The organism is Polaribacter sp. AHE13PA, assembly GCF_019278505.1.
In the GTDB taxonomy this organism is placed as follows: domain Bacteria; phylum Bacteroidota; class Bacteroidia; order Flavobacteriales; family Flavobacteriaceae; genus Polaribacter.
In genome coordinates, this window is the sequence record NZ_CP058985.1 from 403,699 (window position 1) to 461,369 (window position 57,671).

At 30.5% G+C, this 57,671-nt stretch carries 47 protein-coding genes (2 of these 47 only partly in view); 20 read left to right on the forward strand and 27 right to left on the reverse strand.

Annotated elements, in window-relative coordinates; genetic code table 11:
* The 6 genes from H0I28_RS01750 to dnaN all read right to left on the reverse strand — a co-directional run.
* Nucleotides 1-286, reverse strand: partial view of a hypothetical protein gene (locus H0I28_RS01750; protein ID WP_218760222.1) — the start only. It extends 998 nt beyond the left edge of the window; only the first 286 of its 1,284 coding nucleotides appear in the window; the start codon lies at nt 284-286; its stop codon lies beyond the left edge, outside the window.
* A gap of 85 nt (nt 287-371) precedes the next feature.
* A complete protein-coding gene (locus H0I28_RS01755; RefSeq protein WP_218760223.1) occupies nt 372-1,241 on the reverse strand; it encodes an RluA family pseudouridine synthase in 870 nt (289 codons plus the stop codon).
* Nucleotides 1,241-1,663: a VOC family protein gene (locus H0I28_RS01760; protein ID WP_218760224.1), complete on the reverse strand. Its 423-nt coding sequence runs from the start codon at nt 1,661-1,663 to the stop codon at nt 1,241-1,243. Before H0I28_RS01760 ends, H0I28_RS01755 begins: the two co-directional genes overlap by 1 nt.
* A gap of 31 nt (nt 1,664-1,694) precedes the next feature.
* A complete protein-coding gene (ggt, locus tag H0I28_RS01765) occupies nt 1,695-3,386 on the reverse strand; it encodes a gamma-glutamyltransferase (protein ID WP_218760225.1) in 1,692 nt (563 codons plus the stop codon).
* A 95-nt stretch (nt 3,387-3,481) separates the two neighbouring features.
* Nucleotides 3,482-4,051, reverse strand: a complete 570-nt coding sequence (locus H0I28_RS01770) for an ACP phosphodiesterase (RefSeq protein ID WP_218761544.1) — start codon at nt 4,049-4,051, stop codon at nt 3,482-3,484.
* Between the two features lie 165 nt (nt 4,052-4,216).
* Nucleotides 4,217-5,335, reverse strand: a complete 1,119-nt coding sequence (gene dnaN / locus H0I28_RS01775; protein ID WP_165730063.1) for a DNA polymerase III subunit beta — start codon at nt 5,333-5,335, stop codon at nt 4,217-4,219.
* A gap of 268 nt (nt 5,336-5,603) precedes the next feature.
* On the opposite strand from dnaN, the gene H0I28_RS01780 reads away from it, so the two are divergent.
* From H0I28_RS01780 to H0I28_RS01790, 3 genes are all read left to right on the forward strand, one after another.
* Nucleotides 5,604-8,099: a PIG-L family deacetylase gene (locus tag H0I28_RS01780; protein WP_218760226.1), complete on the forward strand. Its 2,496-nt coding sequence runs from the start codon at nt 5,604-5,606 to the stop codon at nt 8,097-8,099.
* A 352-nt stretch (nt 8,100-8,451) separates the two neighbouring features.
* The gene (locus tag H0I28_RS01785) at nt 8,452-10,338 is read left to right on the forward strand and encodes a sodium:solute symporter (protein ID WP_218732973.1); all 1,887 of its coding nucleotides are present in this window, start codon (nt 8,452-8,454) and stop codon (nt 10,336-10,338) included.
* 82 nt (nt 10,339-10,420) lie between these two features.
* Nucleotides 10,421-11,392 carry a Gfo/Idh/MocA family protein gene (locus tag H0I28_RS01790; RefSeq protein WP_218760227.1) on the forward strand — a complete coding sequence of 324 codons (972 nt, stop codon included), beginning with the start codon at nt 10,421-10,423 and terminating at the stop codon, nt 11,390-11,392.
* 45 nt (nt 11,393-11,437) lie between these two features.
* Here the strand turns inward: H0I28_RS01790 and H0I28_RS01795 are convergent, their stop codons facing one another.
* The 4 genes from H0I28_RS01795 to H0I28_RS01810 form a co-directional block, all read right to left on the reverse strand.
* Nucleotides 11,438-12,109: a PolC-type DNA polymerase III gene (locus tag H0I28_RS01795; protein ID WP_218732975.1), complete on the reverse strand. Its 672-nt coding sequence runs from the start codon at nt 12,107-12,109 to the stop codon at nt 11,438-11,440.
* Between the two features lie 2 nt (nt 12,110-12,111).
* A complete protein-coding gene (locus H0I28_RS01800; protein ID WP_218760228.1) occupies nt 12,112-14,028 on the reverse strand; it encodes a DUF294 nucleotidyltransferase-like domain-containing protein in 1,917 nt (638 codons plus the stop codon).
* Entirely contained in the window at nt 14,025-14,573 is a 549-nt protein-coding gene (locus tag H0I28_RS01805; protein ID WP_218760229.1) for an NUDIX domain-containing protein, read from the reverse strand. The genes H0I28_RS01800 and H0I28_RS01805 overlap by 4 nt, the downstream gene beginning before the upstream one ends.
* Before the next feature lie 198 nt (nt 14,574-14,771).
* Complete coding sequence (locus H0I28_RS01810) at nt 14,772-15,860, reverse strand: M42 family metallopeptidase (RefSeq protein WP_218760230.1); 1,089 nt, start codon at nt 15,858-15,860, stop codon at nt 14,772-14,774.
* A gap of 228 nt (nt 15,861-16,088) precedes the next feature.
* On the opposite strand from H0I28_RS01810, the gene H0I28_RS01815 reads away from it, so the two are divergent.
* The 12 genes from H0I28_RS01815 (at nt 16,089) to H0I28_RS01870 (ending at nt 30,171) form a co-directional block, all read left to right on the forward strand.
* Nucleotides 16,089-16,979, forward strand: a complete 891-nt coding sequence (locus H0I28_RS01815; protein WP_218752584.1) for an ABC transporter ATP-binding protein — start codon at nt 16,089-16,091, stop codon at nt 16,977-16,979.
* Between the two features lie 105 nt (nt 16,980-17,084).
* The gene (locus H0I28_RS01820; protein WP_218760231.1) at nt 17,085-20,741 is read left to right on the forward strand and encodes a M1 family aminopeptidase; all 3,657 of its coding nucleotides are present in this window, start codon (nt 17,085-17,087) and stop codon (nt 20,739-20,741) included.
* A gap of 64 nt (nt 20,742-20,805) precedes the next feature.
* Nucleotides 20,806-21,885 (forward strand): esterase-like activity of phytase family protein, encoded by a 1,080-nt coding sequence (locus tag H0I28_RS01825; protein ID WP_218760233.1) that lies wholly within the window; start codon nt 20,806-20,808, stop codon nt 21,883-21,885.
* A gap of 37 nt (nt 21,886-21,922) precedes the next feature.
* Nucleotides 21,923-22,444, forward strand: a complete 522-nt coding sequence (locus H0I28_RS01830; protein WP_218760235.1) for a hypothetical protein — start codon at nt 21,923-21,925, stop codon at nt 22,442-22,444.
* Nucleotides 22,445-22,543: 99 nt separating this feature from the next.
* Nucleotides 22,544-23,422, forward strand: coding sequence for a 4-hydroxy-tetrahydrodipicolinate synthase (gene dapA, locus H0I28_RS01835; protein ID WP_218732983.1), 879 nt, complete (start codon nt 22,544-22,546; stop codon nt 23,420-23,422).
* Between the two features lie 5 nt (nt 23,423-23,427).
* Nucleotides 23,428-23,940: a ferritin gene (locus H0I28_RS01840; RefSeq protein WP_165730085.1), complete on the forward strand. Its 513-nt coding sequence runs from the start codon at nt 23,428-23,430 to the stop codon at nt 23,938-23,940.
* Between the two features lie 238 nt (nt 23,941-24,178).
* A complete protein-coding gene (locus H0I28_RS01845; RefSeq protein ID WP_218732984.1) occupies nt 24,179-25,039 on the forward strand; it encodes an outer membrane protein assembly factor BamD in 861 nt (286 codons plus the stop codon).
* 9 nt (nt 25,040-25,048) lie between these two features.
* Nucleotides 25,049-25,369 carry a DNA-directed RNA polymerase subunit omega gene (locus tag H0I28_RS01850; RefSeq protein ID WP_218732985.1) on the forward strand — a complete coding sequence of 107 codons (321 nt, stop codon included), beginning with the start codon at nt 25,049-25,051 and terminating at the stop codon, nt 25,367-25,369.
* The gene (coaBC, locus tag H0I28_RS01855) at nt 25,369-26,580 is read left to right on the forward strand and encodes a bifunctional phosphopantothenoylcysteine decarboxylase/phosphopantothenate--cysteine ligase CoaBC (RefSeq protein ID WP_218760236.1); all 1,212 of its coding nucleotides are present in this window, start codon (nt 25,369-25,371) and stop codon (nt 26,578-26,580) included. The genes H0I28_RS01850 and coaBC overlap by 1 nt, the downstream gene beginning before the upstream one ends.
* 83 nt (nt 26,581-26,663) lie before the next feature.
* Nucleotides 26,664-27,554, forward strand: a complete 891-nt coding sequence (locus H0I28_RS01860) for a DUF4835 family protein (RefSeq protein WP_218760238.1) — start codon at nt 26,664-26,666, stop codon at nt 27,552-27,554.
* Nucleotides 27,555-27,625: 71 nt separating this feature from the next.
* Entirely contained in the window at nt 27,626-29,278 is a 1,653-nt protein-coding gene (gene recN, locus H0I28_RS01865) for a DNA repair protein RecN (protein ID WP_218760240.1), read from the forward strand.
* An 86-nt stretch (nt 29,279-29,364) separates the two neighbouring features.
* On the forward strand, nt 29,365-30,171 hold the full coding sequence (locus H0I28_RS01870) for an enoyl-ACP reductase (protein ID WP_218732989.1): 807 nt from the start codon (nt 29,365-29,367) through the stop codon (nt 30,169-30,171).
* 244 nt (nt 30,172-30,415) lie between these two features.
* Here H0I28_RS01870 and H0I28_RS01875 read toward each other — a convergent pair whose 3' ends face one another.
* A complete protein-coding gene (locus H0I28_RS01875; protein ID WP_218760242.1) occupies nt 30,416-32,734 on the reverse strand; it encodes a DUF1566 domain-containing protein in 2,319 nt (772 codons plus the stop codon).
* Between the two features lie 550 nt (nt 32,735-33,284).
* On the opposite strand from H0I28_RS01875, the gene leuC reads away from it, so the two are divergent.
* The 4 genes from leuC to leuB all read left to right on the forward strand — a co-directional run bounded on the left by leuC (nt 33,285) and on the right by leuB (nt 38,011).
* The gene (leuC, locus tag H0I28_RS01880; RefSeq protein WP_218732991.1) at nt 33,285-34,691 is read left to right on the forward strand and encodes a 3-isopropylmalate dehydratase large subunit; all 1,407 of its coding nucleotides are present in this window, start codon (nt 33,285-33,287) and stop codon (nt 34,689-34,691) included.
* An 11-nt stretch (nt 34,692-34,702) separates the two neighbouring features.
* Nucleotides 34,703-35,302: a 3-isopropylmalate dehydratase small subunit gene (gene leuD / locus H0I28_RS01885; protein WP_218752592.1), complete on the forward strand. Its 600-nt coding sequence runs from the start codon at nt 34,703-34,705 to the stop codon at nt 35,300-35,302.
* A 20-nt stretch (nt 35,303-35,322) separates the two neighbouring features.
* Nucleotides 35,323-36,843, forward strand: coding sequence for an alpha-isopropylmalate synthase regulatory domain-containing protein (locus H0I28_RS01890; RefSeq protein ID WP_218760244.1), 1,521 nt, complete (start codon nt 35,323-35,325; stop codon nt 36,841-36,843).
* 112 nt (nt 36,844-36,955) lie between these two features.
* A complete protein-coding gene (gene leuB / locus H0I28_RS01895; RefSeq protein WP_218760246.1) occupies nt 36,956-38,011 on the forward strand; it encodes a 3-isopropylmalate dehydrogenase in 1,056 nt (351 codons plus the stop codon).
* Between the two features lie 150 nt (nt 38,012-38,161).
* Here leuB and H0I28_RS01900 read toward each other — a convergent pair whose 3' ends face one another.
* The 6 genes from H0I28_RS01900 to H0I28_RS01925 all read right to left on the reverse strand — a co-directional run bounded on the left by H0I28_RS01900 (nt 38,162) and on the right by H0I28_RS01925 (nt 49,220).
* Nucleotides 38,162-40,375, reverse strand: a complete 2,214-nt coding sequence (locus H0I28_RS01900; RefSeq protein ID WP_218760248.1) for a DNA mismatch repair protein MutS — start codon at nt 40,373-40,375, stop codon at nt 38,162-38,164.
* A gap of 12 nt (nt 40,376-40,387) precedes the next feature.
* Nucleotides 40,388-41,131 (reverse strand): LytTR family DNA-binding domain-containing protein, encoded by a 744-nt coding sequence (locus tag H0I28_RS01905; RefSeq protein ID WP_218760250.1) that lies wholly within the window; start codon nt 41,129-41,131, stop codon nt 40,388-40,390.
* A 1-nt stretch (nt 41,132) separates the two neighbouring features.
* Nucleotides 41,133-43,973 carry a histidine kinase gene (locus H0I28_RS01910; protein ID WP_218760252.1) on the reverse strand — a complete coding sequence of 947 codons (2,841 nt, stop codon included), beginning with the start codon at nt 43,971-43,973 and terminating at the stop codon, nt 41,133-41,135.
* Between the two features lie 134 nt (nt 43,974-44,107).
* Nucleotides 44,108-44,785, reverse strand: a complete 678-nt coding sequence (locus H0I28_RS01915) for a putative metal-binding motif-containing protein (protein WP_218760254.1) — start codon at nt 44,783-44,785, stop codon at nt 44,108-44,110.
* Between the two features lie 10 nt (nt 44,786-44,795).
* Nucleotides 44,796-45,539 carry a prolipoprotein diacylglyceryl transferase gene (locus tag H0I28_RS01920; RefSeq protein WP_218760256.1) on the reverse strand — a complete coding sequence of 248 codons (744 nt, stop codon included), beginning with the start codon at nt 45,537-45,539 and terminating at the stop codon, nt 44,796-44,798.
* Nucleotides 45,540-45,788: 249 nt separating this feature from the next.
* The gene (locus H0I28_RS01925) at nt 45,789-49,220 is read right to left on the reverse strand and encodes a T9SS type A sorting domain-containing protein (protein ID WP_218760257.1); all 3,432 of its coding nucleotides are present in this window, start codon (nt 49,218-49,220) and stop codon (nt 45,789-45,791) included.
* Nucleotides 49,221-49,414: 194 nt separating this feature from the next.
* On the opposite strand from H0I28_RS01925, the gene H0I28_RS01930 reads away from it, so the two are divergent.
* Nucleotides 49,415-50,077: a uracil-DNA glycosylase gene (locus tag H0I28_RS01930; RefSeq protein WP_218760259.1), complete on the forward strand. Its 663-nt coding sequence runs from the start codon at nt 49,415-49,417 to the stop codon at nt 50,075-50,077.
* Here the strand turns inward: H0I28_RS01930 and H0I28_RS01935 are convergent.
* The 10 genes from H0I28_RS01935 to H0I28_RS01980 all read right to left on the reverse strand — a co-directional run.
* Complete coding sequence (locus H0I28_RS01935; protein ID WP_218733003.1) at nt 50,061-51,074, reverse strand: glycosyltransferase family protein; 1,014 nt, start codon at nt 51,072-51,074, stop codon at nt 50,061-50,063. The genes H0I28_RS01930 and H0I28_RS01935 overlap by 17 nt on opposite strands.
* A gap of 6 nt (nt 51,075-51,080) precedes the next feature.
* Nucleotides 51,081-51,959, reverse strand: coding sequence for a UDP-2,3-diacylglucosamine diphosphatase (locus H0I28_RS01940; RefSeq protein ID WP_218752611.1), 879 nt, complete (start codon nt 51,957-51,959; stop codon nt 51,081-51,083).
* A 283-nt stretch (nt 51,960-52,242) separates the two neighbouring features.
* Nucleotides 52,243-52,383 (reverse strand): hypothetical protein, encoded by a 141-nt coding sequence (locus H0I28_RS01945; protein WP_218733005.1) that lies wholly within the window; start codon nt 52,381-52,383, stop codon nt 52,243-52,245.
* A gap of 18 nt (nt 52,384-52,401) precedes the next feature.
* Nucleotides 52,402-53,262 (reverse strand): substrate-binding domain-containing protein, encoded by an 861-nt coding sequence (locus tag H0I28_RS01950; protein ID WP_218760261.1) that lies wholly within the window; start codon nt 53,260-53,262, stop codon nt 52,402-52,404.
* Nucleotides 53,263-54,132 carry a nucleoside phosphorylase gene (locus tag H0I28_RS01955; protein ID WP_218752612.1) on the reverse strand — a complete coding sequence of 290 codons (870 nt, stop codon included), beginning with the start codon at nt 54,130-54,132 and terminating at the stop codon, nt 53,263-53,265. It lies immediately after the preceding gene.
* Nucleotides 54,133-55,077 (reverse strand): DUF1835 domain-containing protein, encoded by a 945-nt coding sequence (locus H0I28_RS01960; RefSeq protein ID WP_218760263.1) that lies wholly within the window; start codon nt 55,075-55,077, stop codon nt 54,133-54,135.
* Nucleotides 55,078-55,127: 50 nt separating this feature from the next.
* Complete coding sequence (locus H0I28_RS01965) at nt 55,128-55,451, reverse strand: translation initiation factor (protein ID WP_165730137.1); 324 nt, start codon at nt 55,449-55,451, stop codon at nt 55,128-55,130.
* A gap of 77 nt (nt 55,452-55,528) precedes the next feature.
* Nucleotides 55,529-56,476 carry an isopenicillin N synthase family oxygenase gene (locus tag H0I28_RS01970; RefSeq protein ID WP_218760265.1) on the reverse strand — a complete coding sequence of 316 codons (948 nt, stop codon included), beginning with the start codon at nt 56,474-56,476 and terminating at the stop codon, nt 55,529-55,531.
* A 61-nt stretch (nt 56,477-56,537) separates the two neighbouring features.
* The gene (locus tag H0I28_RS01975; protein WP_218760267.1) at nt 56,538-57,245 is read right to left on the reverse strand and encodes a DUF6048 family protein; all 708 of its coding nucleotides are present in this window, start codon (nt 57,243-57,245) and stop codon (nt 56,538-56,540) included.
* On the reverse strand, nt 57,226-57,671 hold the 3' portion of the coding sequence (locus H0I28_RS01980; protein WP_254712623.1) for a DUF6452 family protein. Its footprint extends 28 nt past the window's final position; 446 of the gene's 474 nt are visible here — the last part of the coding sequence; its start codon lies off the right edge, out of view — the gene reads right to left on this strand; the stop codon is at nt 57,226-57,228. Before H0I28_RS01980 ends, H0I28_RS01975 begins: the two co-directional genes overlap by 20 nt.

The window sequence follows — 57,671 nt, forward strand, 5'->3', positions numbered from 1 at the left end:
GTTCATTTAAAAATAAATGAACGGTATTTTCGTTCCATTTTACAATAACAACATTTGTTCTTTTAATCCATTTATAATGATGTTCATTTCTAAAACTCCATTCTAGTATTTCTGTGTTTTTGTAGGCATCAATATTTAATGCATTTAACATTTTTTCTGCTAAAGCATCGGCTTCTTTACCTTGTTTTCCTTCTGGTAAAGGTTCGTTTGTAGCAAAATAATAGATTCCTGCAGAAACAATTATTAGTAATAAAATAATTCCAATAATTTTAAAAAGCTTCTTCATTTTGTGATTTTATAATAAGTGGCTAAATTAATCTTTTTAGAATGAAGAAACTATGTGTTGGCTTTATTATAAGTTAATAAGGTTTTTAAAACGATAGTTCTTTAAATATTTTATTAAATTTCTTTGGAAGTTCTTTTGATATAGAAATAGTTTTTTTTGTAAAAGGATGCACAAAATCTAAAGTTGCTGCATGTAAATACAAGCCTTTTCCATTTAAAACTTTACCTTCTAAAAAGTACTCTTTATCACCTAAAATAGGATTTCCTAAAGAAAATAAATGTTTTCTAAGTTGGTGTTTTCTTCCTGTTTTTGGTGATAATTTCACCAAGTTTAAAAATTCAAAACGTTCTGAAATTACAGTATGTAAAACTTTAAAATTTGTTTTAGATTCTTTTTTATCAATAGGAAGTTTTATCGTTCCTTCTGAGTTCATTTTGCCAATAGTAACAGCAAAATAGGTTTTCTGAATTTCTTTCTCTTTAAATAATTTCCCTAATGCTGTAATTGCTGTGCTTGTTTTACCTATTAATAAAAGTCCGCTTGTAGGATAATCTAACCGATGAATTGGTTGTGGTTTTACTGCATCAGCTAAAGTACTTTTTTTAAGGTTTTGTGCCAATCCGTTGGCAATGGTTACAAACTTATTACCACTCACTAATATACCTGCAGGTTTGTAAACAACGGCTAAAGTTTCGTCTTCAAATAAAACCTCAATATTTAGTTTTAGTCTTTCAAATGTTGATGAGTTTTCAGATTCAAAAAGTTCTATTTTTTCTCCTCCACAAATGTATTTAGATGTGGTTGCTAAACTTCCTTCAATAAAAATAAGTCCTTTTTTAACAGCTTTTTTAATACCAGATTTTGTGGGGATTGTGTTAAAAATACCAACGCTATATTCTTGAAAACGAATTGGTTTTTCTAACTTTTCTACAATATGAGTTTCTATTAATTGCATTATTTAGCAAATAATTGATTCATATCTTGAAAAGCTTTAAACTCTAAAGCATTATTTTCTGGATCTTTAAAAAACATGGTTGCTTGTTCACCTACTTTTCCTTTAAAACGAATACAAGGTTCAATTTCAAATTTTGTGTTAACAGACTTTAAACGCTCTGCTAAAGAATGCCAATCTTCCCAAGTTAAAACAACTCCAAAATGCGGAACCGGAACATCATGACCATCAACAGGATTTGTAACAGCTTTTGTTGGTACATATTCTTCTTTTTGGTGAATTACCAATTGATGTCCGAAGAAATTAAAATCTACCCATTGTTCTGTACTTCTGCCTTCTTCGCAGTTTAAAATATCTCTGAAAAAGGTTCTGCATTTTTCTAAGTCTTGTACAGGAATTGCTAAGTGAAATGGTTGTACTTGCATACGTTTTATAGTTTATTTTTATTAAAATTCATTAAAACCCTACGGCTGTATCATCTCCACGTTTATCTGCTCCACCTTCTAAACTTGTGTCGGGTAAAACTAAAATTGCAGAAACTTTACCAATAATTTTAGAAGTAGTTTCATCAATGGTATATCCAAGGTCTTTTAATTCTGAGATTACTTGTTTGTCAAAACTATTCGGCTCCATTTTAACTACATCTGGCAGCCATTGGTGATGAAATCTCGCAGCATTTACCGCTTCTTGCATTCCCATTTTATATTCATGAACATTTAGGATAGTTTGTAAAACAGATGTTATTATGGTAGATCCACCAGGAGTTCCGACTACCATAAAAAGTTTGCCGTTTTTTTCAACAATAGTTGGTGTCATAGAACTCAACATTCTTTTTTCTGGATGAATTTCATTGGCTTTTGCACCAATTAAACCAAACATGTTTGGCACACCAGGTTTGCTGCTAAAATCGTCCATTTCATTATTGAAAAAGAAACCTAATTCAGGTGAATATAATTTAGAACCATAAGCACCGTTTAAAGTTGTGGTTACCGAAACGGCATTTCCAAATTGATCTACAATTGAATAATGGGTAGTTTCATTACTTTCTATAACTTCTATATTTCCATGAGAAACATCGGCTGATTTTGTTGCTCTTTCAAAAGAAAAATCTGCCATTCTTTCTTTAGCATATGCTTTAGAAATTAGTTTTTGTTGTGGTACGGTAACAAAATCTGGATCTCCTAAAAAGAAACTTCTATCTGCATACGCACGTCTTTCTGCTTCTGTAATAACTTGAATAGATTTTGTTGCATTATGCCCAAATTTATCTACATCAAAAGGCTCAATCGCTTTCATTATTTGTGCCAAAGCAACACCTCCACTAGATGGGGGAGACATCGAAATTACTTTTAAGTCATCATAGGTAAAAGTAACAGGAGTTCTCCATTTAGCCTCGTATTTAGCTAAATCTTCTAAAGTGATGATTCCTCCATTTGCTTGAATAAAATTGACTATTTTTTTAGCAGTTTCTCCTTTGTAAAATTCATCTAATCCATTTTGTTGAATACGGATTAATGTTTCTGCTAACGCAGGATATTTAATGGTGTCATTTTCTTTCCAGTTTTTATTAAAAGGAATGGAATCTTTATTTGCTTTTAAAAATAAAGATTGATAATTTTTAATTCTATCTTCTTGCTTTTTAGTTACTACAACTCCTCGTTTAGCTAAAGCGATAACAGGCTTTAAAATTTCTGACATTGGCATTGTTCCAAATTTTTTATGAGTAGTAAAAATACCTGCTAATGTTCCTGGAACTCCAACTGCCATTGCTCCTAAAGTACTTTTTTCTTTTACAACATTACCTTCATTGTCTAAATACATGTCTCTGCTAGCTGCTAATGGTGCTTTTTCTCTATAATCTAACGCGCCAATTTCTCCATCTGCTTTTCGGTAGACCATAAAACCACCACCACCAAGGTTTCCTGCAAATGGGTATGCAACTGCCAAAGCTAAATCTGTAGCAGCCATTGCATCAAAAGCATTTCCACCTTTTTTAAGAATGTCAGAGCCAATTTTAGACGCTTCAATTCTTGCAGAAACAACCATAGCCTTTTGAGTGATTAGACCTGTAGTATTTTCTTTTTGTTCTGCAGTCTTACAGTTAATCATTAAAAGTGAAAGACTAAAAAGTAAAATTATTTTTTTCATAAGGGTGGTGTTAAGTTCTTTGATTTTTTTAGAAGGAGTAATACTTCAATTTAAAACTTCTTCCTATTAGTTATCCAAAATATATTCAACAAAAATTACTCTTGAATTTCATTTGTGTTAGAAGCGCTAGTTAGTTCTTTAAACTTTTGATTTGTATGTGCTATTAAATCTTTAAAAAATAAGGTAAAATCTTCTTGAAGCTCATCTTCTAAAAGACGTAAATCCTCAATAGCTAAATTCATTTGAGATTTTCCTTTTGTTCTAGTATTCATTCCGTTTAAAACCGTTGCAATTCCGTCTTTATATTGATAATTGAACAAAATATTATATTCAATCATATATTTAATGAAGTTTTGAGATTTTAGAGGTAAATCGTCTGAAATACTGCTAAATAAATCATAAACATCTTTGGTATAGGTTTCTAGCGGAACGTCTGAATAATCTGCCCAATTTTTTGCTAAGAAGTAATCATAAAAAATATCGATAATTACGCCATCATAATGTCTGTAACGTTCGTGCAAACGTCTTTTACTTTTTCGTACAACTTCATGAGCATCTGTAAACGTGTCAATTTCTCTGTGTAAGAAAATTCCTTGCTGAATTTCTTTAGAAAAGCTCAAATAATTATTACCTCTAATATGGTCGGCAATAAAATTACCAATCATAATATTGGTGTTGTTTTGTGATAAATATAAATGGGCTAGGAAATTCATGAAGGTAAATGTAAAGAAAAAACCACAATTAATTTTTAATCAATTGTGGTTTTTAAAATTATAATTTCCTGCTTTTACAGGAATGATATATCATTTTAATGCAATAAATAAAGTGTATTAGCTATTTAACATTACTGGCATTACTAACATGGTAACTTGTTCACCTTCGTCAGTACCATCAATAGGAGTTAAAATTCCTGCTCTGTTTGGTAAAGACATTTCAATTAAAACATCGTTAGAGCTTAAATTGTTTAACATTTCGCTTAAAAAACGAGAGTTAAATCCAATTTGCATATCATCACCTTGGTAATCACAACTTAAACGTTCGTCTGCTTTGTTTGAGAAATCTAAATCTTCGGCAGAAATATTTAATTCCGTCCCCGCCATTTTTAAACGAATCTGGTGTGTTGTTTTACTAGAGAAAATAGAAACACGTCTTACAGAGTTTAAGAAAGAAGCTCTATCTACCGTTAATTTATTTGGATTCTCTTTTGGAATTACTGCTTCGTAATTTGGATATTTACCATCAATTAAACGACATACTAAAACTACGTTATCAAACGTAAATTTTGCATTTGCATCGTTATATTCAATAGTAACATCACTATCAGAACCACCTAAAATACCTTTTAATAAGTTTAAAGGTTTTTTTGGCATAATAAATTCTGCAGTTTGATCTGCAGTAACATCGGTTCTTGTATATTTTACTAATTTGTGAGCATCCGTAGCAACAAAAGTCAAACTTTGCGAGCTAAACTGAAAAAATACACCACTCATTACTGGGCGTAAATCGTCATTTCCTGCAGCAAATATTGTTTTAGAAATTGCAGTTCCCAAAATACTTGCAGGTACTACTGTTTTACTTGGTGATGGTAAAGAAACCGCTTTAGGGAATTCATCTCCACCAAAATAAGCCATGTCATATTTACCTTGATCAGAACTAATTTCAATTGCATTGTCACCTTCCGTTTTAAACGTTAAAGGTTGGTCTGGAAACGTCTTTAAGGTATCTAATAATAAACGTGCAGAAACAGCTATAGAACCAGAACTATCACTTTCTACATCTATTACAGAACTCATTGTTGTTTCTAAATCTGATGCAGAAACTTTTAATTGGTTTTCAGATAATTCAAACAAAAAGTTATCTAAAATTGGTAAGGTATTGTTGCTATTTATAACGCCGCCTAAAACTTGTAATTGTTTTAATAATTGCGAACTCGATACAATAAATTTCATTGATTTTTTATCTTTATTAGTCTTACAAATATAACCTTATTAAGTGATTCTGAAAATTAATTTATTAACAGGTTATGAGCATTTTGTTAATGAAGTTTGAAACGTTATAATTATGTTAACAAATTTCAAGACCCCTCATAAAAAACTACATTTGTTTTTATGACAATCTGTAATTTTTTAAAGATTGTTAGACTAATCATTACAATGAGGTTTATATAATTTTTTTTAACCTCACTAAGACTTAAAAGAATAGACCAATTTTATACATATGAAGAAATTTTTACTTTCTACACTAGCATTTTTACTGATTTCTGTTTCAGTATTCGCTCAAAAACCTCAAAAATTAACCTCGAATCAGATTTACGAGAAAATTCAAAAACTGAATTTCTTAGGAACTGCGCTTTATATTGCTGCGCATCCAGATGATGAAAATACGCGCTTAATATCTTATTTATCAAACAATGTAAAAGCAAGAACTGCTTATTTGTCTTTAACAAGAGGAGATGGAGGTCAGAATTTAATAGGTTCGGAACTTAGAGAGTTATTAGGTGTTATTAGAACTCAAGAATTATTAGCCGCAAGAAGTGTTGATGGTGGTGAACAAATGTTTACAAGAGCGAATGATTTTGGATATTCTAAACATCCAGATGAAACGTTAGAAATTTGGAATGAAGAAGCTGTTTTAAGTGATGTTGTTTGGGCAATAAGAAATTTTAAGCCAGATGTTATTATCAATAGGTTCGATCATAGAACTCCTGGCACAACGCATGGTCATCATACAGCTTCTGCTATTTTAAGTGTGGCGGCTTTTGATATTGCCAATGATTCTACAAAATATTCTGATCAACTTAAATATACCAAAACTTGGCAACCAAAACGTTTGTTTCATAATATTTCTTCTCGTTCCTTTAAAAGTCAAGAAGCATTTAACGAAGCTGCAAAAGATTTAATTTCTTTTGATATTGGAGCGTATTATGCTTTAAAAGGTTTGTCTAATAATGAGATTGCGTCTATAGCAAGTAGCCAACATTTGAGTCAAGGTTTTGGGCGTTTGAGTACAAGAGGATCTCAAAAAGAGTATGTAGAGTTTTTAAAAGGAGATTCTTTAATAGTAGAAAACGATGTTTTTTCTGGTATTAATACTACTTGGAGTCGTTTAAAAAATGGAGCTTCAATAGGAAAAATTTTAAACGATGTTGAAGATAATTTTGATTTTGTAAATCCGTCTAAACACTTATCTAAATTAATGTTAGCGTATAGCATGATGAGCGATTTAGAAGACAACCACTGGAAAACAATTAAAGAAAAGCAGATTAAAGAAATTATTGAAGCTTGTGCAGGTTTGTATATAGAGGCTTCTGCAAACAGTTCTTCTGGAACACCTAATTCTAAAATTGATATAAACTTTGAAGTATTAAATAGAAGTGATGTAAACATGCAGCTAACTTCTGTTGTTTCTGAATTGGATAGCATTGAAATTTTTAAAGGATTTAATTTAACAAAGAATGAGAAATTTACATTTAAAGAAACATTTGTTTTAAAAACAAATTCTTATACAGATCCTTATTGGTTGCGTAAAGAGGCTAGTTTAGGAATGTATACTGTAGATGATCAAGCATTAATTGGGTTGCCAGAAACACCTAGTATTTCTAAAATAACGTATAAATTAATCATAGATTTTATTCCGATTACCATAACAAAGAATATTGTTAGACGATATGCTGAAAGAGATAAAGGAGAAATTTATGAACCTTATGAGGTTTTACCAGAAGTAACCACAAAAATTAAAAACAAAGTACTTATTTTTTCTGATAGCATTTCTAAGAATATCAATGTAGCAATTAGAGCCGGTATTCCTTTTGTGCAAGGAAAGGTAAGTTTAAAAGTTCCTGAAGGTTGGCGAGTAACTCCTTCAGAAATTAATTTTAATATTGAACAAAAGGAAGACGTACAAAATGTTTCGTTTTTAGTAACACCACCTAAAGATCCGTCTGAAGGAAAATTAGAAGTTATTGCCGTTTCTAAAGGAGAAAGTTATGCAAAAGAATTGGTTGAGATTAATTACAATCATATTCCTAAACAAAGTGTTTTGTTAAATTCTGAAGCAAAAGTTGTTCGTTTAGATATTCAAAAAGTAGGAAATACAATTGGTTATATAAAAGGAGCAGGCGATGCTGTTCCAGAAAGTTTACGTCAGATTGGTTATCGCGTAGAAATTATAGAACCTATAAATATTAATGGAGAAAACTTGTTAAAGTATGATGCAATCGTTTTAGGTATTAGAGCTTATAATGTTGTTGATGAACTAAAATTTAAACAAAAATTCTTGTTAGAATATGTAGCAAAAGGAGGAAACATGATTGTGCAATATAATACGAATAGAAATGTAGATGTTGCAGCACCTTTTCCTTTAAAGTTATCTAGAGATAGAGTAACAGATGAGTCTGCAGATGTTTTAATATTAGCAGAAGACAACCCGTTAATGAATTTTCCTAATAAAATTACCAACGAAGATTTTAATGGTTGGGTACAAGAACGTGGTTTGTATTTTCCTAATATTTGGCATGAATCTTACACACCTGTTTTATCTATGAATGACAAAGGAGAACACATGAAATTGGGTAGTTTGTTAATAGCTAAATATGGTAAAGGAAATTATATCTATACAGGTTTAAGTTTCTTTAGAGAATTGCCTGCAGGTGTTTCTGGTGCGTATAGATTATTTGCAAATATGTTGTCTGTAGGGAAAGAAGTTTCAAAGTAAGGTTCAGGGTTTAAGATTTCAAGTTTGAGATTTCAAGTTTGAGATTTCAAGTTGGAATATTAAAGTGAAGTTTAAAAAGGACAAAAGTGGCAAACAAGTTTAGCCCTGATTGAGTTAGTTGTTTGAGCTCTTTTTTACTGTCAGTTCGAGTGAATTTGAGAAGAATGAGCAAATTTGTATCGAGAACAGAAGTAAAAAAAGCGAGTAACGAAAGCAGGAAATAGCTTCTAATAAAAATAGAATGAAAGAAGAAAAATATACTTGGAAAAAAGAATATTCATTGGTTTTAATAGCGAATGTAATTTATATTATTGCGTTTTATTTAATTACAAATTATTTTACAGTTTAGTCTATGGAAATTGAAAGTAAATTACATGCAATAGATTGGATTATTCTTTCTGTAACCTTAATTTTTATAGTAGCGTATGGTACATATGTAACTAGAAAAAATAAGAATGTAACCGATTATATTAAGGGTGGGAGCGACTCTAAATGGTGGACAATCGGTCTGTCTGTAATGGCAACACAAGCGAGTGCAATTACGTTTTTATCTACACCAGGACAAGCCTTTCATAGTGGTATGGGCTTTGTACAGTTTTACTTCGGATTACCTATTGCAATGATTATAATTTGTGTAGTTTTTATACCGATTTATCATAAATTAAAAGTCTACACAGCTTACGAATTTTTAGAAGGAAGATTCGATTTAAAAACGAGGAGTTTAGCGGCAATTTTGTTTTTAATTCAACGTGGATTGGCTGCCGGAATTACCATTTTTGCACCTGCCATTATTTTAAGTGCCGTATTAGATTGGGATTTATTAACACTGAATATTATCATCGGTTTTTTAGTGATTATTTACACGGTTTCTGGAGGTACAAAAGCAGTAAACGTAACGCAAAAACAACAGATGATTATCATTTTTATAGGAATGTTAATTGCGTTTTTTATGATTATGAGTCAGCTTCCGGAGAACATTACATTCAGCAATGCATTAGAAATTGCAGGTGCAAGTAATAAAATGGAAGTGTTAGATTTTTCTTTCGATTTAAGTAATAGGTACACGGTTTGGACGGGGATTTTAGGGGGAACATTTTTAATGTTATCATATTTTGGAACAGACCAAAGTCAGGTACAACGTTATTTGTCAGGAAAATCGGTTAGAGAAAGTCAGTTAGGTTTAATTTTTAACGGATTGTTAAAAGTGCCAATGCAGTTTTTTATTCTGCTAATTGGTGTTATGGTTTTTGTTTTTTATCAATTTAATGCATCGCCTTTAAACTTTAATCCTACAGCAAATGACGCGGTTCAGAACTCTGAATTTGTTGGTGAATATCAGAAATTAGAAGCAGAACATACCATTATAGAAAATGATAAAAGATTGTTGTTTTCTGATGGTTTTCAGAAGGAAGAAGCTACTCGAATTCAAGAATTAAATGAAAGAGATTTAGCCTTAAAGGAATCAGCTAAAGAAATTATTAAAAAAGTAAATGAAAAATCCATTAAAAAAATAGAATCAAACGACAAGGATTATGTGTTTATTCATTTTATTTTAAACAATTTACCAAGAGGATTAATCGGACTTTTATTAGCTGTTATTTTATCTGCAGCAATGTCTTCTACTGCATCGGAATTAAACGCATTGGCAAGTACAACTGCTATAGATTTGTACAAGCGAAATGTAAGAGAAGATAAAGATGAAGAGCACTATGTAAAGGCTTCTAAATGGTTTACATTGCTTTGGGGAATCATAGCCATTTCGGTGGCGTGTGTGGCCAATTTATTCGATAATCTAATTCAGCTTGTAAATATTATTGGGTCTATTTTCTACGGAAACGTCTTGGGTATTTTCTTGTTGGCATTTTTCTTTAAAAAGGTAAATGGAAATGCAGTGTTTAGAGCAGCTTTAATTACGCAAATATTAATTTGTTCTATTTATTATTTCGGAATTTACAACCTAGAATCACAAGGTTTAGAACCGATAATTAGTTATTTATGGCTGAATTTTATTGGATGTGTTTTAGTGATATTTTTCTCACTATTATTCGTTTTTAAAGCGATAAATAGGCAAAGTAAAATAGCGTTAGTAATTAGTTTATTGGCTATTTTAAAAATTACATATGATGTGTTGAACGATGTTTCATTAAACATAACTCATGTTGTTTCTCTAATTGTATTATTTTCTTTTTTAGGGTTCTTTAATATTGATAAAACAATTTTAAATGAAAAAGAAAATTAATTGAGAATACTTTAGATAAACAAATGTAGACAGTATTTGATACCTTTTTAGATTCTATCTTGAAATAATTAAAAAAGTTACTATGGAAAATAAAATAATAAAATGGGGAATTATTGGCCTTGGAAAAATAGCTACAAAATTTGCTACTGATTTAGCAACTGTAGAAAATGCAGAATTAGTTGCTGTTGCTTCTAGAAGTGAGGGGAGAGCAACTGATTTTGGAAAGAAATTTGGTGCTAAAAAGGCATATAAATCATACGAAGCTTTGGCTAAAGATGCTGAGGTAGATGCAGTATATGTGGCTACTCCGCATAGTTTTCATAAAGAACACGCTATACTTTGCTTAGAAAATAAAAAAGCAGTTTTATGTGAAAAGCCTTTTGCAATGAATTTGCAAGAAGTAGAAGAAATGATTGCGGTAGCAAAAGAAAATAATGTTTTGTTGATGGAAGCATTATGGACGTATTTTTTACCACATTTTACGTATGTTTTAGATCTTGTTAAGAGCAGAGAGTATGGAGAGCTAAAAAAACTAGAAGCAGATTTTGGTTTTTATAATACGTATGATACAGATCGAAGATTATTTAAAAAAGAAGTGGGAGGAGGAAGTTTATTAGATATTGGTATTTATCCAATTTTTGCAGCTTTATCTACTTTGGGAACTCCAGTTACTATTGAAGCCGATGCTACTTTCTTTAAAAATGGTGCAGATGCAGAATGTAATATGCTTTTTAATTATAAAAATGCGACTGCTAATTTAAAAAGTACCTTGTTAGAGAATACTCCAACGGAAGCTGTTTTTACGTTTGACACTGCAATTGTAAAAATAAACACACAATTTCATGCGCCTTCTTCTGTAACAATTTTAAAAAATGATACAGAAGAAACCATTAGTTTCGATTATAAAACCATTGGTTATAGTTTCGAAACAGAACATTTTAATAGTCTTTTAAGAGAAAACAAAAAAGAAAGTACTATTATGACCTATGATTTTTCTAGAAGTCTAATTCGTGTTTTAGACACCGTTAGAGAAAGTATCAATCTAACGTATTAAAGATGCTTTTTTGAGTATATGGAATTTTAAATAAGAAAAATGCTATTATGAATTTAGCAAGTCTTTCACGGTTAAATCGTTGTTTTTATCTAAACGAGCTATTATTTTTAAAAACAATATAGCTGTAATGAGAGCATCTCCACTTGCGGTATGTCTATCACTTTTAGATACATTTAGTTCATCACATAATTGATCTAAAGTATAACGTTCTTTTGGCAATGTGTTTTGATAAACAGTATGTTTAGAGGTTCTATATAGATGTTCTGTATCTAAGGTCTTATTTTTAATTTCTGGTAGTTGGTTTCTTACTAAAATTTGGTTCATCATCATAATGTCAAAGTTTATATGGTGCCCAACTAAAATTGAATTACCGATGTATTTTAAAAAACTTTTTAGCGCTTCTAATTCAGAGATTTTTGTTATGCTACCTTCTTTTAAAATTCCGTGAATGTGTACCGTTTCTGGATTAAATATTTCTTGTTTTAAATAGACTTCAAAACTATCATTTACATTTAAAGTGTTGTCGATTAAAGAAACAGCACCAATAGACAATACACGATCTCTCATTCTATTAAATCCCGTAGTTTCTGTGTCAAAAACAACAAATCGAGTTTCATTTATAGCGAGTTTTGGTGCGTTTAAAAAACTATCTTCATACTCTAAAAAGTAATCCGGAAGTACCTTGTTTTCCTTCTTATTAAACCAGTTAAACTTCATAATTATCTCATGTTTGATAAGTTAAATTTAATAGTAAGCACTTCTTGAATTTCTCTAATAGGTTTAAAACACCTTTTTAGTTTCAACTTTTCTTCTTTTGTTAAAGACTCTAATTTAATAAATTTACCAGAATCGTTGTGTAATATCCCTTGTTTGGTTTTAAACTTTAACAAGGCTTTAAAAGCATAAGAGCAAGATTGGTACAGTTCTTTATTTTGAGGTTCTATTTCAGCTAATCTTTCAAAACGGTGTGCAGTATTGTTAATTTCAAAGATATTATTAGAGAGTGTTAAAAGTCTTGCTGCATTAATTAAGGGCATTAAAGCTCTTTGTTTTATGTTAAAAGAATCTTTATGGTCACCATTATTCTCTACTAGAAACTGTTTGAAAAATCCTAGAGGAGATGGACTTGCAATGGCTTCTTTTGCTAAAAAAGTAAATAAAAGAGTCCTTTCATTAAGTGTTTTAAAAATGCTTTTGGTTAGCTCTCTTGCCATAGAAACTTCACCATAAATAGCGTTAAAATCAAAGAAAATAGACGATAATAAAATGGCTTCTCCATCAACATTAAAAATCCACTCGTTAAATTGATCTTTCCATTCAGATAAAGACAAGCACCATTTAGGATTGCTTGCCATCATTTCTGCAGGGCAATATTCATAACCAATTTTATGTAGCGATTTTGTAATATGACCTGCTAATTGTAAAAAATATTCTTTCGTTTCTGTATATTGTTCTTTGCTAACATCCTCGAAAATGATAGCATTGTCTTGGTCTGTATATAAAAGTTGTTCTTTTCTACCCTGACTTCCTAATGCTAACCAAGTAAATTTAGCAGGCGGTGGCGTAGCCATTTTTTTTAAAGAAATCTCAATAACTCTTATGGTTACACTATCATTTATTTCTGATATAATTTTAGAAATATGTGATAATGGAATGTTTTGTTCTAAATAAGATTTTAAAAGTTGATTGGCCTTGATTCTAATTTCTCTTATTTCTCTTGTTTTTTTAGCTCGTTTAATCTCTTTTAAAATTACTGTTGGGTTGTTTCCTAGTGAAGCTAAAACATCATGATTAGTTAAAATTCCTATCAACTTAGAATTACTAGTTCCATCTACGGTAATACACAAATGACCTACCTTTTGCTTTATCATTTGTAACTGAGCGTCTAAAACAGTAAGGTTTTTAGATTGTGTAATTACTGGGGAAGACATGATTTCTGTTACAGAGATGTCTATAGAAAATAGACCTGTAGCTATTTTGTTTTTAAGATCGCTATTTGTAATAATTCCTAAAGGAACGCAGGCATCATCTACCACTATAATACAGCCAACTTTTTGATTGCTCATTTTTATAGCGGCTTCTTTAGCTGTAGCATTAGCTGTACAGGTTAATGGCTTTTTAGTGTAATTTACAGAGTGTAAATTAGAATAAGCTAAATTATCATTTTCTATATAATCTGTAAAAACATTGCTGTTTTGCTCGTTTGTATAAGGATCAAAAGAGTTAGAAGCAAAAGAAGTTAATAGATATTTATTAATTTTTAAACTTCTTTCTGATACTGCTTCAAAAATTTCAATAGGAATCGCATAGACAATAGATTCTTCATTGGCGATGGCGTCTAATAAATAGTTTTCTTTACTAATTAACGGTCTTAAACCAAAAATGTCACCACCATCACAAATGTCTATCAGCGCTTTTTTGTCATTAGAATTTTTATACAAACTAATTCCTCCATTTCTTACAATGTAAAATTGTTTGTGAATTTCATCATTCTCGTTAAAAATAACTTTTCCTTTTTCTAAATAGATAATGGAAACTTGAGAGGCTATTTCTAATATTTTTTTAGTAGCTAATAAGTTGAAAGGCGGATAGTTTTTTAAAAAATCGTAAACGCGTTCTGCAATTGAATTTTTCATCTTTTATGTATTTGTTGATGAATCTTGTTATAAACCGAACAGTAATACTCATGAAATCTAGGAAGTAAAACATTCTTCAGGTTTTCTGTGCTTTTTAAAGTTGATAAATCAAATAATTCGATGGCATCAACTTCTTCTTCTTGAATGGTTAATGTTGATAAAGGCACTTTTAATTCTGTGATAAAAACATGATGATGCTCGTTATCTTGAATTCCGTTTGCATGAGAAACTTGATGAATCCTTGTGCCTATTTTGATGAGGTCTTTTTCTTCTATTTTAAGTCCGATTTCTTCAAAGACTTCTCTTTTTGCTGAGGTAATAATAGCTTCTCCGGCAGCAATATGTCCTGCAACAGAAATATCCCATAAACCAGGAAATACTTTTTTGGTTAATGCTCTTTTTTGAAGTAATATTTTTTCATCCGAAGTAAAAAGCCAAATATGAACAGTTGCATGAAACCAACCATTTTTATGGGCTTCAGATTTTAAAGCAGTTTTTCCTGTAAGTTTTCCATCAGGAGTTAAAATGTCTATGAGTTCGTCCATAATTAAAAGACACGAATTTCACTAATTACCACTAAATAATATTTTTTAGTTAGTTTGTCATTTCGACGATAGGAGAAATCTCATAATATAGATTACAAAATCATGAGATTTCTCAATCGCTTAAAAAAAGCTCATTTCAAAATGATATAAAAGTCAAAATAATTAGCATAATCCGTGAAATTCGTGTCTGTATTTTATTTATTCAAAATAAGAAAAAGTTTCTCCTCCTTTAATATTCAATAATGTTTCATAAATCATTTTAATCACATTTTCTACATCATCTCTGTGTACCATTTCTACAGTGGTGTGCATGTATCTTAACGGTAAAGAAATTAGAGCAGAAGCAACTCCTCCATTACTATAAGCAAAAGCATCTGTATCAGTTCCTGTTGCTCTAGAAAGTGCAGAACGTTGAAAAGGAATTTCTTTTGCTTCGGCAGTATCTGTAATTAAATCACGTAATTTTTGTTGAACAGCCGGTGCATAAGCAATAACCGGACCTTTACCTAATTCTAAAAGACCAGCAGTTTTTTGCTCGATCATTGGTGTAGTTGTATCGTGTGTTACATCAGTAACAATTGCCACATTTGGTTTAATGGTTTGTGTAATCATTTCTGCACCACGCAAACCAATTTCTTCTTGTACTGAGTTTGTAATGTACAATCCGAAAGGCAATTCTTTTTTGTTTTCTTTTAATAAACGAGCTACTTCGGCAATCATAAAACCACCCATTCTGTTGTCTAAAGCTCTACAAACAAATTTATCTCCGTTTAAGATATGAAATTCATCTGGATATGTAATTACACAACCAACATGAACACCTAAATCTTCTACTTCTTTCTTAGTAGCACAACCTGTATCTATAAAAATGTTGTCTGGTTTTGGAGCTTGCTCATTTGATTTGTCTCTTGTATGAATTGCAGGCCATCCAAAAACACCTTTTACAATTCCGTTTTTAGTGTGAATGTTTACAATTTTACTTGGTGCAATTTGATGATCTGATCCTCCGTTTCTAATCACGTAAATCAATCCGTTATCAGAAATATAATTTACATACCAAGAAATTTCATCTGCATGCCCTTCAATAACTACCTTGTATTTTGCATCTGGGTTTATAACTCCTACTGCAGAACCATAGGTGTCTGTAATAAATGTGTCTACATACGGTTTTAGGTAGTCCATCCAAATTTTCTGACCTTCCCATTCGTATCCGGTTGGTGCAGCATTATTTAAGTATTTTTCTAAAAATGTAAGTGACGCTTTATTTAAAATTGATTTTTTTGCCATTATAAAAGTTTATAAAGTTTTAATATGAAAAGTTCTAAAGTTAAATGTTAGTTCGGTTGTTTTTTCTATTGTAAAAGTAATCAGAAAAAATATCGAGTACATTTTATACTTCCAATGGTAAAAATAATACGATTTTTTAGGAACTCCATTAAAAAAATCACAAAAAAGTGTAACAAAAGTGCTTACTTTTACACTAATCACCAAAGTAATATCACTAAAACCAACAATATGAAGTTAGTAATTGAAAATTTAACCAAAACATACAAAAACGGCGTAAAACCTATTGATAATTTAAGTATTGAAATAGGTACAGGAATGTTTGGTTTGTTAGGACCAAATGGTGCAGGGAAATCTTCTTTAATGAGAACCATTGCAACATTACAGAGTCCAGATTCTGGTTCAATTACTTTTGGTGATATTAATGTTTTAGAAGACAATATGTCTTTACGTAAAGTGTTAGGGTATTTGCCACAATCTTTTGGTGTGTATCCTAAAATGTCTGCCGAAGATTTGTTAGATTATTTTGCTACTTTAAAAGGAATCTCAAAAAAATCTGAAAGAAAAGCCATTGTAAAAGAGGTTTTAGATATTACTAATTTATATGAAGTAAGACATAAATATGTTGCGGGTTATTCTGGCGGAATGAAACAACGTTTTGGTATTGCGCAATTGCTTTTAAACAATCCAAAACTAATTATTGTGGATGAGCCTACTGCAGGTTTAGATCCTGCAGAGAGACATCGTTTTTTAAATGTTTTAAGAGAAGTTGGAAGTAATTGTACGGTTATTTTTTCTACACACATTGTAGAAGATGTTAAAGAATTGTGTAATGAAATGGCTATTTTAAACGGAGGTAGAATTTTAAAACACTCTACACCACAAAAAGCAACAGAAGAATTAGAAAACACCATTTGGACAAAAATTGTAGAAAAAGACGATTTAGAAGAAAATATGAAATTGTACAATGTGTTGTCTAGAAATTTTAATACAGACAATACGTTAAATATAAGAGTACATGCAGAAGAAAAACCTTCAGATGATTTTGTAGCAGCAACTCCGCAATTAGACGATGTGTATTTTATTGCATTAAAACAAGACGAACCAGTTTTAACAAGTTAAGAGTTATTAGTTAAAAGTTAAGAGTACTAACATGCTCTAACCAAAAAAAAATATAAAGAGAATCTAACTCACCACTCAAAACTCATCACTCATAACTTTGTAATTATGTTTTCAACTATTTTTAAACACGAATTAAAATACTGGTTTAACAAACCTGTTTTTTATATTTATATTTCAATATTTTTATTAATATCTTTCTTCTTATCTGCAACATCTGCGGGTATTTGGGATGGCGTTTCTGGTACCACTGGTTCTTCCAGAATTGTAAATTCGCCAATTGGTGTTACAAGTATCTTTAATGCATTTACTATTTTAATCTTCTTTTTATTTCCATCAATTATTGGAGTTTCTATTTACAGAGATTTTAAAAGTGAAATGCACTCCATTTTATTTTCGTATCCGTTTACAAAAGCCAATTATTTATTTGCAAAGTTCTTTAGCGGAATTGTAGTGGTTTCTGCTATTGTTTTGGTTGTTGCTTTAGGAATGGTTATTGGGTTTCGTTTTCCAGGAACCAATTCAGATATTGTTGGCGATTTTAATGTTATGACTTATTTAACAACGTATTTGGTTTATATTTTACCAAATGTATTGTTTTTTGGTGCTGTTGTTTTTGCTATTGTTACATTTTCTAGAAGTGTTGCAGCTGGTTTTATTACGGTAATTATTTTAATGTTTGTTCAGGGAGCTATTTCTAGTATTTTATCAGAACCAGAACAAGCAACTTTGTTAGCTATTTTAGATCCTTATGGTTCTTCCGCGTCTTCTTATTATACAAAATATTGGACCGTTTCTGAACAAAATGAAATGCAAATTCCCATAGGTGAATTGGTAATTTATAACCGTTTATTGTGGTTGGTAGTTTCCTCTTTAATTTTTGGGTTGGTTTATAAATATTTTAAATTTACACAAAATGCAATTACACTTTCTTTTAGAAAAGTAAAAGCAGAAAGAATTACAAAATCTAATTTTAGCGGAGTTACAAGAATAATGTTACCAAAAGTGTCTCATGATTATTCTTTTATTCAGAATTTAAAAGTGATGTGGCACTTGTCTAACATCGATTTTAAATACATTTTTAAAAGTTTACCTTTTATCTGCATTCTTATCGTTGGACTTTTAATGTTGTTTGGAACCTTATTTATTTCTAGTGAAATTTTTGGAACAGATACATTACCAGTAACTTGGCAAATGTTAGGTGGTGGAAATATTTTTAGTTTGTTTGTTATTAATATTTGTACTTTTTTATACGCTGGTATGTTAGTGCAAAGAGCAAGAACTGCAAAAATTAGTCATTTAGTTGATAGTACACCAATACCAAACTGGACATTATTATTCTCTAAATTGATTGCTATTTTAAAAATGCAATTGGTTTTACTGGCAGTAATTATGGTTTCTGGTATGTTGTTTCAAGCGTATCAAGGATATTATAATTTCGAAATTGGTCATTATATAAAAGAGTTGTTTGGTTTAAAATTTTTAAACTATGCAATTTGGGCTTTCTTAGCAATATTTGTACAAACGTTGTTTAAAAATCAATATTTAGGTTTATTGGTTTTGTTAATCGTTGCTATGGGAATTCCGTTTTTAGACTTAATAGGAATTGAGTTAGCCATTTTTAAATATAACGAAGGCCCAGGTTTTAGTTATTCGGATATGAATGGGTATGGCTCTGCGTTGTCTCGTTATTTATGGTATAAAATCTATTGGATTTTAGGAGGAACAGTATTACTTCTTGTAAGTGTTTTATTTTGGGTTAGAGGATTACCAAATTCTTTTTCTGAAAGAATGGATATTGCTGTCTCAAGATTTAAAACACCTCAAAAAATTGGTTTAGCGGTTGTTTTGGTTGCTTTTTTAACTTTAGGTTTTACGATCTATCAAGAAACAAAATCAGAAGAAGAAAACTCAGCTTCTAAACAAGCTGAATTAAATGCCGTTAAATGGGAAAAAAGTTATAAAAAATACGAAGATTATAAGCAACCAAGAATTGTAGCTGTAAATGCAGATGTAGCTATTTATCCGAAGAAAAGAACGTACAAAGCAAGTGCTGTTTTTACAATGATAAATAAAACGGATAAAGCAATTGATAGTATTTTCTTAAATCATAACTCATTAGAAAACACCTTCGAATTTAATAAACCAAATAATTTGGTCTTAGAGGACACGGTTTTTAATTTTGATATTTATAAGTTCGATAAAAAAATACTACCTGGAGATTCGTTACAACTTACAGTGCATGTAAAAAGTAAAGAAAATACCATGTTTCAAAGAAAATCGCCTGTTTTAGCAAACGGAACATTTTTAAATAATTTCTCTATGTTTCCTAGTTTAGGATATTCTTCTGCAGGAGAATTGACTGACAATAAAATTAGAGAAAAGTACAGTTTACCGCCAAATAATTTACAATCTGAACCTACGGATTCTACAGCTTTAGGAAATACATATATTTCTAAAGATTCTGATTGGATAGATTTTGAAGCAACCGTTTCTACATCCGAAGACCAAATTGCAATTGCACCGGGTTATTTACAGAAAGAATGGACAGAAGCTGGACGTAAATATTTCCATTATAAAATGGATAGTAAAATGTTGAATTTCTATGCGTTTAATTCCGCAAGATATCAAGTTAAAAAAGAAATGTGGAATGGTATTAGTTTAGAAATTTACTATCACAAACCACACAATTATAATTTAGATAGAATGCTAAAAGGGATGAAAGCATCTGTTACTTATAACGAGAAAAACTTTAGCCCTTATCAACATAAACAGTTAAGAATTGTAGAGTTTCCGAGAACACAAGGTACTTTTGCGCAATCTTTTGCAAATACAATTCCGTTTTCTGAAGGCTTTGGTTTTATTGCTGCTGTAGATGATACAAATGATGATGGAGTAGATTATCCTTTTGCAGTTACTGTACACGAGGTTGCACATCAATGGTGGGCACATCAAGTTATTGGTGCAGACGTTTTGGGTGCTACCATGTTGTCAGAAAGTTTGTCGGAATATGTTTCTTTAAAAGTATTAGAGCATCAAAATGGAAAACCGAAGATGCGTACCTTTTTAAAGAAAGCTTTAGATGATTATTTAATGCAAAGAACCATGGAAAGAAAACGTGAAAATGCATTGATGTATAACGACGGACAAGGATATATTCGTTATCAGAAAGGGTCTTTAGTTTTTTATGCTTTAAGTGATTATATTGGTGAAGAGAAGTTAAATGGGGCTTTAAAAAAGTATGTAGAAAAAGTAAAGTTTCAAGAAGCTCCATATACAACTTCCGTAGAAATGGTGAATTATATTAGAGAAGTAACACCAGATTCCTTACAATATGTAATTAAAGATATGTTTGAAACCATTACGTTGTACAGAAACCAAATTTTAGAAGTAAAATCTACAGAATTAGACAACGGGAAATACGAAGTAGAAATAGAATTTGAAGTTTCTAAATATAGAAATGATGAAAAGGGAAAACGGTATTATGGTGAAAAAGTGGGAGATACTTTAACGTATCAAACGGATGAAATGAAAAAACCTATTTTATCAGTTCCATTGGCAGATTATATTGATATTGGTATTTTTGCGCAGGAAGAAGTTGATGGGGAAAAGAAAGAAAAAGAGCTGTATTTAAAGAAGCATAAGATTACAGAGATCAATAATAAAATTACAATTATTGTTGATGAAAAACCGGTTGAAGTAGGAGTAGATCCTTACAATAAATTAATAGACACGAAGTCTGAAGATAATAGAAGAAAGTTGTAGTGTTTTATGATAATTGATCTTTCATTTTTTTAATTTGAAAGATCTTTTTTTCAAAATAAAAATTATGAAAAGTATTGTTTTAGGTATTTTAGGTTGTCTTGTTTTTTGTTCTTGTAAACAAGAAAAAGCAATAGAATTAAATTTTCTTGATGAATTTGTTTTAGCAGATTCCATAGCATTTCAAAACTCAATTATTGGAGGATTGTCTGGTATAGATTATGCAAACGATGCTTATTATTTTGTGGTGGATGATGCGAAAAACCCTCGTTTTTTAAAAGCAGCAATAAACATCGAACAAAATAAAATTAAGGCTGTAGATTTTAAAAAGGTTGTTTTATTAAATGATACGACAACTTCTTATTATAAAGAAAACGCTTTAGATTTAGAATCCATTTTTGTAGAAGCAGAAACCGAAGAGGTTTATTTTGTTGGTGAAGGATCTATTAATATAGGTAAAAGTCCTACTGTTTTTAAAACAGGTTTAAACGGAAATTTTATAGAAGCTTATGAGCTTCCTAAAAACTTAAGTGATATTAAAAATATAAAACACAATGCTGTTTTTGAAGGTTCTTCTAAAAGTATTGATGGAAAAGGTTTTTGGGTAGCAATGGAAGGTCCTTTAAAAACGGATGGGGAAGATCCTACTTTTACAAAAGCATCATCACCAATTAGAATCACGTATTTTGATAAAACATCTAAAAAAGCAACAAAGCAGTTTGCGTATCAATTAGAACATATTACAAAACCATCCAAAGGGAATATTAATTTAAACGGATTAACATCGATCTTAGAGTATAAAGAAAATCACTTTTTTATTATTGAAAGGACGTATCAAAGCGGTTATGGTTCTTATGGGAATATTGTCAGAATTTTTGATGCAGTTATCGATAAAAAAACTACTAATGTTTTAAATATAGATGCTTTAAAAGAGTCTGGTTTTATTCCGCTTGAAAAGCGTTTATTATTAAATTTTGAAGAGGTTAAAGGTCAATTAACAGAAGGAATTATAGATAACATAGAAGGTATTACATTGGGACCAAAATTAGCCAATGGAAACCAATCTTTACTTCTAGTTGCTGATGATAATTTTCAAGTCTATGGAAAACAATTAAATCAATTTATTTTATTAGAAATTACTGATTAATAATTTCTTTTTTTATCAAGTTAACGTATTTTAAGTAATGAATTTTTTAAAGTTAAAAGAAACCAGAATCAAAAAAAAGTTTGATAAAAACATCAAGCAAGTGTCTGAAAGTAGAATTGTTTCTCAAAAGGAAATTAAATCTGTGGGTATTTTAACTACGGCAAGTATTTCTTTAGAGGTAGATTTGCAAGCAAAAATAGAAACTTTTCTAGGTCTTAAAAATGTTAAAATATATAGTTTTAAGAAAAGTGTTGCTACAAAAGACACTTCCTTTAAATACTTTACACAAAAAGATATTAATTGGAAAGGGGTGTATATTGAACCTAGTTTTAAAAGTTTTTTAGAAGAACCATTCGATTTGTTAATAGGTTATTTTAGTGAGGCTAATTTGTATTTAGAAACAGCTGTTTTACAATCTAATGCTACCTTTAAAGCTGGTTTTTCTGGAGTAAATTCTAAATTGTACGAATTAGAAGTTTCCGAAGATACAGCACATGTAGAAGCATTTTCATCAGAACTAAAGAAATACCTTCAAATTCTTAAAAAACTAAAAAATTAAACTTTAATAATAAAGTTGTTTATTCTTGGTAAGAATTGTTTTTTTAGTGATGAAGTTCAGCATTAAATTGTAATTTTACGCCTTATAAAATACATAATAATGCAGAGATTTATTGGAACTGGAGTTGCGTTGATAACACCTTTTAAAGAAGATTTAAGTGTAGATTTTGATGCACTTGTAAAATTGGTGAATTTTAACATCGAGAACGGAACAGATTATTTAGTAATTAATGGTACAACAGCAGAAAGTGCAACTATTACTAAAGAAGAAAAACAAGAAATAATTAACGTTATTATTAAGACAAACAATAAGCGTTTGCCTTTAGTTTTAGGGGTTGGAGGTAATAATACCGCTTTAGTTATAGAAGAATTACAAACAAGAGATTTTACAGGTTTAGACGGTATACTATCTGTTGCGCCTTATTATAGTAAGCCAACACAAGAGGGTTTTTATCAGCACTTTAAAGCAATTGCTCAAGCTACAGATTTACCAATTATTTTGTATAATGTTCCTGGTAGAACTGCAAAAAATATGGAGCCTGCAACTACAATACGCTTGGCTAATGAATTTGAAAATATAGTGGGTATTAAAGAAGCAGGAAATAACCAACAACAGTATTATACGTTGTTAAAAGATAAACCAGCAGATTTTTTAATCATTTCTGGAGATGATGATATGGCTTTAGGAGTTGCCTTGGCAGGTGGTTCTGGTGTGATTTCTGTAATTGGACAAGCCTTTCCTAAAGAATTTTCTACAATGATAAATCATGGTTTACAAGGTAATAATAAAGAAGGATATGCTATTCATTATAAAATGATGGATGTTGTAGATTATATTTTTGAAGAGAATAATCCTGCAGGTATAAAAACAGTTTTACAAGAGTTAGGTCTTTGTAAAAATGATGTTCGTTTGCCTTTAGTGCAAGCAAGTGCAGAACTTCAATCTAAAATTGCTAAATTTGTAGCGAACTTTAAATAGAAAATATGTTATCACCAGTTATTGAAAAAGCATTAAACGAACAAATTAGAGTAGAAGCACAGTCTTCTCAAATATATTTGTCAATGGCTTCTTGGGCAGAAGTTTTAGGTTTTGAAGGCGTTGCACAGTTTATGTACGCACATTCAGACGAAGAAAGAATGCACATGTTAAAGTTGGTGAAATTTATAAATGAACGTGGTGGGCATGCAATAGTATCAGCATTAGATGCACCTCCGGTGGAATTTGGTGAATTTAAAGAAATGTTTCAAGAATTATTTAATCATGAAGTTCATGTTTCTGCATGTATAAATGATTTAGTAGATATTTGCCTACAAGAAAAAGATTATGCTACTCATAATTTCTTACAATGGTATGTTTCTGAACAAATAGAAGAAGAAGCATTGGCTAGAAATATCTTAGATAAAATAAAGTTAATTGGTGATGATAAAGGTGGTTTTTATCTGTTTGATAATGATATTAAACAATTAATTACTGCAGTACCACCTGTGCAACAATAATATTAACAAACTTTTAGTAACAACTAATCGCTTTTTTTGCGTCTTTTGTGTCGTTATTATATGACATAATTTATTGTCAAAAAAAGCGTTTTAGTTTCATATGTTATTCTTAATACTGTGTATTTAGAAATTTCATTGAAACAGTTATCCTAAAGTTGTTTTGGGAGCTAAAAGGGAAGAATTATTTCAGAAAAAATAAATTCTTTTATTATCCATATTTAATCACTAATTTTGCACGATGCAAAAAATTAAAAATTTAGCGTGTTTATTGATGTTCTCACTTGTATTATTTTCATGTGGAGAATATCAAAAAGTTTTAAACAAAGGTACTACGGAAGAGCAGTATAAAATGGCTGTAAAATTGTACGAAAGCAATAAGTTTAGTAAAGCTTTGCGTTTGTTTGAGAAAATAACACCAACTTATAGAGGGAAACCACAAATGGAGCGTATCCAATTTATGGTAGCACAATCTAATTTTAACGAGAAGAATTATAGTATGTCTGGTTATTATTTTGATCGTTTTGCAAAGAATTATCCGAAAAGTTCTAAGCTTGAGGAAGCAGCTTTTTTATCAGCTTATAGCTATAAATTGGCTTCTCCTAGTTTTAGTTTAGACCCAACGGATACAAATAAAGCATTGGATGCTTTTCAAAGTTTTATAAATACGTATCCAGATTCAGATAAAATAGAAGAAGCGAACCAACATTATAAAGAATTAAGGTATAAGCTTCAGAAAAAATATTTCGAAATTGCTAAAACGTATTATAGAACAGCAGAATACGATTTAAGAAATTATAAGGCGGCAATACAAGCTTTTGATAATTTATTAGCAGATTATTTAGGTTCTGAGTTTAAAGAAGAGGCATTATATTACAGGTTAAAAGCTGCACATGACTTTGTTTTAAAAAGTTATGACAGGAGAAAACTAGAACGTATAAAAGATGCAATAGATGCATACGATAAGTTAAAAAGAAATTACCCAGAATCTCAGTTTATGGAAGATTCAAATATAATGTTAGCGACCTTACAAAAAGAACAAGTAAGAATTGATGCATTGATTGCAAAACAGGTTGAAGTTCAAAATTCAAAAAAGAAATAATAATTAATTATGGATTATAAAGATACAAAGGCACCTTTAAGTACTATTACTTATAATAAGAATGAAGTAGAAGCTCCTACAGAAAATATTTATGAAGCTATTTCTATTATTGCCAAAAGAGCAAATCAAATCAACGGAGATTTAAAGAAAGAATTGGTTGATAAATTAGAAGAGTTTGCTACTTATAACGATAGTTTAGAAGAAGTTTTTGAAAATAAAGAGCAAATAGAAGTTTCTAAATTTTACGAAAGATTACCAAAACCAACAGCTATGGCTATGGAAGAGTGGTTAAACGGTAAAGTTTATTTTAGAACTCCAGAAGCAGAATAATGTCTGTTTTAAGTGGTAAAAAAATTTTATTAGGAATTACTGCTGGAATTGCTGCATACAAAACGGCTGGTTTAGTCCGTTTATTTATAAAATTAGGCGCAGAGGTCAAAGTTATTATGACTCCTGCGTCTAAAGATTTTATAACACCTCTTACACTTTCCACACTTTCTAAGAACCCTGTTTATTCTACTTTTTATAATAAGGAGGATGAAGAAAATGAGCTTTGGAATAATCATGTAGATTTAGGTCTTTGGGCAGATTATATGTTAGTTGCTCCGGCAACAGCAAATACCATGTCTAAAATGACAAATGGCACTTGCGATAATTTATTATTGGCTGTCTATTTATCTGCAAAATGTCCAATCTACTTTGCACCTGCAATGGATTTAGATATGTACATCCATCCATCAACCAAAGAAAGTTTACAAAAATTAGAATCTTTTGGAAATACAATTATCCCTGCAACCTCTGGTGAGTTGGCAAGTGGTTTAGTTGGTGAAGGAAGAATGGCAGAGCCTGAAGATATTGTATCATTTATAGAAAAAGATATTTTATCTAAATTACCTTTAAAAGGTAAAAAAGTATTACTTACTGCGGGGCCAACGTATGAAGCAATAGATCCTGTTCGTTTTATAGGCAATCACTCTTCTGGTAAAATGGGATTTGCAATTGCAGAGGCGGCAGCTAATTTAGGTGCTGAGGTTTTTTTAGTTTCTGGTCCAAGTCATCAAAAAATTCAACATTCTCTAGTGCATAGAATAAATGTTATTTCTGCTGATGAAATGTACAACGCAGCTCACAAATATTTTAAAGAAGTAGATGTTGCTATTCTTTCTGCTGCAGTTGCAGATTATAGGCCAAAAAATGTAGCAACTCAAAAAATAAAAAAGACAACTTCTGCGTTAGAGATTGAGTTAGAACCAACAAAAGATATTTTAGCGTCTTTAGGTGAAATTAAAAAAAATCAATATTTAGTTGGTTTTGCTTTAGAAACCAATAATGAGCTAGAAAATGCAAAAGGGAAACTAAAACGTAAGAATTTAGATGCTATCGTTTTAAATTCTTTGCAAGATAAAGGTGCTGGTTTTGCTACAGACACAAATAAAATTACTATTATTGATAAAGATTTGACTGAAAAATCATTCGAATTAAAATCTAAAGTAGAAGTAGCTAAAGATATTATGAATGAAATTGTAAAAAATATTTCTTAATATTTTTTGTCTCCTCGAGCGCAGTCGAGAGGTTTTGGTTTAGGTCCCAACTGCGCTCGACCAGACAGTAAAAAACAAAATAAATGCGTAAACTTATATTTTTTTTTCTGTTAATATTTTCAGTTTCTGTGTTAAAAGCACAAGAATTAAATTGCTTGGTTACTGTAAACTACAACCAGGTTCAAGGTTCAAATACGCAGGTTTTTAAAACACTAGAAAAATCTTTGTCAGAGTTTGTAAATCAAACTAAATGGACAAATAACGAGGTAAAACCAGAAGAGAGAATAGATTGTGCTTTTACAATAATAATTACTTCTAGAGATGAAAATAATTTTAGTGCAACGATACAAGTTCAGTCTACAAGACCCGTTTTTGGATCTACCTACGCTTCACCTGTATTAAATTTAAAGGACAACGATTTCAATTTTAAATACAATGAGTTCGACCCATTAGTTTACAATAAAAACTCTTATGATAGTAATTTAATTTCTACCATTGTTTTTTATGCAAACATTGTTTTAGGAGCAGATGCAGATACTTTTAAAAGAAATGGTGGAGAATCGTCTTTTAGAGTTGCAGAGAATGTAATGTTACAAGCGCAGCAAAGTGGAATTGCTTCTTGGCAAAATGTAGTAGGAAAACAAAATAGGTTTTTATTGATTGATAGTTTTTTATCTCCAAAACTTTCTGCATACAGAACAGCTACTTATACGTATCATAGAAGAGGATTAGATGAGTTTTCTTTAAACAAAGGTATTGCCAAACAAAATATGGAAGAGGCGGTAATCTCTTTAGAAAGTATCTATAATAAAACAGTTGGTAATTATTTAATTCGTGTATTTTTTGATGCAAAATCAGATGAAATTGTAAATATGTATACAGATGATGCTACTTCTAGAAATAAAAATAGACTTGTTGAAATAGTGAAAAAAATATCTCCGAATAACAATGCTAAGTGGAAAAATATTAAGTAAAACATTCCTTATAATTATTGTTTATTCTTGATACAATTTTCCTTAATTTTAGCTTCTAAAATTTCGAGCATTTGTTAACACAACTTTCCATTAATAACTACGCATTAATCAATCACTTATCTATTGATTTTTCTTCAGGTTTATCTATTATTACAGGTGAAACAGGAGCAGGTAAATCCATACTTTTAGGTGCATTAGGTTTAGTTTTAGGTAACCGCGCAGATTTATCATCATTAAAAGATACAAGCACAAAATGTGTTGTAGAAGCTAAGGTTGCTATTGCGAATTACAATTTAGAAGATTTTATTAACGAAGTAGACTTAGATTACGAAGCAGAAACTATTATTAGAAGAGAGATTTTACCATCTGGTAAGTCGAGAGCTTTTGTAAATGATACACCAGTGACGTTGTCTGTTTTGAATAAGTTAAGAACAAAATTGATCGATGTGCATTCTCAGCATCAAACTATAGAATTGTCTGATAACCTTTTTCAGTTTTCAATTTTAGACGCCTTAGCTCAGAATACAGCAAAAATAGCCTCTTACAAACGCGGTTTTTCTCAGTTAAGTAAATTAAAAAGAGAATTTTCTAAATTAAAAGAACAACAGAAAGAAGCGAATCAGCAATACGAATATAACCTACATCTTTTTAAAGAATTAGAAGAAGCTAAAATTAAGGCAGAAGAACAAGATGATTTAGAGGAACGTTTAGAAAAGCTGAATAATATTGAAGATATTAAAGGTAATTTATCGGAAGCTTTAGAAATTACGGTGAATGAAGAAATTGGAATTCAGAATTTGCTAAATACTTTAGAGAATCGGTTGTCTAAAATAGCAATATTCTCTAAAGAATATCAAGTATTATCAGAAAGAGTTACTTCTGTAAAGATTGAAATCGATGATATTGTTTCTGAGTTAGAAGATGCGAATGAAAATGTAGATTTTAATCCGAATGAAGCCGAAGAAATTAATGACAGATTACAATTACTATATAATTTACAGAAGAAACATACAGTAAGTAATAATGTGGAGTTACTTAAAGTTTTCGAAGAACTTTCAGAAAAAGTGGCGCAAGTAGAATCTGCAGACGAAGTAATTATTGAGAAGCAAAAGGAGATCGATGAAATTTCGTTAAAATTAGATAAAGTAGCCGATTTAATTTCGAATGCAAGAACAAAGTCAATTCCTAAATTAAATAAAGAATTACAAGCTTTATTAACCGATTTAGGTATGGAAAACGCTCGTTTTTCAATTAAAATAAAACAAACTAAAAATTATTTTGCAAACGGAAAAGATGAATTAGAATTTCTTTTTTCAGCAAACAAAGGAGGTAGTTTTGGTGAATTGAAAAAAGTAGCTTCTGGTGGAGAATTGTCTAGAATTATGTTGTCTGTAAAAACAATTTTATCAGAAAATACACAATTACCAACCATAATTTTTGATGAAATTGATACTGGAGTTTCTGGTGAAGTTTCAAATAAAATAGCCGCAATTATGCAAAAAATGAGTGCTAATATGCAAGTAATTGCCATTACGCATTTACCGCAAATTGCTGCAAAAGGAGCAAATCATTACAAAGTGTATAAACAGGAAGTAAAAGGAGTAACCACAACTAATTTAAAACTTTTATCTACTGATGAAAGAGTTAAAGAAATTGCAGAAATGCTAAGTGGTAAAGACATATCCGACTCTGCTCTTACCCACGCAAAAGAATTATTGAATTAGTTTATTTAAAACTTAAAAGTTAGAGTGTCATTTTAGAATGAGTTTTTTAACCATTCAGAAATTTCATAAAACAAAAATATAATAGCATGTACAATTTACTAAAAGGAAAAAAAGGAATCATTTTTGGTGCTTTAAACGAAAATTCTATCGCTTGGAAAACAGCACAAAGAGCACATGAAGAAGGAGCAGAATTTGTATTAACGAACGCACCAGCTTCTATTAGAATGGGTGAATTAGATGTTTTAGCAAAGAACACAAATTCTCAAATTATTCCTGCAGATGCAACTTCAATTGAAGATTTAGAAAACTTGATAGAAAAATCTATGGAGATTCTAGGCGGAAAAATCGACTTTGTTTTGCACTCTATTGGTATGTCTGTAAATGTTAGAAAAAAGAAAGCGTACACAGATCCAAATTACGATTTCACTCAAAAAGGGTGGGATGTTTCTGCGGTTTCGTTTCACAAAGTTTTAAATGTTTTGTATCATAAAAAAGCCATGAAAGAATGGGGTTCTATCGTTGCCTTAACCTATATGGCGGCGCAAAGAGTCTTTCCAGATTATAATGATATGGCAGATAATAAAGCTTATTTAGAGTCTATTGCACGTAGTTTTGGCTACTATTTCGGTCGTGATTTTAAAGTTCGAGTAAACACCATTTCTCAATCTCCAACACCAACAACTGCCGGAAATGGGGTAAAAGGTTTCGACGGATTTATCAATTTTTCAGAAAAAATGAGTCCGTTAGGAAATGCTTCTGCAGCAGATTGTGCAGATTATACCATTTCGCTATTTTCAGATTTAACAAAGAAAGTAACGTTGCAAAATTTATTTCATGATGGTGGATTTTCTAACATGGGGGTAAGTGATGCTGTTATGGACAAATTTGAGTAAACATATTGTCAATCTAAATCTACTCTAGATTGACAGTATATAAAGTGTTTTTATTTGAAGCTATTTCCTGCTTTCCGCACTCGCTTTTTTTAGTTTGTTCTCGATACAAATTTTTCATTCTTCAAAATTCACTCGATTCCAAACTAAAAAAGAGCTCAAACAATTGCTACAATCAGGGCTAAACTTGTTTGACAATACATAGAAAACGTAGTGTTAAATAGTCTTTTTTTTGAGCGAATCGTTTTTATCTATTTCCTCTTTTGCTCATTTCATCTTCAGTAAGATAACCATCGTTGTTTTTATCCCTTTGATCAAAATTTTCTTTCAATTTCCCTTTAACTTCAGACCTACTTAGTTTATGATCTTTATTCGAATCCATTTTTGTTAACAGTTCAGAAAAAGATGGAGGTGTATTGTTGCTGTTATTGTTTCTTTGAGTAGGTTTTTGTCTATTTTGTGTGGTAGTTTTTTTTGTTTGTGGCGTTGTAATTTTGGTATTTATTTTAGTGGTAGGTGTTATATCTCTAACGGCTCTTACGTAATTATAAACGTATCTTACATCACCTTGAGGACCAAAATATTCAGGGTAATTTTCTTTAAAACCGCTCTTAGGATCACTTCTTTGTGCACCTGCACCGTGTACATCCATTATTTCATTTCTCATTTTTCCTTGAGATTCTCCAAAAGCAATATACACAGCTCCTGCATTGGGGTTTTTACCATCTAAATGTGTGGTGCTTGTCCAAAAATAAGGATATTGTTTTTTACCATTTGGGTCTTTAATTTCGGTAGTTTCAAAAAGAGGGTTAATAGCCGCAGAATTGGTAGTTTGTGGTGAACGATTATAATCTACAATACTTTGTAATTCTTTAGCATTGGGCAAACGCCAATCAGCATAATTAGTGAGGTTTAAATTTTCCGCATAACTTAAAGAATCTTCCCAATTTCTATCAATACCATCATCGGCTTTTTGCCACATTAAACCCGTAGCATAATCACTTACAGTACCATCTTTATTGTCTATAAAATTATTTTTTCCATAATCGGTATTTCCACGTACCAAACGAAAATACATTTTGTTATCAGTACCTGTTCTAGGTTGGTATTTCGGATAGCCTTTTATTCTACCATCAACAAAATTAACACCAAATATTGTTTCATTATTTTTCATTGTGCGTCCAACATATTCAGTAGATGACCAAGTTTGTGCATCAATTTCTCGCTCGTTATTTTGAGTGTTTCCTAAAGGCTGTTTAAAATAATTGGTGTCTATAAATAGTTCTATAGCAGTAGCTCCTTTTACTTTTCCTGTAAATAATATCAACGAATACAACTCTTTAAGAGTAGGAACTCTCCAATCATTATAACCACCCAATTTAGAGTTCTTCGCTTTTAAAACAGCTTCGTTAAGCGTCATTTTAGTTCCCATATCTTGTTCCCAAACTAATCCTGTAACAGTATCTGTTATCGTACCATCTCCGTTATTAATATATGAAGGCTGATTGCCGTTATAGTTGGCATCTTGTCCGTAGAAAGAAACTCCTTTTGTAGGTGTAGTAATTTCGGCACTGTCAGAATAAGAATCCTTTATACCGGTGTCTACAATTGGGTAGCTTACTTTTAAATTAGAAGGCTGGTTTACAGTACTGTTTTCTGTGTAAGGTAAAACCATCAAGTCTTTTCCGTAGAGCACGTTGCCCGAATAGTTTTCACGTATGGCTGCCGTTGTAGCTTCTTCATCTACATCTGTAAAGTTAAAATGGGTCAAGACTAAATTTTTTACGTTCGCTTCTTTTGCCATTTGTGAGCTTTCAGACAAGTTAACGTGTGCGTGTTCTTTTGTATTATTGGTTTTACGGTTTCTGTTGTTGTTACTTTTACCCGTTTTTCTTTTTGAACCTAAGGCAATGGCGCCACCAGAATCCATTATTAAATAATCGGCATTTTTAGCCAAAATAGGTAAGGTTTTAGAATAGGTTAAATCTCCAGAAATTACAATGGATTCGTTGCCAACATCAAAACGATAGGCGAGTGTAGCAATGGCATGTTTTACTGGTGTGTAAGAAATTTTAATGTCTCCAATAGTAAAAGTGTTGTTTCCTGTTAAGTTTTTAGCGGTGTAATTCGCAGTGGCATCACTTAGAGTTCTTCCAGATTTTGATAATCGATACGCAATGTCTTCTTCATAACTTTCTAAGATATTATCAATAATTAAAGTGGTTTGTTTTGGACCAGCAATAATGGTTTTATTTCGTCCAAGAAGCGATTGTATAAAAATAGGGGTAAATTCCTCATTATGGTCTAAATGATGATGTGTGAAAAGTAAGCCATCTAAGTCCTTAATTTTTGTATTTATCTTGTTTAGATTGGCTTGGGTTCCATTTCCCATATCTACCAAAATCTGTGTGTTTTTGTAGCTGATTAATACTGAAGGACCAGAGCGTTCTGTATTAAATTTTGGCGATCCAGAGCCAATAATTGTTGCCGTTAAATGGTCATTGTTTTCTTGAGCGAATAGTTGTATTCCTATAAAAAATAGCAGGAAAGCGAAGTGTCTTTTCATTGTATACCTTTTGTTTCTTTGACACGTACTTTTCTTAATGGTTTAATTGGAAGTAATAAAAATAGTGATATTTAAAATGATTAGGAGGTTTTACGGTCTGAACACGATAATGGAATAAAAAGTAGCATTATAGAAGAATAAAATAAGTCTAGTTTTTTTTATTTAATTTTTCATCAATGGAAAAAAGAAAAGAAATAAAAGAGAAGATTTCTCGTCATTCATATGTTGTTCTATCGAAATGACAATTGGTATTATTTTACCCGTAGTTTGTTATTCTGAAAGAGTAATGAGTAGAGGTTTATTTTAAGATTTTAATGAACATTTTAGTACTTTTATAGAATTAAAATTAAAGAGTTTTTATAAAAAATGAATACCCTATAAAATAAATAGACATCGTATTTTTAAATAGGTTAATTGATTGTTTATCAGTGATGTGAGGAAAGGTTTAACAGTTGGGTATAATGTTTGAAAATATTTACAAGAGCTTAAAGCAGAATATATTCTTATTTTTGGTAGCTGATTATCATTTAAATAATTAAAGAACAAACAAATGGCAAATACATTATTTGACAAAGTATGGGATTCACACGTTGTTCGTCAAGTTAAAGACGGACCAGATGTGTTTTTTATAGATCGTCATTTTATTCACGAAGTTACTAGTCCTGTAGCTTTCTTAGGATTAGAAAGTAGAGGAAACAGTGTTGTATATCCTGAGCGTACATTCGCAACGGCAGATCACAACACCCCAACCATAAATCAACATTTACCTGTAGAAGATCCTTTATCTGCAAATCAGTTAGATGCTTTAGAAAGAAATGCAAAAAAGCATGGTATTTCTCACTGGGGATTAGGAGATCTTAATAACGGAATTGTACACGTTGTAGGTCCGGAAAACGGAATTACGTTACCTGGAGCAACTATTGTTTGTGGAGACTCTCATACATCTACACATGGTGCTTTTGGTGCTATTGCCTTTGGTATTGGTACTTCGGAAGTAGAAATGGTATTGTCTACACAATGTATTATGCAGCCAAAACCTAAAGCGATGCGTATTAACGTAAACGGTAAATTAGGTTTAGGAGTTACTGCAAAAGATGTTGCTTTATACATTATTGCAAAACAAACTACTTCTGGTGCAACAGGTTATTTTGTTGAATATGCAGGAGATGTTTTTGAAGACATGTCTATGGAAGGTCGTATGACTGTGTGTAATTTATCTATTGAGATGGGTGCACGTGGAGGTATGATTGCTCCGGATGCTAAAACATACGAGTATTTAAAAGGTCGAGCTCAAACTCCTAAGGGAGCAGATTGGGACAAGGCTATGAAATATTGGGAAACTTTATATACAGAAGAAGGAGCAGAATTTGATGTTGAGTTTAATTACGATGCAGCTGATATTGAACCAATGATTACGTATGGTACAAACCCAGGAATGGGAATGGGCGTTACTAAATCAATTCCTACTGCAGAAAGTTTAGAAGGTGGTGTAGAAACTTATAAAAAATCATTAGGATATATGTCTTTTAACGAAGGTGATTCTATGATTGGTAAAGAAATTGACTTTGTATTTTTAGGTTCTTGTACAAACGGACGTATAGAAGACTTTAGAGGATTCTGTTCTATTGTAAAAGGAAGACAAAAAGCACCTAATGTTACGGCTTGGTTAGTACCAGGATCACATAAAGTAGTAGATCAAATTAAAGCAGAAGGTTTAGATAAAATTATTACAGACGCAGGTTTTGTTTTAAGAGAACCAGGTTGTTCGGCTTGTTTGGCAATGAATGATGATAAAGTTCCTTCAGGAAAATTATCTGTTTCAACATCAAACAGAAACTTCGAAGGAAGACAAGGACCAGGATCTAGAACTTTATTAGCTTCTCCTTTAGTTGCTGCAGCATCTGCAGTAAATGGAGTTGTAACGGATCCAAGAACAATTTTAAACGCTAACGCTTAATAAAGAAAAATATGGCTTACGATAAATTTGACGTACTAACAAGTACAGCATATCCTTTACCTACAGAAAATGTAGATACAGATCAAATAATTCCTGCTCGTTTCTTAAAAGCAACTGAGCGTGTAGATTTTGATGTCAATTTTTTCCGTGATTGGAGATTTGAACAAGACGGAACACCTAAAGCAGATTTCCCTTTAAACAAAGAAATTTATGCAGGTTCTAAAATATTAGTAGGAGGTAGAAACTTTGGTTCTGGTTCTTCTAGAGAGCATGCAGCTTGGTCTGTGTACGATTTTGGTTTACGTTGTGTAATTTCATCTGCATTTGCAGATATCTTTAAAAACAACTGTTTAAATGTAGGGGTTTTACCTGTGCAAGTTTCTGCAGCATTTGCAGATACATTATTTGCTGCAATTATGGCAGATCCTAAAACAGAAATTAAAGTAGATTTACCTAACCAAACAGTAACTTTAGTTGCAACTGGTGAATCTGAATCTTTTGTAATTAATACCTACAAAAAAGACAATATGTTAAACGGTTTTGATGATATTGATTACTTAAAAAACATCGAAAACGAAATTTCTGCTTTTGCTGAAACAAGACCATTTTAAGAATACTTTTTAGGTTGAATATGGCTAAAAGAAAGATTGAAATAATGGATACGACACTACGTGATGGAGAACAAACATCAGGAGTGTCGTTTTCAGTTTCCGAAAAATTAACAATCGCAAAATTACTTTTAGAAGAATTAAAAGTAGATCGTTTAGAAATAGCATCTGCAAGAGTTTCTGAAGGGGAATTAGAAGCTGTTAAAAAAATAACTTCTTGGGCTTCTGAACAAAATTGTTTAGATAAAATAGAAGTATTAACTTTTGTTGATGGAGGAAAATCTATCGATTGGATGCTAGATGCTGGAGCAAAAGTTCAGAATTTATTAACCAAAGGATCTTTAAACCACTTAACACATCAACTTAAAAAAACGCCGGCACAACATTTTGCAGATATTAAAGCAAATATTGAGGCGGCTGCTACGCATAATATTAAAACCAATGTCTATTTAGAAGATTGGTCTAACGGAATGCGTAGTTCTAAAGAATACGTTTTTGAATATTTAGATTTCTTAACAGCTCAAAATATAGAACGTGTTTTATTACCAGATACTTTAGGAGTTTTAACACACGATGAAACTTTTAAATTCATTTCTGAAGTTAGAGAAAAATACCCAACAACTCATTTCGATTTTCATGGTCATAATGATTATGATTTAGGAGTTGCCAATGTTATGGAAGCTATAAAAGCAGGTGCAAATGGTTTGCATTTAACCATAAATGGGATGGGAGAACGTGCAGGAAATGCACCAATGGCAAGTGTTATTGCTGTAATTAATGATTTTTTAAAGGATGTAAAAATCACTGTTAATGAAAAAGCATTAAATAAAGTTAGTAAGCTTGTAGAAACCTTTTCTGGTTTTCGTATTCCTGTAAACAAACCTGTTGTAGGTGCAAATGTTTTTACGCAAACTGCCGGAATTCATGCAGATGGAGACAATAAAAACAACCTGTATTTTAATGATTTAATGCCAGAACGTTTTGGTAGAAAACGAAAATATGCATTAGGAAAAACATCTGGAAAGGCAAATATTCAGAAGAACTTACAAGATTTAGGTCTGAGTTTAAATGATGAAGAGCTAAGGAAAGTTACCCAAAGAATTATTGAATTAGGCGACAAAAAAGAAGTCGTTTCTCAAGAAGATTTACCTTATATTATTTCTGATGTTTTAGACAGTAATGCTATAGAAAAGCGCGTTGTTGTAGAAAATTATGTTTTAGGACATGCAAAAGGAATGAAACCATCTACCACTTTACAATTAAGAGTAGAAGGCGTACAATATGAAGCACATGCACAAGGAGACGGGCAGTTTGATGCCTTTATGAATGCTTTGCGTAAATTGTATAAAAAACATAGTAAAAGGGATTTACCGGCTTTAATTGATTATGCGGTAAGAATTCCTCCGGGAAGTAATTCTGATGCTTTGTGTGAAACAATTATCACTTGGAAATTAGAAGAAAAAGAATTTATTACTCGTGGATTAGATTCAGATCAAACAGTATCTGCAATTAAATCCACTGAGAAAATGTTGAATATTATTTAAAAAATGCCATTTGCTATTAGCTGTTTGCTATTAGCTAAAAAAATAAATTAATTAAATTATCTGCTGTTTATTGAGCCAACGGCCAATAGCGAACAGCTAAAAGCTTAAACACATGAAATTAAATATCGCATTATTAGCAGGAGACGGAATAGGACCTGAAGTAATTGATCAAGCAGTAAAAGTATCTGATGCAATTGCTAAGAAATTTAACCACGAAATTACTTGGAATCCAGCTTTAACAGGTGCTGCTGCTATTGATGCAGTTGGAGAACCTTATCCAGATGCAACACATGATATTTGTGTCGCTTCAGATGCTGTTTTATTTGGTGCAATTGGGCATCCTAAGTATGATAACGATCCCTCTGCAACGGTTCGTCCAGAACAAGGTTTGTTAAAAATGCGTAAAAAATTAGGTTTGTTTGCAAACGTAAGACCAACGTTTACGTTTCCTTCTTTGTTAGATAAATCTCCTTTAAAAAGAGAAAGAATAGAAGGAACTGATTTGGTTTTTTTACGTGAATTAACTGGAGGTATTTACTTTGGTGAAAAAGGTAGAAGAGACGAGGGAGAAACTGCATTTGACAATTGTGTATACACAAGAGCTGAGGTTCAAAGATTGGCTGTAAAAGGTTTTGAATTGGCAATGACTCGTTCTAAGAAATTATGTTGTGTAGATAAAGCAAATGTTTTAGAAACATCTCGTTTATGGAGAGAGACTGTACAAGCAATGGAAAAAGATTACCCAGAAGTTGAGGTTTCTTATGAATTTGTAGATGCAGTTGCAATGCGTTTGGTACAATGGCCAAATAGTTATGACGTACTAATTACTGAAAACTTATTCGGAGATATTTTAACAGATGAAGCTTCTGTAATTTCTGGTTCTATGGGATTAATGCCAAGTGCATCTGTAGGAACTGAAAATGCTTTATTTGAGCCAATCCACGGTTCTTATCCGCAAGCAACAGGTTTAAATATAGCAAACCCAATGGCTACTGTTTTATCTGCAGCAATGATGTTTGAAAATTTTGGTTTACAAGAAGAAGGAAAAGCAATTAGAGCGGCTGTTAATAAAGCTTTAGAAGCAGGTTTTGTAACAGAAGATTTAGCAGACGGAGGAAAATCTTACGGAACACAAGAAGTAGGAGACTGGTTATCTAAAAATATCTAGGATTATTTATATCCGTTAGAGCTCAGTTTAAAACTTATTGAGGTTTTAAAACTTTAAACAAGTTATTCTTCTTTACGCAACGAGACAAAAAGTACATATAAAAAAAGGTTCGCAATTTGCGAACCTTTTTTAGTTTTAAAATGTATGTTATTATTTTGTTTTTTTAGCTCGTTTTACTAACTCCAGTTTGTCTGTAGTTGTTTTTGTGGTAAAGAAACCATAATTAATAGTTACTTTTTTCTTATCAATTTTATCGATTGTACCTACAGAGTTCGAGCCAATAACTTTTACACTATCATCAATTTGATAAATGTACTCAGATTTTTCTTTGGCTATTTTAGCTTCTTCTATTTTCTTTTCTTTTCTAACTTCTACAACTTTTTGTAATACTTCTTTTTCTACTTTTTTAATAATTTCTTGCTGTTGTTTTTCTGCAACTTTAGCTTTTTGTTTTTGCGCTTTGGTTCTAGGAGCCAAAGGTTTTTTCATTACTTGTTTTACTTTTAAATCTGCAACCCATTTATTAAAATTAGTATTTAATTCCTTTTTATTATTGGTTTGAAAGTATTTATTAAGCAGTTCATTTGTTTTTCTACCTAAAGAAAGCATTCTTTGATTTTGATCATATAATTCTTGAAAACCAGATAATTTATCTTGAACACGTTGTTCTTTTTCCTGTAAATTATCTAAATGTTCTTGCCCTTTAAATTTTTGTTGTTCTAAATTATCAGAATGTTTTTGCAATCTATTACGTTCTTTTTGAAGCTTAGAAATCGTTTTATCTAAACGTACTTTCTCTGTCTCAACACGTTTTTTAGCTTTATTTATAATACTAAACGGAATTCCGTTTTTCTGAGCAACTTCAAACGTAAAAGAACTACCTGCTTGTCCTATAAATAACCTATAAAGCGGTTCTAAAGTACGTTCATCAAACTGCATATTTGCATTGGTAACATTCTCTAATTCGTTGGCTAAAACTTTTAAGTTGGAGTAGTGGGTAGTTATAATTCCGAATGCTTTTTTATAATAAAACTCTTCTAAGAAAATTTCAGCCAAAGCACCACCTAATTCAGGATCTGAACCAGTACCAAATTCATCAATTAAAAATAAGGTGTTTGCACCACATTTACGTAAAAAATTACGCATGTTTTTTAAACGATAACTATACGTACTAAGTTGATTTTCTATGGATTGATTGTCTCCGATATCAGTTAGAACGGTATCGAAAATATACGTTTGACTGCGCTCATCAACAGGAATTAAAATACCACTTTGTAGCATTATTTGCAATAAACCAATGGTTTTTAAAGTGATACTTTTTCCACCAGCATTAGGACCCGAAATAACAATAATTTGCTGTTTTTCGTTCAGTTCTATACTTTGAGAAATGGTAGGTAAATCTTGTTTTTTATTTTTTCTCCATAATATGGGATGATATGCGTTCTTAAAATAGATCTTTTTTTCTCTAGAAATTTTAGGCAAAACGGCATTCATTTCTACGGCGTATTTTGCTTTTGCTCCAACTACATCAATATGGATTAAAAAAGAAAGGTATTCTTCTAATAAATAAACATAAGGACGAACAGTAGCAGATAATGCACGTAAAATCTTTACAATTTCTTGCTTTTCATCATAAATTAAATTTTGATATTCTCTAGAGTATGCAAGTGTTGCTTGTGGCGCAATATAAACAATGTTACCAGATTTTGAAGAACCTAATAAACTACCAGCAACCTTTTTTCTATGCATTGCAGAAACTGCTAATACACGCTGATTGTCTACAACAGTTTCTTTGATATCATCTAAATGACCCGCAGAAATTGCTCTAGATAAAGCACTAGAAAAACTCGCACCAATTTTTCCACGTACATTATTAATGTCTTTTCTTATTTGTCTTAAAGCGTCTGAAGCGTTATTTTTTACTTCCCCAGAAATATCAATTATTTTTTTGATTTCATCATCTATAAAAGTAGTGAATTCAATTTCTTGTGAAAGTTCGAAAAAAGTAGGGAATTGCACATTAAATTTCTTGAAAAACTTAATCAATTCGTTTACAGTTAAAGAAGTAGTGGCAATTTTTAAAAAGGCATCGGTTTCCACAAAGCTATTTTCTATAGCCAAACGTTTTACATTTTCTGTAATATTATCGAAACTATGGTTAGGAATTCTATTTTCACTTTCAAAAGAAGAAACGTATTCGTTTACCAAATACAACTCTTTAAAAAGTGCTTTTTTATTAATGATAGGTTCAATTTCAGTAACCTGTTCTTTACCCAAACCAGAAATACAATGTTCTGCAACATGTTGTAAAACTGTAGAAAATTCTAAATCTTGTAATGTCTTGGATGATATATTATTGTTCAAAAAAAGTCGATTTTATTGCGAACACAAATCTATAAATTCTTTTCGTTTGGTTTTAGAAACTGGCACTCTTTTTTTGTTCTCTAATACAATATATCCTTCATTCTCAAAATGACGCACTTTTTCTAGGTTTATAATGTGAGATTTATGGCATTTGTAGAAGAAGTTATTCATCATCTTTTCATACTTCCCTATATTATAAGAGCTTACGATTTCTGTGTTGTCTATAAGGTGAATCTTGGTATAACCGTCAAATCCTTCTATATGTATCACTTCTTTTTGAGGAATAAAAGAAACACCTTTAATAGTTGGTATAATTAATTTGTTTGAGTTAGAATTTGTTTCTGCAATAAACTGTAAAAGGTTTGTATTTTTTTCGTTCTCGTGTTTTAAATTGATACCTTCTTTTGCTTTATGAACAGCTTTTATTAAATCATCATCATCTATTGGTTTTAAGATATAACCAATAGCACATTTTTTAAAAGCTTCTATAGCATATTCGCTAAAAGCGGTGACAAAAATTACTTGAAAATTGATTTCTCTTAATTCAGATAACAATTCAAAACCATCAATTCGGGGCATTTCTACATCCAAAAATAAAATATCAGGTTGTTGTTTTTTGATGTTGGAAATTGCTTCTTCTGGTTTTTGGTAGGTACCAATGATGGTTATATCTGGAAACAAATTGGCCATCTTTTTCTCCAATCCTTTTAGGTTAGAAATTTCATCATCAACAATAATAGCAGTGATTGTATTCATCTTATTTGCTTTTAATTATAAAAGTAGATATGTTTCCTTTTTCATCGTTTTTAGGGTGTAATTCTTCTGTAAAATACAAGATTTTCCATTCTTCTAAGTTGTTTAAATACGTTAAACGTTGTTGTAAAACGCTAGAAGATTTTATTTTTTTACTTTTCGATTTAGTGTTTACAAATCCAACACCATCATCTATAATTAAAACTTTATAAGTAAAAGTATCTACTTTTTTAAGGTTGATGGTAACGGTTCCTGTATCAAATTTATTAAAAATTCCATGGTTTACAGCATTTTCTACAATAGGTTGTAACAACATCGTTGGTATTTTGGTTTTTCTGAGATCAATAGCATCATCAATATTAATTTGATATTCTAGTTTTTCTCTAAAGCGTAGTTTTTCTATTTCTAAATAATTGCTGAGCAGTTTTATTTCTTCTGTTAATGTGATAGTCGTTTCTTTAGACAGTTCGAAAAAACGTCTAATTAGTTTCGAAAATTTAACCAAATATTTTTCTGAGGCTTCAAAATTATTTTCATTAATAAAATATTGAATAGCTGCTAAAGAGTTGAAAACAAAATGCGGATTCATTTGCGAGCGAAGTGCTTTTAATTGAATCTCAGAAAGTTGTTTTTCTTGAAAAAGCTTTTTACTTTTTTGCTGTTGGTTTCGTTTACTTAAATACCAAACAGCTCTAAAAAACAAAGTTGTTAAAGTTAAAAGAACGATGGCTTTAAACCAAAATGTTTGATGCCATAAAGGAGTGATTGTAAATTCAATTTTTTGTTTAAAATCTTGTGATTCAATTTTTAAAATATAGGTATTGGGCTGTAAATCATTAAAATTAATATTGGTTGTTTCTGTCGTTTTCCAATCACTTTGCAGTGGTTCTAATTTGTAATTATAAGTAAAGTGAGTATTGTTCTCAGAAAAATCTATCCTAGAAACGGCAATACTAATGTTGTTGTTCTCTAAGTATTTAAAAGTATTATTATTTTCAGTTATTGTTTGGTTGTTGTACGTTAATTTATCGATATAAATATCTAATAACTGATTGACGTTTTCTTGTTTTTTGGGCAAAATAGCAATTCCATTATTTGTACTTACAATAAGCTCATTTTTATGAATAAAAATATCATTAACTTGTTGAGAAGGAATGCCGTTGGCGATTGTTAATTGTTTTTCTAAAGTATATTTATGATCATTTAAAACATATTTAAAAATACCGGAGTTACTTGCCAACCAAATATTTTTATTCTCCACAAAAGCATTATTCACAATTAAAAATTCTGATTTTGGTAATTGATATATGTTATTCAAATCGGTAATAAAGGATCCAAAGCCATCTGTATTTAATAATATATGGGTTTTAGATACTTTTGTAACACTTAAAATAGATTTAGAAAATATTTGTTTATTAAAAGTAACTTCACTTATTTCTTCATTTTTAATTTGCTTTAAACCATTTGTGGTTGCAACCAATAATCGATCATTAAAAACCATTAAATTGGTAATTCCTAGTTGGGGATAAACTTTAAGAATTTTCAGGTTGTTTGTATCAATTTTATTAATTCCTACAGTAAAATCGCCATATAAATACTTGTTAAAATAAATTAAGTTTCTAGCAGTTTGATTTTTATAATAAGGGAATTCTGTAAAATTAAACTCCTCGGTGTCTTTAGTGTTTTTTTTACGTATAATTTTGTTTTCCGAAATATAGAACGCTGTTTGTAAGGAGTCTATATAATTAGAACTAAAAATGTAATTATTTTGTTTAATAAACGGTATAAAATCTTTTTTGTCAGTTTGATATTTGAAAAAACCTTTGTTATAAATATTTGCAATTATGGTATCGTTTATTTTGTTGGTTTTAAGAATCTTTTCGTGTTCAAAAGCATATTTAATATTTCTTTTAGCTTTACTAAGTTTGTATACACCATTTAAAAAAGTAGCAATCCAAACCGTTTCTTTTTTATCAATCATTGCAAAATGTGCATCTAATTTTTTAGGAATTAAAACTGTTTTTGTAATGTGATAATTAGCATCTAAAACACCTACAAACCCTCTTCCTGTAATCTGAATTTGATTGTTAATGAGATGTATTCTGGTGTGTTGAGATTTATTGATACCTACTTCATCTTCAAAATTGCGTTTATATAGTTTTAACGTATTTAAGTTTAATATTGAATAATATTTATCTGCTGTCCAATAAAATAAACTATCTGTTATTTGACCTCTATAATGGACAGTGGTTAGAATATTTTTAAGATTGGGTACCTTTTTTATATTTCCGTTTTTGTAGGTTAATTTTATAGTGTCTAAATTAATACTTGTCACATAAGAAGTAATAGCCGGATGTTTAAGATAAACTGGTGTTCCCTTTTTTAAGGAAGTCTTTTCTGAGACTAATTTCCATTTATCATTGATTAATTCATGCGCTCTAGAATTACTTGTTAGTATAACTTGGTTGCCTATTTGACTCGTATAATTGGGAGTGAATATTTCATTTTTAACCTCACTTTCATAAGCATAAACGCTATCGTTTTTTATATAACCTAATTTAGATGTTTTAGATAAATACCATAAATTACCATCTGGTGTTGGATGAATTCCCCAAATATCATTGGCAGACAAACTATTTTTTGTCGTAAAAGTTTTTAAGGTGTTACCATTGTATTTTACTAATCCTTTGTCTGTAGCAAACCAAATAAAACCATAAGCATCTTGTACAATTTTATAAATATGATTGCTAGGTAAGCCATCCTTTACAGTAATATTTGTGTACTGTTGAGAATAGGAAAAACTCCATAACATAATTATAAATAAAGTGATATGGAGTTTTAACATTGCAATTTTAATTTCCCTTTTTCAAATACGGTTCTAGATTACTAATTTACAACAACTTTCTTAGAAGAATATTTATTTTCATTCAACTTTAATGAGTTTTTTAAAGTCTAAATTATTTTCTAAAATTAACTCTATTATGTATTGTCTTCACCATTACAATTGCTATCAATTTTATCATTTAAAATTTCTCTTGTATACGGGTGAATTTCAACATTACTGTCATCACAATCTAAGTTATTGGTAACACCTTCTGTTGGCGAGAATTTTTCTGAACCATAGCCATCTCCGTCTTCATCTATATAGTATTCGATAATGTCTATAATACCATCGCAGTTATCATCAATTCCATTTTTAGCTATTTCTACTGCTTTTGGATGTATCGCTGAATTATCGTCATTACAATCTCCTGCAAACCAAGAATAATTGTCTGGCGCATTGGTATTATTATCAATTTCAAGAATGATTTCTGTATCGCTACCAAAGTCATCACCATCTTTATCTATATAAAAAGTATAAGCAAATTTCCCGTTACAATCTTCATCTATATCATTATCTGGTATTTCTGCTGCACCAGGGTATACATTTGCATTGGTATCATCGCAATCTGTATCATCTAGTACATATCCTTCAGGTTGTTCATTTTGCAATATAGAATTACCTGTTAAACCATAACCATCATCATCTGCATCTTTAAACCAAACACTGTCTTCTAAGTCACCGACTAATCCAGGAGAACAACCTGCTCCAATAATAAAAATAGCAGATATTAGAAGTGCTATTGGTATAATAGTATTTACAATTAATTTTTTCATGATTTTAGTTTTAAAGTGTTATTGATTTTAATTTGAGATATAAATAAGTTGTTATGCTAATAAAAATAAATGCAATAAATTGAGAATGTGAAAGGTAATCTTGTATAATAAAACCTCTTGAATCTCCTCTAAAAAGCTCTAACAGACTTCTTGCAATTCCATATAATATGATGTATGAAAGAAATACTTGTCCATCAAATTTCTTGTTTTTTCTGATAATAAAAAGCAAGCTCATAATTATTAGAATAGAAAATACTTCGTATAATTGAGTAGGATGGACGGTTACCGAATTTGTACTTGGAAAACTAATTCCGAGAATAGAATTTGTTGGTTTTCCATAACAACAACCTGCAAAAAAGCAACCCATTCTACCAATTGCATGTACAATGGTTGTGGTAATAGCTAGAATATCCATTAAAGGTAAAATTGTTATTTCATGTTTTTTTAAATACCAAAAAGTAAATAATATTATGCAAATAAAAGAACCATAAAAAACAAATCCACCAGAAAAAATACTGAATATATTTTTTGGGTTTTGTATGTAATAAATAGGTCTTTCAAAGAATAAAAATAATTTTCCACCAACATAACCAGCAATAAAAATTAAATAAAAAAAGATGTTTGGTAAAACGAGATTTAGTCTTTTTTTAGTTTGCCATTTTGTATATAAAATTGCTAATAGTGTACCAAAAACAATACAAATTGCATACGTATAAATAGTAATGTTTTGATATTCTAATAGCTTTGGATACATTTTTACAGTTTTTTAATCTAGTATTTCTACCAATTACTTTAGTTAATAATTCGACTACATGACCAGAGATGCATCAAAGTATTTATTTTTAAGTCTTTTATAAGGTGTTATTTGTATAAATGATGAGCTCATTTAAGATAAGTTGGTTTTCATTAAAGGAAAGAAAAACTCCATATGATTTTTTAAAGAATATGGAGTTTTAATATTGAAAATCTAATTTCTCTTTTTCAAGGATGTTTTAGAGAGTGATTAATTTACAATCACTTTTTTAGTAGATGATTTTTCTTTGCTTATCAGTTTAAAGAAGTAAATCCCTTTTGATAAATTTAAATTAGAAATTATATTCTTACCGATGTTTACGTCTCTTTTTTTAATTTCTTTTCCAGTAATCGAGTAAATGAATAATTCAGACTTCTCTAAAGTGATAATATTCATTTTTCCGTTAGTTGGGTTTGGATATAAAGAAAACTCAAGAGTATTATATACATCAGTACTTAATGCAGTACATTCAGCCTGATTATTCACAAAGTTTGATGTTGTATCAATATTTGTCCAATTGTCTGCACTCCAAGTAGCATTATCAACCTCTATACAAGTTAAACTGGGATTGTTAATTGCATTAAAGAGTGTAAAAAGAGCGTTATTTCCGTTTTTTACATTTAAAGAAGTTAGCGCATTAGACTGTATATCTAAAGAGGTTAATAAAGTATGTGCACTTACATCTAAATTTGTAAGGTTATTATAGCTAACATTTAAAGTAGTTAAGGCTGTAAAATCGTTTATACCCGTTAAGTCTGAAATATTTTTACTGGAAATATCTAAATTAGATATAATATTTATATTGTCTGTAAACACTTTGCTATCTGGAGTTCCTTTATCTAAACCAGCATTTATTAATGCCATTTCAAAATTGTTATCAGGAATCGTAGTTTCTAGAGAAACTGTAGTATTGTATGTATTTGTTATTACAGGCGCATTATAATCGAAATAAATATTTGCAGTGGTATTAAAAGTATCACCAATAACTGCAGTGCTTTTTGGTTTTATTTTATAAAATAACCAACCATGACTAGCAGGTTCATTACTGGTACTATCTGCCAATTGTATGTTTTCAAAAATAAATTCTACTTTATTTGAGTTGGTAATTGCAGTTCTGTAAGAATGACTAGCTGCAATTGGTTGAAAAGTAGCCATGTCTAAACCTGCATCAATAATGTCTTTTACTACAATATTTATTGCAGATGCGGTACCTGTATTTTGAAAACGAACTCTATACGTTAAATCATTTGGTACTTGTGAGGTACTAATTTTATCACCTTCAAAACAAACCACATCATTGGGGTCGTAAGCATTTACAATAATATCAGAAAAAATATGAGTGTTATCTGTAGGTGTTGCATCACCTGTTAAAGGTGTAATGGAGGTGGTGTAGGTAATTGTATCCCCTCCATTTACCGGATTTATGGGGTCTGTAGGTGTATTTATTGTAAAGTAGACGTCAATATAACTTTCTTGAAAAGGTAGAAGGTTTGTATAATTCCAAGTTAAAGAATTACTTGTTTGAATGTCTGGTGTGTTACTCGCATTATTAAATGTTTCTTGATTCTCATTAAAATTTAAAGTAACCGCTCCGGACGGAATAATTGTAGAACCATTATTTCTGTAAAACACTCTTAACTGCGTATCAAAACCTGGTCTAGATTCCGATGTTGTAAAAGAATATATTTCTACGTCGTCTATTTGAGTATTTGCTGTAATACAAAAATCGATAGTTTCTGTGTTTCCAGAACCCGTAAAATTGGTGGTTTGTGTAGTTGGAGTTGCTGTAAAATATGAAGGGAAGTTTGGTATTAATTCAGTTGTTACAGAAGTGTCATTAATATAAATTGTGTAGGTGCCATCTACAGCACTAAAAGCAGCCGCACTAACATTGGTACTTGTACTGTTAATTCTAGTATTTACAGATTTTGTATCTGCAGCATCGCAACCATCATTATTAAAATCAAAAGAAACTGTACCAGTTATTGTATTAGAATTTACAGGCACAAAAGAACAATATTCTGTAAAGTTGGTTTGCGAATCTATGTTTGCATAGATTCCTGCAGAAACGGTAGCATCATCAACACAAATAGAAAATAAATTTGGATTGTTATTTGCCACTAAATTATTACTAGAAATGCTAGATGTATTTCCATTTTTAAGATTTAAACTGCTTAAATTAGGATTAGAGTTACAGTGTAAAGCATTTAAATTTGTAAAACTTGATAAATCTAAATCTGTTAAAAGGTTACCTGTACAATATAGATTATTTAATGTTGTACTTGTTGTAGTATCTAAACTTGTTATTTGATTTCCATTACAACCAAGGGTAGATAAAGAAGTGTTAGATAATGTATTTATGGTTGTTAAGTTATTGTTACTACAAGAAAGGTTAGACAAGCTTGTATTTAAGCTTACGTCTAAAGAATTTATAGCGTTATCACTACAAATTATAGTAATTAACCCTGTGTTTAAACTTGTGTCTAACGTTGTTAATTGGTTATTGCTACATATTAATGTTACTAAAGTAGCTGTAGAAGGTAAGGTTAAACTTGTTAATAAATTATTGGCAGCGTTTATAGAGGTTAGTCCAGTTGATACGGAGGTATCTAAAGTTGCTAATTGATTAATGCTGCAGTTTAAAGTTTTCAAAGATGATGATATTGGTAAAGTTAAACTTGTTAATGCGTTGTTAGAGGTGTTTAAAGTAACTAAGCCTGTAGCCATGGATGTATCTAAAGTTGTTAAGTTATTTTGATTACATGACAGTTTTGTTAAAGTAGTACTAGCAGGTACTGATAAATTAGTTAAAGAATTAGAATATATAGAGATTTCTATTAAACCTGTGGAGATAGAAGCATTTAAACTGGTAATACTATTACTCCAAGAATGTAAATGAGTTAATGTATTAGAAGAAGGTAGTGTTAAACTAGTTAAGTTATTGTTATAACTTTTTAAGGTGATTAGGGAGGTGTTGTTTGTAGCATCTAAACTTGTAATCTGATTTTGAAAACATTCTAGGTTCGTTAAGGCTAAAGAAGATGAGGTGTTTAATGATGTAAGTTGATTATATTCACATTTTAAACTTTCTAATAGAGGTGTATTTGTTATGTTTAAATTTGTTAATACATTATTATTTGTGATTACAGATGTTAATGCCGTTTGATTAGAAAGATCTAAGGTAGATAAGTTATTATAAGAAGTATTTAATGTTGTTAATGTTCCTGTATTCGGAAGTATAAGTGTTGAAATACCTATGGACATTCCACTAAAATCATTATAATTAATATTTGAAGCACAATCCAAATATGTTAGATTAGATAATGCAGATAGGTCTAAACTAGTTAAATCATTATTACTACAAGTTAAAGAGGTTAAATTAACAAAAGCTTCTATTCCTGTAAAATCTGAAAGACCGCCTTCTAAAAACCCCATAATTTCAAAACCTTGATAGCCAGAAATAATTAATTCCGTTACAGCAGCGGCTTCGGATACCTGTATTTCATTATCATTATTAGTGTCTATACTTGGTGAGTAGTTTAGAAGAGCTTGTTTGAATTCAGTATCTGGGATATTTACAATCTGGCTAAAAATTGTACTAGAAATAAACAAAAAAGTAAGAGAAAGTAGTTTTAGTTTCATAAAGTTGATTTTTTTTAAGTTAGGACTTGTTTTTAGCGGAGTAAAAGAGGTAAAACATTGTTTTTTAATAGTTAAAAGACGTATAAAACTAAGCGTTTTTGAGTTGTTTCTGATAGTGCATTAGAGTAAATAAGGGTTTGGTTAAAGGAAGCGTCTCTTTAGTTTATTCTAATAAAAGAAGTATTTTTGTTGTTATGAATACAATACTTACCAAAAGTTGGCAACCTCTTTTAGAATCAGAATTTCATAAACCTTACTTTAAAGAATTAACAAATTTTGTAACATTAGAATATGAAAATCACCAATGTTTTCCGAAGCAAGAAGATATTTTTGCTGCGTTTAACTTTTGTTCTTTAGATGATTTAAAAGTAGTTATTATTGGGCAAGATCCTTATCATGATGAAGGACAGGCAAACGGATTGTGTTTTTCTGTAAAAGACGGAATGAAACAACCACCTTCATTAAAAAATATTTTTAAAGAAATTGCAACAGATTTAGACCAAGAAATTCCACAAAGTGGGAATCTAGAAAAATGGGCAAAACAAGGTGTTTTATTATTAAATGCGACTTTAACGGTAAGAGCACATGAGGCCGGAAGTCATCAGAAAAAAGGGTGGGAAGACTTTACAGATGCTGTTATTAAAAGCATTTCTGAAGAAAAAGAAAACGTTGTTTTTTTACTTTGGGGTAAATTTGCAGAGAGTAAAATAAAATTAATAAATTTAGACAAACATACTATTTTTACCGCTCCACATCCGTCTCCTTTAGGCGCTTGGAGAGGTTGGTTTGGTTGCAAACATTTCTCTAAAACTAATGCCATTTTAAAGAACTTAGATAAACCTACGATAGAATGGTAGGAAAAGCAGTTTGGTTTTCATAAGGTAATAAAATAGCATCTAAAATGTCTTCTGTTGTGTCTGGGTAATCTACTGGGATAAAAACATCACTCTGAATCCATTTGGCTATTTTAAGAACTTGTTTTTTATTTAATTTTTTTAATACTGAAACCCCCATTTTTTTTAGTGCTAAAGCATTACATTGTTGTTCATATTGATTTTTCATAGGAATTACCATTAACTTTTTCTTTAAAAATAAAGCTTCAGAAGGTGTTTCAAAACCTGCCCCACAAAGAACTCCTGCAGAAGAAGCCATACTTTTTATAAAATCGAATTCGTTAATTGGGTAAATGGTAATGTTCTTTTTAAAGATTAAACGTTTATTTTCCTTAGAAAAAATATGCCATTTTATAATAGGTATTTTAGATAAGACTTCTACAATTTTAGCCACATTATAAGATGGTAAATAAACTGTTATATGCCCTTTGTTGCTTATTTTTTTAGCTCGAATACTTTTTCTTATAATCGGTGTAAAAATAGCAGAACTATAAGGTTTAAAATGAAAACCAAACCGAAGACTTGCAGGTGCGTAGTGTTTTAAAATTAGTTTTTCTATTTTGTGTTTTCCATATTTTGGAGAGGCAATATCTAAAACTGCGTTTTGGTGACTTAAAGATACAATGTTTATATTATTTATCTTTGCGGCCCAAGCAGAAACAGGCTCAAAATCGTTAACTATTAAGTCGTACTTTTTTATGGGAAAGTTTTTAATTTCATTATAAAAACGAGTTAATTTCATTTTTTTGTAGCTTTCCCAAAAGTCAATACCTCCTTTTTTACCGAAAGTGAAATTTAAGCCATGAAGTTTGTATTTTATGTCGAAACCCATATCTAAATTACTCTCATTTCCACTAATTAAAATATCTAAATCTCCTTTTTCTTGAAGAATTGGTATAATTTCTTTAGCTCTTGTTATATGGCCGTTTCCTGTACCCTGAAGTGCATATAATATTTTCATGATTAATTATTTTAAGGGTTTTTGAATATCAAATTCTTTCAATAATTCTTCAAAAAGAAAATTGTTCTTTTCTTCTTTATTTGCATTCTTTAGCTCATTTTTACTAAGTTTCTTGTCGGTGTTTTGAGCTATTTCATCATTTGCGTATTCATATAAACTCCATTTGCGATTTTTGTATTCTAAAGCCGTTAAATTTTCAATCCAATCTCCAGAGTTTAGATAGGTCGTTTTTCCTTTTTGGTTTTCAATTTCTCTAATTTCTGGTTGATGAATATGTCCGCATATTACATAGTTATACTCATTTTCAATGGCAATGTCTGAAGCTGTTTTTTCAAAATTGTCAATAAACTTAACGGCACTTTTTACACTGTTTTTTATCTTTTTAGAAAGTGATAACTTTCCGTAACCAAAGAGTTTACTAATCCAATTTATAAAGGTGTTTATTAGAATTAAAAAATCGTAGCCTTTTCCGCCTAATTTTGCTAACCACTTAGAATGTTTCATGGTGATATCAAAAACATCTCCATGAAAAATCCATGCTTTTTTATCATCAATGTTTAAAACGAGTTTGTTTAAAATTTTAAAGTTTCCTAATTGAAAACCTTTAAATTTTCGAAGCATTTCATCATGGTTTCCGGTAATGTAATAAATGGTTGTTCCTTTAGAAAGGAGAGAAGTAATGTGTTTAATTACATTCATATGAGACTTTGGGAAATAACGTTTGTTAAATTGCCATATGTCTATAATGTCACCATTAAGAATAAGAACTTTTGGCTGAATTGTTTTTAAGTAATTTAATAATTCTTTTGCTCTACAACCATAAGTACCTAAATGTACGTCTGAAATTACAACATAATCTAACTTTCGTTTTTTTTGTTTTTTCATTTTGTTTCATAAAAAGAAAAAGAATTGTTTCTTGTGTAAACAAGTTTATGAAGAAAATGATTTTCTAAATATATGTAAACAATTATCTTATTTCTAAGTTCTTTCAAACATAAAAAGAGAATGTGTTGTAAACGTAAAATAAAAATGAAAAAAAGGTAAGATAAACTTTATGAAAAAGTTTACGAATAGTTAGCTAACTATTAAGAGGCGTAGTGGTTTAGAGTAAAAAAAATCCGCAGTAAACGCGGATTCATTGAATTTGAAATTAAGAAACAATTAGATTTTAAGTTAAATCTACTTGCTTTAAGGTTGTTTGAATAGTTGTGGTGTTATCTGCTAAACCGCAAGATTTTGAGGTACTTCTACAAGAAGAAAAACAAAGGATTCCTAAAATACAAACTGCAATAAATATTACTTTTTTCATAGATAATGGTTTTTCGTGCTAAATGTACATATTTTTTATGAAATTGCTCGAATTTTTCTTCTCTTCAATAACGTTAAACTGTACCATTTTATTTTGTATGCGTGTAATTTTATTTTTAGAAATAGGTTTTCCGTCATTCCATTCAGTAATTTTTAACCATTGCTGGATGTCTTCTAATTGCTGCTCGTACCTAGCTGCCAGAATTTTATCAATAGCATCAATTTTTTTAAAGTCTTTTGTTTTGCCATTAATAATGTCTAAAACTTTTTTAACTTCTTCAAAATTATTTTCTAAAACTTCATCTCTAACTGCAATTACAAAACATGGCCAAGGAGTGGGGCAGTCGTCAATTAATCTAAAAGTACCATTGTCTACTAAGGGTTTTGTGGTAAAATGTTCCCACATAAAATAGTCTGCTTCTCCGTTGGTTAAAGCATCAATTCCACCTTGTAAATTACCAATTACTTTAAATTTTAAATTTGTAATATCCCAACCTTGGTTGTATGCGTTTACGATAGCCATTAAATGAGAACCAGAACCAAATCTACTAATGGCAATGGTTGCATGCTCTAAGTGTTCAATATTTTTAAAAGATGATTTTGCGCCTACATGAATTCCCCAAATTAATGGAGATTTTACAAATGTCTGTACAATTTTAGAAGGGTTTCCGTCTGCAATATCTTTAATAATCCCTTCGGTTAAAACAATAGCAATATCTACATCACCAGCACGTAAAGCTTTACACATGGCGCCTGTTCCGCCAGGGAAATCTTGCCAACGTAGATTGATGTTGTGTTTTTTGTATTCTTTGTTTTTTAAAGTTAAATACCAAGGATAATTAAAATGTTCTGGAACTCCGCCAATTGTAAGGTTTGTCATCTACTTAACTAATTTTTCAAGTGTATATTCTATTAAATCGGCAACTACTTTTCCTGGGTTTTCACTAAAAGATCCATTGGCTCTATTAGCTATAATTGCATTAATAGAACAAGCTTTGTGACCTAAAAGTTTAGATAAACCATAAATTGCTGAGGTTTCCATTTCTAAATTGGTAATTCTATGTTGGTTAAAACTAAAACTATCAATTTTATGGTTTAGTTCATTGTCTTGTATCGCTAAACGTAAAATTCTACCCTGAGGCCCGTAAAAACCTCCAGCAGTAGCTGTAATACCTTGATGTGTTTTATCAGATTTTAACCTGTCTTCTAATTCTTTACTATTTTCAATAACAATAGGATATGACTTTTTAGCACTCCAATTGGTATGCTTTACAAAAGCATCTTCAATTTCTGGATTAGAAATAGCATCAATTTGATAGGAGTGAAGCAAGCCGTTTAAATCTAATCCGTGAGAACCAATTACAAAAGAATCAACCGGAATATCATCCTGTAAAGAACCTGAAGTTCCTATTCTTACAATATTTAAAGAAGTTAAATTCTCTTTAGGTTTTCTTGTTTTAAGATCGATATTTACAAGTGCATCCAATTCATTTAAAACAATATCTATATTATCTGGACCGATTCCGGTAGAGATAACTGAAAATTGTTTGTTCTTGTAAGTACCTGTAGTTGTTTTAAATTCGCGTTTTTGAGTAGTAAATTCGATAGAATCAAAATGTTTTGAGATTTTATCGACTCTATCTTGATCGCCAACAAAAATTATATTTGTGGCAATATGTTCTGGTCTTAAATTTAGATGATAAATACTTCCATCCGGATTTAAGATAAGTTCAGATTGTTTTATAGACATTTAAGATGTAATTTGTAATAGTTTTTCTGATTGATGATTGTAAAGAAAACTATATTTTTTTGCTCCACCAAGATACGAATTTTCATTGCGAAGTTCGCCATAAAAATTTAGCTGGTTTTCTAATACTTTTTTTCCTTTTCTAGATAATTTTACCGGATCGAAAGAGGTAAATAATTTTTGAAGTTGTTCTATATGATGTTCGTACTGTAAATCTCCCAAACCATAAACAGTTTGTGTTTTTAGCAATTGCTGTACTAATTGATTTTTAGAAGAAAATTGTTGTGTGTTTGCAGTTTCTAAAATAGTATTTTCAACTTTATTTAATCCATTTTTAATGGAAGGAAATCTTTGTAAGTGTGCTTCTAAAGCTTCTACTAGATAAGTGAAAGGAGACATAGGATTGAATTTGTAGACCGTTTCTAATCTAAGCGGACTGTCTGAGCAGTATAGTTGCCAAATATAGTCTGCGTACTCAATATCATCTTGAGATAAATCTATTCTGTTTTTATAATGTTGCTGAATTTGATTTTCAGTAAGCTCAGACAAACTCTTTAGTTTCTTATTTCCTTTTATTTTACCATTAGTTACTAAAGAAATATGATAGCCACTTCTATAGGTTTTTAACCAACTAATAACGGCAATCATATTAATTTGACAGAACAAGTCGTGATCAAACCATAAGACTATTTCTTTAGATTCCTTCTTACTACAAAGGGTTCTATATTCTTTTAAAGTAAAGTCTATAAATTTCCTTTTGCTAATATTGTAGGAAGTTTTTAAAAAGTCGAACCTGTTTTTCCAAAAAGTTTCACTGCCAACATCTACAGTTGTTTTTCCTTCACATAACATTTCTCTCCAAGTAATAAAACTTCCAGAGAAATGAAGTTTTTTTAGATAGTTTGTAGTACTATCTCCATTTGTAATATGTAGTATAGACGAGTTCATAATTTATTAATAACGTTTACAGGAATTATTTATTGTAAGAGTACTAAATTTTATCCACCAACTCGCTTCACTTTAAAGCCTTTATCTTTTAGCATGGTCATTATTTGATCTCTAAAGTCACCTTGAATAATAATTTTATCATCTTTAAAACTACCGCCAACAGATAGTTTGGTTTTAATCTCTTTTGCAAGTTTTTTAAAGTCTGATGTTGCACCAGTATAGCCTTCTAAGATAGTAATTGGCTTCCCTTTACGTTTTTCGTATTTGCAAATAATCGGATCGTCTTGTAACCAAATATCCGATTTTTCTTTTACAGGTTCTACAGTTTCCTTATGCTCTGGAAATAAATTTTTTAATTGATCTTTAAAATCCATGTTTTCTCAGTCTTCAGTCTTTAGTTCTCAGTCTTCAGTTAACTTGTTACTGCCAACTGAAGACTGCCAACTGCAAATTATTTCTTTAATCCTAATTCTCTTAATCTTTCGTCTAAAAATTCACCAGCAGTGATATCTTCAAATTGTTTAGGGTTGTTTTTATCGATACAGTTTTCTAAAACATCTAATTTCATATCAGAAACAGGATGCATAAAAAATGGAATTGAATAGCGTGATGTTCCCCACATTTCTTTTGGTGGATTTACAACTCTGTGAATGGTCGATTTTAGTTTGTTATTACTATGACGAGATAACATGTCTCCAACATTAATCATTAATTCGTCTGGTTCGGCCATAGCATCAATCCAATCTCCTTTATGGTTTTGCACTTGTAATCCTTTACCTTGTGCCCCCATTAATAAGGTAATTAAATTAATATCTCCGTGGGCTGCAGCTCTTTCTGCTCCTTTAGGTTCTGTTTGTATTGGTGGGTAATGGATTGGGCGTAGAATACTGTTTCCGTCTTTAATATAATTGTCAAAATACGTTTCTTCTAAACCTAAATGAAAGGCTAAAGAACGTAAAACATATTTAGCTGTTTTTTCTAACATTTGATACGTTTCTTTACCAACTGCGTTAAAGTTTGACAATTCGTTTACGGTTACATTATCTGGATATTCTTTAGCGTATTTAGAAGCTGCGTCTACATACTGACCAAAATGCCAAAATTCTTTTAAATCTCCTTCTTTTTTTCCTTTCGCAGATTCTTTTCCAAAAGAAACATAACCACGTTGTCCTCCAATACCTGGAATTTCATATTTTTCTTTGGTTTCTATAGGTAAATCAAAAAAGTTTTTAATTTCTGTATATAAGCTTTCTACTAATTTGTCATCTAAAAAATGACCTTTTAAAGCTACAAAACCTATGTTTTCGTAAGCATGACCAATTTCATCAATAAATTGTTGTTTTTTGTTTTTATCCGAAGATAAAAAGTCTGCTAAATTTACACTAGGAATTTTATTCATGATGTTTTGTTTAAAAAATAAGGATGATAAAGTTACTAAAAAATACTAAGTTGTAATAAAATTACTTTTTCTTAAAAGGAATTAAGTACGTAAGTGTGTAGTTAAAACCGAAACCTGTACCACTATCAAAGACTCTATTAAAGCCGGGTGCGTAAAGAGTTTCAAAATTATCTGGTTCTTTTACACTCATAGCAATCTTATAAGAACCGCTAAAAGAAACAAAGAAGTTTTTAAAGGTTTCTACTTTTAAACCTATTATAAACTCTGTCCAATGTACATTTAAATCTGTAACCGATACAGATGAAGTTATTTCGTCTGCAGGGAAATATACTGAATTAACGTTGGGAGTGTAAGTGTTTAAAGTTTGATCGAAAATACTAAAACCATAACGAGCTCCTATAAAGATTTCATTGTTCATGTCTAACCAATTTTGGTAGACATTATAGTTAACACCAAGTCTTATATAACTTCCTTTTACGGTAGAGTTTGTGTAGTCTTCAGTAGTTGTTTCTTCTTCAAAACCAACTTCTGCAGCAAGGTATAAGTTTTTTTTAATTCTATAATCTCCTACAATTTCTAATCCAGAATAAGAACTATTAAATTGTGCCAAAATGGGTTTGCTAATGTCCACACCAACTCTTAATCCGTATTTAGATTTATAGACAATAGAATCTTTTTCAGCATTTATAAGTGTGTCTTTTTTCTGTTCTTGAGATTGTCCATTAACAAAAACAAAAAGGAAACAGACGCTAATGAAATATTTGTACATGTGCTGTGTTTTGATTGTCTAGTGTTGTTAATGTTGATGGTGTAAATTCTTTTATCCAAGTATTATCAGAAAAAAAAGTAACATCATTAAAAGTAATTTTATATCCACAAGAACGAGATACATATTCTTCTTTTGGAGTATAAGTTATGGTAAAAGTATCTACATCTGTTCCGTTAGAAAGTTTATAAACTGTTTCTGTTGTTAAACTATTTAAAGGAATATAAATAGAGTCTAAACTAGTACCATTAAAATCTGCGATGGTATCTTTCCCTTCTGCCCAAACATATAAAGTACTCACATCTTTTGTAGACTCCTTATTCGTGTCATCATAAAAACGCAATACCAAATTAGGAGTAACAGGGTTTTGTAGACAGAAATCATCTTTAGTACAAGAGGTGTTTATAAGCAAACCAATTACTAAAATAA

Excerpts from the sequence above, each read along its gene's own strand:
- H0I28_RS01755 (WP_218760223.1), bottom strand. The coding sequence starts at position 1,241 with ATGCAATTAATAGAAACTCATATTGTAGAAAAGTTAGAAAAACCAATT.
- H0I28_RS01905 (WP_218760250.1), bottom strand. The coding sequence starts at position 41,131 with ATGAATACAATCACTGCTATTATTGTTGATGATGAAATTTCTAACCTA.
- H0I28_RS01950 (WP_218760261.1), bottom strand. The coding sequence starts at position 53,262 with ATGACAAACCTTACAATTGGCGGAGTTCCAGAACATTTTAATTATCCT.
- leuC (WP_218732991.1), top strand. The coding sequence starts at position 33,285 with ATGGCAAATACATTATTTGACAAAGTATGGGATTCACACGTTGTTCGT.
- H0I28_RS01955 (WP_218752612.1), bottom strand. The coding sequence starts at position 54,132 with ATGTCTATAAAACAATCTGAACTTATCTTAAATCCGGATGGAAGTATT.
- ggt (WP_218760225.1), bottom strand. The coding sequence starts at position 3,386 with ATGAAAAAAATAATTTTACTTTTTAGTCTTTCACTTTTAATGATTAAC.
- H0I28_RS01860 (WP_218760238.1), top strand. The coding sequence starts at position 26,664 with ATGCGTAAACTTATATTTTTTTTTCTGTTAATATTTTCAGTTTCTGTG.
- H0I28_RS01975 (WP_218760267.1), bottom strand. The coding sequence starts at position 57,245 with ATGTACAAATATTTCATTAGCGTCTGTTTCCTTTTTGTTTTTGTTAAT.
- leuB (WP_218760246.1), top strand. The coding sequence starts at position 36,956 with ATGAAATTAAATATCGCATTATTAGCAGGAGACGGAATAGGACCTGAA.
- H0I28_RS01810 (WP_218760230.1), bottom strand. The coding sequence starts at position 15,860 with ATGGCAAAAAAATCAATTTTAAATAAAGCGTCACTTACATTTTTAGAA.
- H0I28_RS01785 (WP_218732973.1), top strand. The coding sequence starts at position 8,452 with ATGGAAATTGAAAGTAAATTACATGCAATAGATTGGATTATTCTTTCT.
- H0I28_RS01800 (WP_218760228.1), bottom strand. The coding sequence starts at position 14,028 with ATGAAAAATTCAATTGCAGAACGCGTTTACGATTTTTTAAAAAACTAT.
- H0I28_RS01820 (WP_218760231.1), top strand. The coding sequence starts at position 17,085 with ATGTTTTCAACTATTTTTAAACACGAATTAAAATACTGGTTTAACAAA.
- H0I28_RS01845 (WP_218732984.1), top strand. The coding sequence starts at position 24,179 with ATGCAAAAAATTAAAAATTTAGCGTGTTTATTGATGTTCTCACTTGTA.
- H0I28_RS01935 (WP_218733003.1), bottom strand. The coding sequence starts at position 51,074 with ATGAAAATATTATATGCACTTCAGGGTACAGGAAACGGCCATATAACA.
- H0I28_RS01965 (WP_165730137.1), bottom strand. The coding sequence starts at position 55,451 with ATGGATTTTAAAGATCAATTAAAAAATTTATTTCCAGAGCATAAGGAA.
- dnaN (WP_165730063.1), bottom strand. The coding sequence starts at position 5,335 with ATGAAATTTATTGTATCGAGTTCGCAATTATTAAAACAATTACAAGTT.
- H0I28_RS01790 (WP_218760227.1), top strand. The coding sequence starts at position 10,421 with ATGGAAAATAAAATAATAAAATGGGGAATTATTGGCCTTGGAAAAATA.
- H0I28_RS01770 (WP_218761544.1), bottom strand. The coding sequence starts at position 4,051 with ATGATTGGTAATTTTATTGCCGACCATATTAGAGGTAATAATTATTTG.
- H0I28_RS01960 (WP_218760263.1), bottom strand. The coding sequence starts at position 55,077 with ATGAACTCGTCTATACTACATATTACAAATGGAGATAGTACTACAAAC.
- coaBC (WP_218760236.1), top strand. The coding sequence starts at position 25,369 with ATGTCTGTTTTAAGTGGTAAAAAAATTTTATTAGGAATTACTGCTGGA.
- H0I28_RS01825 (WP_218760233.1), top strand. The coding sequence starts at position 20,806 with ATGAAAAGTATTGTTTTAGGTATTTTAGGTTGTCTTGTTTTTTGTTCT.
- H0I28_RS01915 (WP_218760254.1), bottom strand. The coding sequence starts at position 44,785 with ATGAAAAAATTAATTGTAAATACTATTATACCAATAGCACTTCTAATA.
- H0I28_RS01760 (WP_218760224.1), bottom strand. The coding sequence starts at position 1,663 with ATGCAAGTACAACCATTTCACTTAGCAATTCCTGTACAAGACTTAGAA.
- H0I28_RS01970 (WP_218760265.1), bottom strand. The coding sequence starts at position 56,476 with ATGAATAAAATTCCTAGTGTAAATTTAGCAGACTTTTTATCTTCGGAT.
- H0I28_RS01945 (WP_218733005.1), bottom strand. The coding sequence starts at position 52,383 with ATGAAAAAAGTAATATTTATTGCAGTTTGTATTTTAGGAATCCTTTGT.
- H0I28_RS01875 (WP_218760242.1), bottom strand. The coding sequence starts at position 32,734 with ATGAAAAGACACTTCGCTTTCCTGCTATTTTTTATAGGAATACAACTA.
- H0I28_RS01920 (WP_218760256.1), bottom strand. The coding sequence starts at position 45,539 with ATGTATCCAAAGCTATTAGAATATCAAAACATTACTATTTATACGTAT.
- H0I28_RS01840 (WP_165730085.1), top strand. The coding sequence starts at position 23,428 with ATGTTATCACCAGTTATTGAAAAAGCATTAAACGAACAAATTAGAGTA.
- H0I28_RS01780 (WP_218760226.1), top strand. The coding sequence starts at position 5,604 with ATGAAGAAATTTTTACTTTCTACACTAGCATTTTTACTGATTTCTGTT.
- H0I28_RS01805 (WP_218760229.1), bottom strand. The coding sequence starts at position 14,573 with ATGGACGAACTCATAGACATTTTAACTCCTGATGGAAAACTTACAGGA.
- H0I28_RS01795 (WP_218732975.1), bottom strand. The coding sequence starts at position 12,109 with ATGAAGTTTAACTGGTTTAATAAGAAGGAAAACAAGGTACTTCCGGAT.
- H0I28_RS01830 (WP_218760235.1), top strand. The coding sequence starts at position 21,923 with ATGAATTTTTTAAAGTTAAAAGAAACCAGAATCAAAAAAAAGTTTGAT.
- H0I28_RS01850 (WP_218732985.1), top strand. The coding sequence starts at position 25,049 with ATGGATTATAAAGATACAAAGGCACCTTTAAGTACTATTACTTATAAT.
- H0I28_RS01930 (WP_218760259.1), top strand. The coding sequence starts at position 49,415 with ATGAATACAATACTTACCAAAAGTTGGCAACCTCTTTTAGAATCAGAA.
- H0I28_RS01890 (WP_218760244.1), top strand. The coding sequence starts at position 35,323 with ATGGCTAAAAGAAAGATTGAAATAATGGATACGACACTACGTGATGGA.
- H0I28_RS01910 (WP_218760252.1), bottom strand. The coding sequence starts at position 43,973 with ATGTTAAAACTCCATATCACTTTATTTATAATTATGTTATGGAGTTTT.
- H0I28_RS01870 (WP_218732989.1), top strand. The coding sequence starts at position 29,365 with ATGTACAATTTACTAAAAGGAAAAAAAGGAATCATTTTTGGTGCTTTA.
- dapA (WP_218732983.1), top strand. The coding sequence starts at position 22,544 with ATGCAGAGATTTATTGGAACTGGAGTTGCGTTGATAACACCTTTTAAA.
- H0I28_RS01940 (WP_218752611.1), bottom strand. The coding sequence starts at position 51,959 with ATGAAAAAACAAAAAAAACGAAAGTTAGATTATGTTGTAATTTCAGAC.
- leuD (WP_218752592.1), top strand. The coding sequence starts at position 34,703 with ATGGCTTACGATAAATTTGACGTACTAACAAGTACAGCATATCCTTTA.
- H0I28_RS01815 (WP_218752584.1), top strand. The coding sequence starts at position 16,089 with ATGAAGTTAGTAATTGAAAATTTAACCAAAACATACAAAAACGGCGTA.
- H0I28_RS01925 (WP_218760257.1), bottom strand. The coding sequence starts at position 49,220 with ATGAAACTAAAACTACTTTCTCTTACTTTTTTGTTTATTTCTAGTACA.